Origin of the sequence: Paraburkholderia sp. XV (assembly GCF_020177535.1) — a bacterium.
Classification (GTDB): domain Bacteria; phylum Pseudomonadota; class Gammaproteobacteria; order Burkholderiales; family Burkholderiaceae; genus Paraburkholderia; species Paraburkholderia caribensis.
On record NZ_JAGUUD010000001.1, the window covers coordinates 1 to 55,544 of the forward strand.

Sequence of the window (55,544 nt, forward strand, 5' to 3'; positions counted from 1 at the left end):
ACCATGCCTCACTTACGCGCGTAACGTCGAGAACGGCCTACGCGAGCCGCTTACGTCGCAACGGGTGATTGGCCGGAACGAAGTCATCGAGCCTGGACATCGTGAACATCGATTCTGTGTAGCCGTCCGCTCCGCGCATCGCTTCAGTCTCAGTGTTGTTCGATTCTTCATCTCAACGTTTACCCCTCCCGCGCGGATGACGTGCGCGGGAGGTATTTCAACAGCCTGCTAGGGAGAGAGCCGCATACCGCCATGACCGCGAAGAGCAATGCCCGTACCGCGGCGGCCCGAGCCCCGCAATGTATCGGTCCGGATGACGTCGCGCGGCTTGTGCGCCGCGGGCCGCACGCCGCGCGGCACGGGGCTTGCGCGACGCTAGTGCCGAACAGGAACGTCAACTTTTCAGGAGATTCCGATCATGCGACAACCAGCGAAAACGGTCCTCATGGCCGCCTTGCTCGCAGCGCTGGCGGGTAGTGTCTATGCACAGACGGGCAGTGCAGGCGGTGCAACGGGTTCCGGCGGCGCCGGCGGCACCGGCGCGGAAACGGGCACTGCTGGCGCGCAAGGAAGCGCGAATGGCCCTGCGGGGATGAACAGCCCTGGCGACAGCGATTCCGGCTATGGATCACCCGGCAACGCCAGTACAGGCCGCGGCATGGGTTCCAGCCCGTCGAATTCGACCCGCATGGGCCATTCGAACAGCGACAACTATAACCGGCAGAAAAACGGGACGGGCACCGCAGGCCAGGGTGGCCAGTAGCCGTGCAGGTGTGGAGGCTTGCGGATCGTCGACACGAGGGTGTGTCCGCCGGGCAACCGGAGTCGGGCACAGGAACGTCACATGCATGCCCCGCTGTACCAATTTATCCGGGAGATTCGTCATGGCCACGTCCGGCGCAAAAAATCCGTCGATCCGCAAATTTATCGACGTGCAAAAGGCGCTCAAGGGCGCCTCCTATCCGGCTTCCAAAGAGGACCTGCTGAAGGTAGCGAAGCAGAACGGCGCCGACGGGGATGCGATGGAAGCGCTGGCGGCCATGGCCGACGATGAATACGCAAATCCCGCCCAGGTGTCGAAGGCGGTTGGCAACGAAGGCTGAAATCCAGCACTCGCCCGCCTGGTTCGTCCTAGCTCGCGGAACAGCACGCCGCCCGAAACGGCGGCCAGGGCGTTGCGTTGTGTCGGGACGCCCATATCATGACCGACGTCAAGCGACCCGCGCCGCCTTTTCCGCCCCAGCAGCAGGACGTTTCCGGCCACACTGCGCCGTTGCGGCCGCAGCCCGATCACGAAGAAAACAGCTATGCGGGTAGCGGCGGGCTTGCGGACAAAGCCGCCATCATCACAGGGGGCGACAGCGGCATCGGGCGGGCCGTCGCCATTGCCTTCGCGCGCGAGGGTGCCGACGTTCTCATCGCCTATCTCGACGAAGACGACGATGCCGAAGCGACGAAGCGCTGGATCGAAAAGGCGGGACGGCGGGCCGTTCTGCTGCGTGGCGACATCACGCAGTCGGGGCATTGCGACAGGATCGTCGAGACGGCACTGAAGGAGTTCGGAGAGCTGGACGTCCTCGTCAACAATGCCGCCTGCCAGATGACGCACGACGCGCTCGACGATATCAGCGACGAGGAATGGGACCGCACGTTCGACATCAACATCGGCGCGATGTTCAGGGTTACCCGCGCTGCCGTCCGGCATATGAAGTCCGGCGGTTCAATCATCAACACCACGTCCATCAATGCGGACAAGCCGAATCCGGGGCTGCTCGCTTACGCGACGACGAAACGCGCGATCCAGAACTTTACGGCCGGCCTTGCCCAGTTGCTCGCCGCAAAGGGCATCCGCGCAAACTGCGTCGCGCCAGGGCCGATCTGGACACCGCTGATCCCCTCGACGATGCCGCAGGACAAGGTCGAACATTTCGGTGAACAGGTTCCGATGAAACGACCGGGGCAGCCTGCGGAACTCGCGCCCGCCTATGTCATGCTGGCCTCTGACGAGGCGAGCTATATCTCAGGCGCGACGATCGCAGTCACGGGCGGGGCGCCGATTCTTTGAAGATGCCTGGCAAGCGGCAACCGCGACGCTCTTCTTCCCTTCAGATGCCGCGCAAAGTTCCGAATAAAGCTCGACATATTCGTCTACCATTCGCGAGACAGTGAAGCGTGATTCGAACGCGCGGCGGCAATCGCAACGATCGATCGCGCCGATCCGGTCAACAGCAGCGACTGCACCGTCCACATCATCGACGAGCCAGCCATTCACGCCGTCTTCGATGATTTCGGTCATTGCGCCCCGCCGGAATGCGATGACGGGCGTGCCGCACGCCATTGCTTCGATCGCGACCAGGCCAAAGGGCTCCTCCCATTCAATAGGAAGTAGCAAGGCCCGCGCCCGGGAGAGCAGACGGCTGCGCGCCTGTCCGCCCGTCTCACCGAGAAACTCGGCAAACGTCGCGTTTTGCTCCAGCAACGGCGTGAGACTGTTCCGGAAGTATTCCCGCTCTCCCGGGTGGACCACGCCGGCGATCTTGAGTTGCATGCGTGCCCGACGTGCAATTTCAACGGCGAGATCGGGTCGCTTGCCTGGCATGAGCCTGCCGAGAAACAGCAGATAGTCGTGCGGAGAAACCTCAAAAGGCAGTGCATCGGCTGGAATGCCGTGATAAATGGTCCTGACCCAGTTGGCCCACGGTATTGGCTTGCGCTGACTCTCGGAAATGGAAACGAGCGGCGCCCCGGCGAACTCACGTAACAGGGGACCATGGTCGTGAGGCAGCATCAGCGCATGCATTGTCGTGACGTGGGCGCACCGAAGGCGCTGCATGACCGGCAAGTGTATCGGCTCGCCGTGAAAGTGCAGCACATCGAAGTCGTGTGCATGCCGCGCGACCTGTTCGAGTTGACGAATGTGATGGCATGACGTATCCCATGCGCACGGATCCCGCCAAAGGGCCCCGTCGCACGCGGCAATCAAGGCAGCGGACGTGCGCGAATCGCCGCTCGCAAACAGCGTGACATCGTGCCCGCGTTGCACGAGTGCTTCCGTCAGGTAATGGACGATGCGCTCGGTGGCGCCGTAAGCAACAGGCGGAACGCATTCGTATAGTGGCGCGATCTGGGCTATGCGCATCTCGCCTCTTCAACTGTCATGGTGGCGGTTGTCGTAGCGCATTCCGCATTCCGCCTGCGAGCGCACTCATTCGCCCGGTGATGAAACCCTGAAGCGCGGGGTGGTGGAACAACAGATGCTGGCCCACCTGACGGGTAACTTCGAGGGAGGGCAGTCATGCGCATCGCGCAGGTATCCACGCTGTATGAGCGCGTGCCGCCCGTGGCCTATGGCGGCACTGAACGGGTTGTCTCGTGGCTGACGGAAGAACTGGTTGCACGCGGTCACGAGCTCACGCTGTTTGCCAGCGGCGACTCGCTGACGCGGGCGGAACTCGTCCCGGTATGCCCGCGTTCTTTGCGCGACATCGAAGACACGGCCGATCCGCAAGCGTTCCACGTCGCGATGCTTGAGCAGGTCGTGCAACGCTCGGGCGAATTCGACATCGTGCATTTTCATACCGACTATGCGAGCTTTCCGTTCGGCAGGCGCGTGCGGTGCCCCCACCTGACGACGCTGCACTGGCGCCTGGACATCCCGGGACTTGACACGCTGTACCGCGAATTCGCCGACATGCCACTGGTTTCCATTTCGGACGCCCAGCGTGCGCCGTTGCCGGATCTTGCGTGGCAGTGCACGATTTACCATGGCCTGCCGCCCGGACTCCTCTCGTTCCATCCGGCGCCGTCGGACTACCTTGCGTTCGTCGGGCGCATTGCACCCGCCAAGCGCCCGGATACTGCCATCGAGATCGCACGGCGCGCGCGTGCGCGCATCGAGATCGCCGCAAAAATCGACAACGGCGACCGGGCCTACTACGAACGCGATATCGCCCCGCTGATGAAGCAGCCGCACGTCTGCTATCGCGGCGAACTCGACGACTGGCACAAGAACGATTTTGTCGGGCGAGCACGCGCGCTGCTGTTTCCGGTTGACTGGCCTGAGCCGTTCGGCCTCGTGCTGGCTGAAGCGCTGGCGTGCGGTACGCCCGTGATTGCGTTCGGGCGCGGCTCGGTGCCCGAGATCATTGACGACGGCGTAACGGGCTTCATCGTAAACACGATCGATGAAGCCGTCGAGGCAGTCGGGAAGATCGACACGATCGACCGGTCCCGCTGTCGCGCCGCGTTCGAAAAGCGGTTCACGGTGGCCCGTATGGCCGACTAGTATCTGACGGCCTACGCAAAACTGATCCGCGAGGCGCACGCCTCCTGCGTGCGTTGAAAGGAGGCGCCATGCGTTATCTCGCGCTCGCAACGGACTATGACAACACTCTCGCGCGCGAGGGTCGCGTCGCGGATTCCACGTGGGCGGCACTCGACAGGCTGCGCCAGTCGGGCCGCTACCTGGTTCTGGTCACGGGGCGCGAACTCGACGACCTGATGACGGTCTGTCCGCGCCTCGACATGTTCGCGCGTGTGGTCGCGGAAAACGGCGGCATACTGTTCGATCCCTCAGCAGGGGAAAGGCGCCTGCTCGCGGATGCGCCACCGAAGCAGTTTGTTGACGCATTGCGTGCGCGGGGACTGAAGCACTTCAGCGTCAGCGAGACGCTCGTTGCGATGATGAAGCCAAACGAACAGATTGCGTTCGAGGTAATCCGGGTTCTCGGCCTTGAGCTGCATGTCGTGTTCAACGGCGACGCCGTCATGGTCCTCCAGCCTGGCATCACGAAAGCGTCGGGACTGAGGGCCGCACTCGACGCACTGAAGCTGTCGCCGCTGAATGTAGTCGGCTTGGGCGACGCGGAAAACGACCATGCGCTCATTCGCGCATGCGGTTTGGCCGTCGCCGTGGAAAACGCGCTGCCCGCACTGAAACAGCAGGCGGATCTGGTCACGTCGCATCCGGACGGCGAGGGCGTCGCCACGCTGATCGATGCACTGATTGCCGACGATCTGCGCGCTCACGCGTCGTCGCTCGCCAGATGCAGGTTGACCGTCGGCAAGCGTGGCGACGTGCCAGCGTCGCCAGCCGTCACGGTCGATACCGCCGGTAGCACCATGCTTCTGGTGGGCGCGTCGGGATCGGGCAAGTCGACGGCGGCGGAAGCGTTGCTTGAAAGCCTGACCGATGGCGGCTATCAGCTTTGCATCTTCGATCCGGAGGGGGATTACGTCAACGACGACCGTCTGACGGTAGTGGGCAACGCGCAGACCATGCCTGTCGGGGAGGAGGTGCTGGAACTGCTCGAACGCACGACGCGTCAGGTCGCCATTAACATGATGCGCGTGCCGCCCGGCGAACGCCCGCAGTATTGTGCCGAACTGCTACTGAGACTTCAGGCGCTGCGCGCGCGAACAGCACGGCCTCACTGGCTGGTCTTCGACGAGGCGCATCACCTCTTTCCGGCAGCCTGGGCATCCGCGGGCGCGGCCGTGCCGCAGGCGCTTGAGTCGACGCTCGTCGTCACTGTGCATCCTGAACAGCTTTCGCCGGCGCTGTTGAAGCAGATCAACATTGTTGTCGCGATGGGTGACGATGCTGCTGACCGGCTGGGATCTTTTGCGTCGTCTGCCGGGATTGCGCCACCGGTTGCGCGCGTAGCCGGTGCCCGGCGCGGCGAAGCACTGTTCTGGGAGCCGGCTAAAGAGGACCCTTACGTCGTGACGATCGGTGGCGGACGCAGCGCGCATCGTCGCCATGTCCGGAAATATGCCGAAGGTCTGCTGATCCCTGAGCGCAGCTTCTATTTCCGCGGACCTCGCGGGCAGTTGAATCTGCGCGCGCACAATCTTGTGCTGTTTGTCGAACTGGCCGAGGGCGTCGATGAAGCGACATGGCGTTATCATCTTCAGCGCGGCGACTACTCGCAATGGTTTGAAAGCGTGATCGGCGACGTCGCACTCGCAAACAGCACGAGGGCAATCGAACAGGACACGGCGCTGTCGCCCGCTGAGAGCCGCAAGCGCGTGTTGGGCGAGGTCAACCGGCGCTACACCCAGCCGGAAAACCCGACCCTGCCGAGACCGGACTACTAGCACCATCACGGAGCTGCGCGACTGGCGCAGAGTGTCGCGCACGCGGTGCGAAGGGCACCACCAGTTTCGCCTTGTGCTAGCCGGCCCTGGCCGCGGCAGTCTGCGTCGCATCCAGCAGGAACCGCCCATCTTTCACCCGGGTGCATCAGTCGTCCATCAATCTGGCAGCTCCTGCCTGCGAGCGATCGGGGTCGTCTGCAGTCCCATCGCCGGATAGTGGCAGTCGCCCGTTTGCGGCTGCGACCAAAAGCCTTGCCGTGTCCGGCGCGGAGGTCCTCGGGCTGGAGCGGGCACATGCCGGAAACCCGTGCAGCAGATCACCGAGGTCCGAACGGGATCTGTCGGCGTCGAAGGCTTTCAGCGATGCCATCAGCCCGGCCCACGAACCATCCCACCTCGTCTCCCGGTAACAGCGTCCCGCTGCATCGTTAAGGCGTAGCAGACCGGATTCGGAATAAAAGCTGACCAGGACGATAACGCCGTCGAGTACGCACATTGCCGTGCACGGCCTCACTGAAGCCATTGATTGGCTCCGCAAAAGGTCTGAGGTGTGGCTTATCTTCCTCGCAGCACCGGTCGGGCACCAGCCGGTGTCCGTCTCACCGCGCTGATGTCGCAGACTGTATGCCAGATGAAAAGCGGTCTGGTCGACGGGGCGCCCGCAACGTCTCTGTTGGGCTCCGCCACCCAGATGGGTCGCCAGACGATACGTCCGCGACGGCCGCGGCTCGCCGCACTGCTGCCGCGCCACATCCATGGAGCCGGTAGTGGCCCGGCTTCGCAATTTTCACGCCGTCGCGGCGACCCTTTTTGCGGCAACGCGGGTAACCTTCAGTGGCTTGCGACCGCGATCGTTTTTACAAAAGCCGGTAAATAGCGCCCATTGGAAAGCGGGCCGCCCGAACCGTGTCCCGCGGCGCCGTATCGGCATGGGTTCAGGGGGATCGGTGTTCCAGTGCGCCTGCCACTACGGCCTGCCGTATGCGCGTGCAACGGGCAGGCACACCGACCCGTGTGAGCCGGAACGTTGCCCCGGCGCGGACCGACCGCGACCGGCGTTGGAAGGGCACACACGCTGATGAAGGCCGGGTCTGGAACGGTCATTTCAGTCGGACTGTATGACACCGTCGCGTCAGGCGCAGAGGATCGCGCCGTCCCCTGGGCACGGGATGAAAGCGGGATCGATGCGCGGGCACCAGGGAAACGCATCCATGCAACTGAATTACGTCGCGGTTGTCGTCATGGCATCCGTCATAACCGTGCTGTACGTTCACGCAACCATCTGGCGCCTGGCCACCAGCGGCGCGCGCAGGGCGGTCGCGCACGGGGTGCTGCTCTTCACCGGCCTCCTGTTCGGTGCGGTGAGTGCGAACGTGTTCGGGGCAGCCCTTCCACCGTGGCTTGCACTGGCCGGTGGAACCGACGTGGTGCATCTGCCTGCGGCGTGCGTGCTGTTCATCAGACACCTGAGCGAGTCCGGGGAAAGCTGATCAAGGGTGTTCTGCCGACTCGTCGCCCTGCGGGCGCCGCGGATCGCTTCGCGAGGAACTATTGAATCTCTGTCAACGCCGATTGAATTCTGACCCGCCGGGGGTGCGGCCAATAACTTGGACTGGTTTATGCCACGATTCCGAGGCTCTTCCGGTATTCGATCGGGCTGAGCGAGCCGAGTGAGACCTTGATCCGCTTTGCGTTGTACCAGCGGATGTAAGAGTCAACGACCTCGACGAACTGATCAACGGTCGTAGTACGCCAGTCACGAGGATAAAACAGTTCCGTCTTGAGCCGCCCGAAGAAGCCTTCGCAGGCCGCGTTATCGGGTGAGCATCCTTTGCGTGACATCGAGCGAATCAGCTCGGCATCGCGCATCGGTGAGAGCCACCCGGGCCAGCGATAGTGCGTAAGCGGTAGTTCCGACTCATCTGGACCCGGCGTATGAGAAGGAACAAGATTGCGTCCGCAGCCACCACATTGCGGACGCAGCTTATGCCTGGCCTACAAGCTGACTTTGACTTCCTGCCGTTGCGGGTGATCGGTAAATCGGCCGACGGCAAGAACCGGTACGACCGTGATGGCAAGCGCAAACTGATCGAAGCGTGCCAGAAGCCGGGGGCCTCCGTTGCCGGGCTGGCACTGAAGGCTGGCGTGAACGCCAACCAGCTTCGCAAGTGGATTGGCCTCGAGCGTAAAAAGACACGCTCCCGAACTGAACGGTAGCCGACACCAGCCAGTGCGCCGGCATTTGTTCCTGTTCTGGAAGTGGTTGATGCCGAACCTGTGCACTTGCCTCACATGCCGTCCCAGCCCGACGCCCAGCCGGCTGCTGCACGGCGTGAACCGATGCGCCCCTCGCAACGCTCGCCGTTGCCGTCACGCCTGGTGGCGCAGTTGCCTAACGGGGTGAGTCTCGAACTTGAATGTACGCAACAGGACACGGCGCTGCTCGCAGCGATGATCGGCGCATTGAGGAGCCGGTGATGCTGCGCTTCGCTGACGACCTGCGGGTCTATCTTCATCGCGAGCCGGTCGACTTCCGGTGCGGTATCAATACCCTTGCCGCCGTGGTTGAGAATTCGATGCGACTGGATCCACTCGCGCGCGGTGTACGCGTTTCGCAACCGTAAATGCAACCGGATCAAGCTCCTGCTGTACGAACGCACCGGCTTCGGGCTGTTATTGCGCCGCCTCGAGCAAGACCGTTTCATGTGGCCGCGACGCGATCAGGAAGTGATCGAGCTGACGACGCAGCAGCTTCACTGGCTGCTCGATGGCATCGACATCGACGCGCTACCACGCAACCGGACGGCGCGTATGTCAACCGCAGATCCGGATTGAACGGCTGCTTTGACGGGATCTGGCGGTTCGACTGGCAGACATGGCGACCCCACTCTTATGGTTCGACTAGCGCCGACTTGCCAAACGGTGGTGGGTCGGCAGTCTTCATTCTTTTGAAGGTCTATTGGCGGGGCGGCTCCGCCCGGCTTTGTCCTTGGGCGGCGGGCCTCCGGGAGCGCCCGGTTCAGGCCCCGGTTCATCGCTATCGGGGCGCTCAAGGTCCGCTGGTTTCTCTTCCTCCGGCCTGGATGGCGCCGGCTTGGAACGAGGCGAGTCGGGCATCATCATGTGTGCGCTTTGGGACGCTGCCTCGGGCGTTAACTTGCTGGGCATTCAACGCTCCGGTGCCGATGGCGTCGAAACGGCACCCAGTGTCGAGGACATTCCGCCATCAAGACTGGTGGCAAGATCGCCGAGCGAAAGTATGCCAACAAGGCGCTTTTCCTTGTCCACCACGGGTACGCGACGGATTTGCGAGCCTTCCATCTTTCGTTTCACGTCTTCGACGTCGTCGGTTTCATAGCACCAGGCCGGCGGCCCGCTGACAACGCCTTCAAGCCGTTCGTCCGGTGGGACGCCTGCTGACACCGCACGTACCACGATGTCGCGGTCCGTCAGCATACCGATCAGACTCGTTCCGTCACACACGGGCAACGCTCCAACGTTCAGGTCATCCATCATCTTCGCCGCTTCCCGCAGGCTTTGTGTTGGGCCGATGGTTGCTGGGTCGCGTGTCATTACTTCTGCAACTGTGGTCATCATGCGCTCCCTTTGGTATGCAAGGCCTGGCGCTGTCAATCGAGCATGGCGTGTACCCGAGACGTGAGGCAGATCCGCACGCAGCACTCTCTCTATGTCCGCGTCCTCCAGCTGGTCAACGGTTGCGCCGCCGATGCCTGCACCGGCGCAGTCTACAAGTACGTCCACCGCACCGCGTTGCGAGCATGCAGTGCCGCGTTGTGCTAAGGCGCTGGGTTTCAGAGGCAGAGACTTTACTCGGTGCCAAGGTTGGGAATAGCTGGCGCGCTCCTTGTCAACTCCCTGTGCGGAAGACTGGTCGGTGAGTTGGCTTCATTGTCTGTGAAGACTCAAGGCAATCACTCGCCGTTTGCAAAACTGAGTGTTTTCTCGCAGGTAGGAATGGCGCTGGACCAGCGGTGCCATCCGTCGCCGCCGCTAGCAAGGCCTTTCCAGCGCGGCCGTGCACGGGTCTATCCGACGTTGTGCATGCCCGAAACGGCAAGCAGTACTGCGCCCAGCGTCGTCGCGGAGATTCCCATCATCTGAGTCCACGAAAGGTTTTCGCCACGGAACGCACGTCCATCGCGGTGGTCACCGCATCTGACATGGGCACTCAACACGGTTCCTACCGACGCTCACGCCCGCGGCCAGGCATGCCAGCGCCAGCACACTCGCTGTCGCCTGGACGCAGAAGCGCGGCAACACACACCGACAAACTTTTTGCGTGTGGCAAGCGCGGCGTCGTGTGCGCCAAAAGCCTGCCAAAGGGACCGCCGTTGATGGACGCCGATGGCTGCGCCGGTTAAGCCCGCAAGAGTCAGCAGCGAAAGGAAACGAGCAGGCGTGCCGTTTGTCCGATACCGCCTGTAGGTGAACCTGTCACCGGAGGAAGGTGTTGCGGCCTCCTTCGGCGCACTCGACCTCGTTAGCCTCCGCCAATGCCTTGCTGGGTTTTTCCTGTGCCGGCGCAAATGTCGCACGGTTTGCCATCCACTTTGCAGGTACCGTGGCACTTCCGGCAAAGGTCTTTGCCGACACCGATTGTTTCTGGGCTTTGCAAGGATGGATATGCGGCTCATGCTCGGAATTGAGGCGCGATAGCTGCAGAAAGTCGACGGCGAGCGAGCGTTGTTCGAGGGTTTCCTGCGCAAGCTTGCCACGCCGGAAACTCTTCAACATACCGCCAGGGCGTGAAGTCGTTGCGAGAGGAGGCGTTGACGATCAGCACGCGCGACGGAGCCCATCGACCCTTCTGCCGGCTCTGTGCTGCCTTGATGCGCTCGCTTCGCGCCATCCGACAAAGAGATCATAGTCGGGATCGGCGAAACCTCCGCCGGCCTTTGCCGTAACCGGTGACTTGCGGGAGCCGCAATAAGTCTCCCATGCGATCGACTCCAGTCGCTGGATCGACGCGTCTTTCGTACGGAAAGCGGGGTCGTAAAAGCGGGCAATGAAACGTTCGCGAAAAGCATCGCACGGCATTTTTTCGGTGACCCGGCCCCTGCGGACTTCGACAAGCCGATATTGGCGTGACCGGTGCCTGATTTCATCGCATTTCACCGCGTCGGTCGGTTGACGTGAGGCGAGCAACGCACATACCCGACATGCGCACGCACGCACGCCACGCAGGCAATCCACTTTGCGTGCCTTCGACTACACCCGTCGCGCGCCGACGCGGGAGCGGTGCGGAAATTGCGGACAGGTCGGCTATTCCCGGCGGTCTGGGTCAACAGCATTGAGTCCGCGATCTGCTGCGTTGTCGTCCGGCGTTTCGGGTTCGGCCGGAATGTTCGGCGTATCTGTGCCGTCATCCTCCGTCGTGGTGCTCGTCGCGGAGAAGGGGATTGCGTTCATGGCTGCTCCTTATCTCGATACCGGGGTGGTCTGATAAACAGCAGCAAGCGGAGCGCCTGCCACTTTTCCTTGGGGTACTCATGGATTCAACGATTATCAGCATCGGCAGCATCAATGCGGATTTCCAGATGAGGACAAGCGATAACGAACACAGCGAAACCAGCCGCGCCGAACGGTTTTGCCGGCTATCGGCTGGCAAGGCTGCAAATCGTGCGTATCTGGCCCGCAGGCTCAAGCATGATGCGCGGCTGATTGGTATGGTCGGCGACGACGATCTCGCCGAGCAGGCGCTTGGATCGTTGCGCGAGCATGGCGTCGACCTGTCCGCCGTCATGCGTGCGCCCGGATGCCCGACCGCAGTGTCGATCATCATGGTGCCGTCGGGCGGCAAAAAGCGCATCGTGCTCGCGCCAAACGCGAACGAGTGCTGGCGGCCAGAGCAGATCGGCGCAGCGATTCGCGCGTTGGAGGCAGCACCGCCGGATAGTCTGCTGACGATGGACTGCGAGATTGCGGCGCACGTCAGCGCGGCGTTGCTCGACGCAGCGGTAAAGCGGCGTTTGCGGATTGTGCTTGACACGGCGCCTCCGGAGTACTCGGGCAAGGACGAGATTCGCCGGCTCTGGCCGCATATCGTTGCCTGCTCGCCGAATGAGGAAGAGGCGGCCGCGCTGACAGGCATGCGCGTCGGCGGCAGGCACGACGCAATGCGCGCGGCGCGCAAACTGCACGAAAGCGGCTTCGAACTCGCCTGTGTGAAGCTCGGCGACGGTGGTTGCGCCGCGTTCTCCAACGAAGGGCCTCGCATCGTCAAGGTTCCCGCGATCAAGCCGGAAGATACCACCGGCGCCGGCGACGCCTTCACCGGCGCGCTCGCGGTCGCGCTCGGTGAAAATCTTCGTTTCGACGATGCGCTGCGTTTCGCCACGGCGTCCGCGAATGTCGCGGTCACGCGGTGGGGCTCGCAGGAGTCGTATGGAACGCGCGAGGAAATCGACAGCCTCGCCGCATCGCTCACGGTCGAGGTCCCTGATGCGTGGGATCGACGGAAGCGCGGACGATCATGGTGACGTTCTGAGCTTCGACAGCTTTCGCCCCGACGACGAGTTGCGACGCGAATCGATTCTCGGCCTCGGCAACGGCGCGCTGTTCGTCCGGGCAAGCGCACCTGAGGCGCGGTTGGCGGCGCCATGCTCGGTCAGCGCCAACGGAATTGCGTCGCAACACTATCCCGGCATTTACCGCGCGGGGCTTTATGACCTGTCCACTGCGAAAGCGAACGGCGCGATTGTGCGCACGGCAAGCGTGCCGCGTCTGCCGAATGCGACCGTGCTGGCAATCAGGCGGCCGGGCGGCGCGTGGCTCGGTTCGAATAGCGCGGAGCTTGTCGAATACCGGCACGCGCTCGACCTGTGCCGGGGTCTCGCGTTGCGCACGCTCGTGCTGCGCGACGCGTCTGGCACCACCACGCAGATCGATGAAACCCGCTTCGTCAGCTACGCCAATCCGTTCCTGATCGTGTTGCGCTGGACGGTCACCGCGTGCGATTGGGAAGGGCTGATCGACATCGGCACGGGTACGGATGCGAACGTGTGCAACGGCATAGTCGACAGTCAACGTCCTCTCGAATCGGCACATATCGTCGACGCTTCGCATGCCGATACGGTCGATGGCCTGTCGTGTGCGGTCTTTCGTCTCGCGGCGATACCGGTCACGGTGGCCGTGGCTGCGCGCGTCGACGTGGACGGACAGCGGACTGACGTTGCGCAATGGCAAGCGTGGGACGAAGAGCATGCCCGTTTCAGGCTCGTCCGCATGCCGATCGCGCGGCGCACTCCGTTACGGATCGACCGGATCGTCGCAGTTAAAACTTCGCGCGATGTAGCGAGCGCGCATCCTGTGGATGCGGCTTGCAACGAAGTGCGCGGCGCCCCTCACGCGTCGCGTCTACAGGACGCCCACAGGAGGGCATGGACGCCCGGCTGGGAGCAATCGCGCATCGACAGCGAAGACGCGGCGCTGAGGTTGGCGCTCAATGTCCGCGCATTCCACGTCAGGCAAACCGTTTCACCCATTTCTGCGCATGAAGACCTCGGCATACCGGCGCGCGGCTGGCAGGAAGGTTATAACGGTCACGTGTTCTGGGACGATCTCTTCGTGCTGCCCGAAGGCGCGCGTACGCAGCCGGCGCTCGCGAAAGGGCCGTTGATGTACCGCTACGAGCGGCTCGACGCTGCACGTCGCGCGGCGTCGTCGAATGGTTTGCGCGGTGCGCTATATCCGTGGCGCAGCGCGACAACGGGTGACGAAGAGACACCGGATTTCCGCTATAACCCGCTCGACGGTCACTGGATGCGCGACAACACGCATCTGGAGCGTCATGTCGGCGCGTCGATTGCCTGGAACATCGTGCACTACGTGCGCATGTCCGGGGACGACGTGTATCTGCGCACCTACGGTGCGGAGATGATGGTCGAAATCGCCCGCATGTGGGCAAGCCTGTCAAAACTCAACGCGACGAGCGGGCGTTATGACATCGGTGGCGTCATCGGACCCGATGAATATCATGATGGATATCCGGGCGCAGCCGCACCCGGTCTGCTGAACAACGCTTATACGAACGTGATGGCGATGTGGACGTTGCGCAGCGCGCGCGACATCCTCGACGAACTGCCGGCGGAGGACCGGGCAGCGTTGGTCCGCAAAGTGGATTTAGCCCACGATGAGCCCGAGTGCTGGCGCACGATCGCAAGCCGTCTGAGTGTTCCTTTTTTCGACGACGGCTCGATCTCGCAGTTCGAAGGTTTCGACACACTGCGCGAAGTAAGCGACCCGCGCTCCTTTTCGCCCGGTCACAGCCGCACCGACTGGTTCGTCGAAACGAAGGGCGGAACGACCAATGCCTGGCAACTCGTCAAACAGCCGGATGTGCTGATGCTTTTCTACCTGCTGCGCGAGCGCGGCGTGCGCTCGCTGCTGGAGCAGGCCGGCTATCGGTTCGGCCGCGAGGCGGCGCAGCGATCCCTTGAACAGTGTCTGGGGCGCATGACGCACGAATCGAGTCTGTCGCGGATCGTCTGTGCGGGTGCGCTCGCCGGAACAGACCCGAAAAAGTCACTGGCATTCTTTCGTCGTGCGCTCGAAACGGATCATGTGCCAGCTTCCGGCAGCGCGCAAGAAGGGCTTCATCTTGGCTCGCATGCGTCGCTTCTGAATGTCGTGTTGCATCACTACGCGGGCGTGCGTTATGAAACGGATGCGATCGCATTCGAGCCGGGGTGGCCGCCTGGCCTTCCGCGCGTACGCATGGGTTTTAACTGGCGTGGGCAGCGCTTCGTGCTGTGTGCCGATGCAGCGAAAGCGGAGCTTCACGCGGCGCACGACAACGATCGAACGGTCGACGTGCGCCTCGCTGAGCGGACTGTCTGTGTCGCGCCGGGCGATAGCGTGAACGTGTGAGAGGATCGTGCCCCACGCGCAGTAGGCGCCACTCCATAGGACTGTGCCGAATAACGCCGTTAGGGGCCAGACGACGTTCATAATCCACATCTTCTGAGGGTGTCGAACTTCGTCAACGACGACCGCACCTGCAGATATCACGCCCAAAATGATCCACGTGACCGATAGCGTATTTAGCCAAGGTGGAAAGGTTCCGTAGCTCATCTCTATTGACGCTGGCGGTACAAATGCCAAGCCATCAGCAAGACGTGTTCCGTTCCGATGACGGGTGTTCGCCATTGTCCCGTCAGTCGATTCGGCTGGCCGAGCTAGCGTGGCTGGCACCCGGCCGGTTCGCCGAGTTGCTTCCCGGCCCTGAGCGACGCATCGCTTGACGCATTGCGCCGGCGCTTCGATGCGGAGTTTCCCGGCAGCGGCGAAGTCGACGATTACGCATACGGCCTGGTTGCTGGTGGTCAAGCCGGCGCTCTCGGGCAAACTCGCCGAGGCCCGCATGCAGCGCGACTAGCATGATCGGGTCGAAGAACTTGATACATTGCTTGAACGCCAGTTCGTCGCCATGGAGCAGCTTGCCGGCGGGGCGGTACGGCCTCGCGGGACGCAGGAAGGGCGATTGGCTCCTTCGGAACCTCGCGCGCACTGACCGGCCAGAGACGGAAAAACGGGCATCGACGCGTTATGTCCTCACCCACCCCGCGCACGTCATCCTGATGGGCGCGTTTAGTGCGATCGGACGTCGGGACTCCCGTTGCCACGCGCCCCCGCTTGCGGCGGTGGCGACGCAGTAGTAACATGGCCGTGTTATTTCAGATGGCCATGTTAACTCACTTGGCCAAGTGAATTATGAGCGATCCACACATTTCTACCCGTGCGGCCGACCGCCTTGCGCGAAGCTCCGTGAAGCTGTTGTTTGAAGGCAAGGGCTGGCAGATCCAGGAGGAGGACGTCGAGGGCGGCGGCGATTTTGTCCTTTTCGCCCCCAACGGACAGACGTACTGCGCTGTCCTGAAGGCGTCGACGGAAGGGCGCTCGGATCGCGTCGTGCCGCTTTTCGCCCAGGCGCTACTGGAAGTGCGGGCCCGGTCACGGCGTGAGCGGCGGCGGCCGGCGGCCGTGCTGATCTGGGTGGGGGACGCGTCGACGGCGCTCGTTAAAAAGCTCGTGCAATTCCACCGCGAGCATGGTGAAGGAGAGGCCCTGGCCATCCTGTCGGACGTGCCGCTGTACGTTGACTTTCCGGGGCTGGAGCATGTCGCCGATGAGCGTCCTCGTACTGCGCGGCGAAGCAGCCATTCCGCGCCACCACCGCTCGTCTTTTCCGATCTCGCGCAGTGGATGCTCAAACTCCTGCTTGCTGCGGACATCGGCCGGGATGACCTAATCAACGCGCGTGAGAAGTCTTACGCCACCGCGACTGATCTCGCACGAGAAGCGGGTGTATCCGTCATGTCTGCCACGCGGCTCATCAATGCCCTGAAAGAGGAAAATTTCATCGCAGCGGGGCCGTCTTTGCGACTTGTGCAGCGGCATAAACTGGCGCAACGGTGGAAGGCGGCGTACGTGAAGCCAGCCGTGAGCGTACCCATGAAATTCCTGGCTCCAGGTGTGCCTGAAGAGCAGCAGCTACGCAAGCTGCTCAAACGCGAAGACGCGACGCTGGGCCAGTTCACGGCGGCGCGTACGCTTGGCGTGGGGCACGTACATGGCGCGATCACCACCCTGTGGGTCCAGGATCTCGCCGCAGCAGAAGGCTGGCGCGGCCTGCGGGTCGCGCAGAGCGGCGAGCGGCCAGATCTGGTTCTGCGACAACACCCGTACCCGCAATCTCTGCTTCGCGGGCGCGTCTTGCATGACGGTTTGTGGGTGTCCGACATCATCCAGACATGGCTTGACGTGTCCTCTGACCCGTCGCGTGGCGCCGAGCAGGCGGCAGAACTCGAGCACGGCATTCTTGCAAACGTAATTGGAGATCGCGCATGAGCGAGATGGCGGAATTCAGCAGGCTAGCGATGACCCTCGAACCCTGGCGCAAGAGGATCGTTTTTGTCGGCGGCTGGGCGTTCCGGCTCTACCACTATGAGCCTCGCGCTTATACGGTCGACCACACGCCGATTTTTACCAACGACGCGGACGTTGCCTACGCGGAGCGTGAGCCACTCGAAGGGGATATCAAACAAGCGCTGGAAGGAGCGGGGTTCAAGGAGGAGCCAAACTTTGGGGGCGACGTCGATCCGCCAGCGATGCGCTACACCCTGGACGGCGCGAATGGATTCTACGCAGAGTTTCTCACTCCTCTGACCGGCAGTGGAAAGAAGCGGGACGGGAAAGGGGGGTTCAAAAACGACGCGACCGAACTGAAGGCGGGTGTCGTTGCGCAAAAGCTGCGTCACCTCGAAGTGTTGCTGTTCCAGCCGTGGCTTGTGACTATCCCGACGGACGAGACGGGATTGGGCGAGCCTGTGACCGACCTTCGGGTGCCGAACCCGGTGAGCTTCATCATCCAGAAGCTGCTCATCCGCGACGATCGGCGCCAGCTGAAAAGACTTGCGAACGACGTGGTCTATATTCACGACGCCCTGCAGATCTTTTACGGAGCAATGGATGATCTCGTCCCGATCTGGAAGCAGCTCGCGGGCGCGCTGCATCCAAATCAGCAAAAGTCGGTGCGCGATGGCGTCAAGGAACTGTTCTCGGAGATGAACGACGTCATACGTGAAGCCGTGACCATCCCGACGGACCGGAAGGTGGATCCCGACGCCATGCTCAGGTTGTGCAGAGAAGGCTTCGAGGAACTCTTCGGCGAGGCCTGACACTATGCTTCACGTGCGTCGCCCGTAATGCAGGATCCTGCGGCAGGCGGCGCGCTCAGTTTTGCAATTCGATTTGCGCAGACACCTCGCACGCCGCCGCCGCGGTTCCCGCCAGCGCTGTCCCGTCTTTCCGGTCAGCGAGGGGCGGTTCGCTTTGTTGTTGTCGCAAACATCCCCCAAACGTGCGCATTGCCTAGCATGCATGCCAGTGTAAATGAAGCCCACGCGCTTGTGGGTTCCTGCACCCGGCGTTACGCCGCGTGCGTCGGCTGCCACGTGCGCTCCGGATGCGGCCAGTCAATCCCCTCGAGCAGCATCGACAGTTGGGCAGCAGATAGATGGACCGTTCCTGAATCTGCCTGCGGCCACACGAAGCGTCCGCTCTCAAGTCGTTTCGCGTACCGGTTCATGCCGTCGCCGCTCCACCATAAAATCTTGATAAGGTCACCGCGACGCCCACGAAACAGGAAGATGTGCCCCGAGAAGGGATCACGTCCGAGTGCTGACTGCACCGGTGCGGCAAGTCCATCCATGCCACGGCGCATATCGGTAACGCCCGCTGCCAGCCAGACACGGGTACCGGTCGGTGGGGCAATCATGCCGGCATCAGGCAGCGCAGCACGAGGCGCAACTGCACTGGGTCGACCATGCCCGTGACGCGCACACGGGCACCGTTCAGTTCAATCTCGATACCCGACGCTGCAGGTGCGCTCTCTCGATGTGGCTCGCCATAACTTAAGCTATCAGGTCAATTCCCATATTATTTGGGGCGCGATGACTGCGCTTTCGCGATGACATTCCCAGATCTCCGAGGCGATCAAACAAGGCGACACGCTTCAGAAGCCCATCCGGTTGCAGAAGCGCTGGTTACGGCGATGAAGGCTTACTACGAAAAAAAGCGCCGCCACCGCTAACCCCTCCGCTCATTGCGTCTACCGTCGGTCGATCCATCGCCAATCAACACATCCGACCCGCCATGCACGGCCCTGTCCGCGCAGTGTGGAAAGGTTTCGATCGCGAACGCCTGCCCCTATCTCCGATCGCCCACGCACGACGTCCATGGATATGCACATGCGATTCAATGCGCTGGAAAGCTGTCGGCGCTGCATCTTGGCAAAATTTGCCAAAAAGTGATAGAGTGGCCCATATGAGCACGATGAACATTTCCCTTCCGGATTCGCTGAAAGACTACGTCGACGAACAGGTCGGCGAGGGCGGTTACGGTACGAGCAGTGAGTACGTCCGCGAACTGATCCGAAAAGACCAGGATCGCAAGCGACTGCGCGCGATGATCTTGCGAGGCGCAACGTCTGGGCTCGCAGGACCTGTCGGCGCCGACTACTTTGAATCATTGCGCGCACGCGTACGTACTTCGCGCAAATGACGGTGAAGCCGGTCATACCTACACGGCTGGCCAGGCAGGACGTAGAGGACGAGGTCACCCACTACCTCGTGGACGAAGGCTCGGAGCAGGCGGCGCTCGGGTTCATCGCTGAGATCGAGCAGGCATACGCGCGTCTCTCCAGGCACCCGAACATAGGGTCTTCCCGTTACGCGCACGAGCTAGACATACCGGGCTTGCGGTCGTGGCCGCTTGATCACTATCCGCACCTGATCTTTTACATAGAGCGCGAGGCTCATGTCGAAATCTGGCGGGTGCTCAACGGCAAACGTGATATTCCGGCGTGGCTGCAGAGCAATGACGGTGAGATTCAGTGATACCCTCTGCATGGCGCCAAACCCGTGATCCGGCCAATACAATGCTGATCACCGCAGCTGCGATCTCGGAGATTGCCATCAAGCATGCCAAAGGCAACCTGCGCGTGCATCCACGCGACGCCCGCTCGGCGTTCCGCATCTCCCGTTTCATCGAATTGCCGACTACGGCTGAACATACGGAAGCAGTATCGATGCTTCCCGTCCACGCGGATCACTCGGATCCGTTCGACCGCCTCATGATCGCCCATGCGCTGCACGAGGGGATGCCCCTGCTGAGCGCCGCCCCGAAGATGTGGCGCTATCACCGCACCCTGATGCTGCAGGCCTGACGTGACCGTTTGCCTAACATCGGCTTGCCCACCTTGGCTGGTGTCGCCGCGCATGGGGCCACACTGAATTACCCTGAAAATGGTTTCGACTAGGAACAGTCGCCTTGGTGAACTGAATGTCCGAGCGTTGGCCCCCAGTTAATCGTCCCGGCGTTTGACCCGAAACCGTCACTTTGCGAACGGAGCAGATTTGGACATCTTCTACTACTGGAAAGACTTCGTGTCGGATGTAAACGAAGGACGTATCGGCACACTTGGGACCGATACTGACAAGCTCGCTGAACTACAGGAGCGGTTGCCACGCAAGGTGTGGACGTTCATAACGCCGAAGGGCATGAAGGGGAATATCAAGCTCATCGGTTCCATGTAGATTACCGACCAATTTTCACGGCGAAAAAGGCCTTCATGCCATGGAAGCCGACGTCGTCCGCGGTTTCGAAAAACTCGTGCGAGATTATGAGACCGTTCAATTTATGGATGGAATCAACGAGGGAATGTTGGGACAAAACCGATGATGCCGCAACGACGCGCTGCTGTCGCAGCTTCCGCTGTTATGGCCTATCGGTGATATGGCGTCCGTCGCGGATCGGTAAGCCGCTTATCCCAGGGATATGAGTGGCGGGCTAAAAAAGTAGCACTTCAAGCATCACCTCACGGCGCCCCTCATGGACCGTTATGACCCTGTGGGCGACCATATCTATGGCAGGCTTGATCAGGCCGTTCTTGTCCGTCCATACCTTTGGGGTCAACGCCCCGCTCAGCGCGACGCTATCCGCGTCGGCCAGTGGACTTATGACGATCAGAGACCGCGAAAAAACACCGCAGGATGAGACTCACAGAGGTGTCGTCAACGCCGCCAACTTGCCTGGTCCCGCGGAAGTTGGCCATCTGGGTCGTTGACCTCGATCGAATTGCCATCTACGAGGCGGTCAGTAAACACCACGACGTTTGTACCGTGCTCGTGGGTCTGGCTGGGAAACACAATGCCGGTAAAGCCTTGCTCCCGAACCATGTCGCTGAGAACCTAGGTTGGAGGCTCGATGTGCAGCTCGAATTTCAGGTGCCGCCAGTCCTCGCGCCAGTCGTGCCAAAGGTCGTCCCAAAGAGGGCCGCGGTCGAGTTGCCGCAGGTCGACAAGATTGCGCAGCGCGACGGTGTAGGAGCAGACTGTGCAGGGTGGGAGGAAGGGCGAGGTCTGCTGGTACTCGCGCAGCGCCGTCAGTTCTTCCAGCGATAAATACAGTGCCTCCACACCTTCACGATTGAACCGCCCGCCCTTGGCTGCGGCGCCCGCTCCACTGGCCGCCCGGCTGGCCCAGCGGGGTGTATGTGCGCGGTAAAGCACAGTGCCCGCCGGCAAGTGCGTAAGGATCATCCAACAAATCCTGCGCTGATCGACTCCAGGTAATCGATCGCGTCCTCAGTCCGCCCGTCCTGGAGCAGTTGCAGGATAGTCTTATGGCGAAATGCGGGGATGGGCTGGTTCTTGACCAGAAACAGCGCCCGCTCGAAGTCCGGCTGTACTGCCGCAGCTGCCGACAGCACGCGCACGAGGTCGCGCAAGGTGGACTGGAGCTTCGGCGATTCAGGATGGGTACGCAGCGTGTTGCGATGAACACCCGCCAAGGTTGCTAGGTCTTGCTGTTGCAAGCCCAAGACGTTGGCGAGGTTGGCGGCGGATAGACGAGACGTTCCCGCTTCCCGCGCGGACTCAAGGACGTCGGCAAAGGCGATGGCGCTCATAGTTTGCTCCAAGTACCGAACTGCACAAGCACATTATACGCACAGTTTGTGCATAGCTCAACGCTCCGCAGTTTGCTTACTGTTTCGGATCGGCGTGATCGAGCCAAGGATGATTGGCGTAACGCGAGGCCGCCTCGCCCGTGGCGGAGCGCAGCCGATTTTTGTCTGGAGATTGGGCGGGTGCGGGTGTCTTCATATGCCGCACGCGCGACTGCAGGCCGCGTGATTAGCTCGACTTCCGACTATGGCGTCGTCCGAACAGAAAAGAGACGCACTCGTTCGCGTTCATCAAACGCCTGATATGTACTCTGCCGCCTTATTTGACATAATATAATTTATCGAACGATCGTCCTATTATGAGCCCGGCACCCGTGGTGACAAACGCGTGAGTGCTCGCGGCCAGGTCTTGCGATCTTCACGATCTGTTGGACGTCGCGGAGACCCAATGGTCGCCGTCCAATGTCAGCGGCATTTGCATCTTGTTCTTGTTCTGACCGTCAATCGCGGCCCGCATGTTCGGTAGCGCCGCCTGAACGTCCGGTCGCTTTGCCCACTCCGGCAGCTCGTCGATCGTATATGTGAAGTACGCCATGGTCTGTGGCACCCCGAGCACCGTTTCAACGGGGTCCCAGTTGAGCAGCTTCAGCAGACGAGGCTTCCCATAGCAGAGCGCCCCGCGATTAGCGTATTTTTTCCCCTCGGCTGTGAGGTCGTACTTGTGCCCGGCTACCGGCGCACCGACGGCGTTGGGGACACTCACCGGTGTGGCGGAAAGAAGGCCCGCATCAACGAGCGGGCGACGCGATTGTGCTCGATCACTGGAATCAGGTGCCGAGTCCGGCCAATCCAGTGCAACGGACACGCACAGTCGCGGCCCCGACTTGAGACCATCCGATACAGCTGCTTCGAAATTCCTACTGTTTGGCTCTTTGCTGTTTGAGCAGGCTGCTAAGAGCAAAACGGAGGCTGCGGCGGCAAAGACAGGGAGGGTTGTGCGAGCTTTCATTTAGTAGATTAGAAATTTTCACGCCCAGCATCTTACGTCAGTCGATTGCCGTGGGCACGATTAGACGGACCGAGACAACTCAGTTTAAGATAACATATCATAACGTAACGCGATTCGTAACGTAACACGAGGACGGCGAGATGGCGCGAGAACCGGCAATCACCCAAGATCAAGTAAGTAAGGCGGCGGAGGCTATCAGCGAGACCGGCGCCCGGCCGACGGCGCGTGCGGTCCGCGAGCGCCTTGGCGAGGGGTCGATGGCCACGGTGCTCAAGTACTTGCAGGCGTGGAAGGATGCGCAGATCAGGCCGGCCGAGCCACCCGTGACGTTGCCCCAGCCGTTGCAACGTGGACTTATAGAGTTCGTGGCAGCGGAGGTTGAACGCAGTAAGGCGGAGCTTCGAGCGGAACTTGAGGCGGCGAACCAGTCAAACGCCGATTTGATCCTGGAGTCCGAGCGACAAGGGTTGATGATCGAGAACCTCAACGCATCGCTGGAGAGGGCTTACGCGGAGAAGGCTGAGCTTTCGGGGCGGCTCGATCAAGTGGTGAATGAGAGAGACGCGGCGAGCCATGAAGCGGCAACCGAGCGTCAAGCCGCGGAGGCAGCGAGAACCGAACTCGCGAAGGCAGAGCTTCGCCTGGAAGCGATGCCGCGGCTTGAGAAAGAGCTGGGAGATTTGCGCGACGAGATCGATATCCAACGAGCAAGGCGCACGGAGGCAGAGCAAGCGGCAGCGGTCGCCGACGCTCGTTTTCAAGGTGCTGTTGAGGCGCGTAAGACAGCCGAGGCCGCGCTTGATGAAGCCAAGAAAGGCATAAACAGTAAGGATGAAGAGCTTGCGAGTCTTCGGGCAGAACTTAAGGAGGCTAGAGCCTCAAATAGTGACCTGCGCGAAAAACTGGCGACCCTCAGCGCGAACACGCCACGACCTGCCCGCCGAGCACGTCGCGCGATCGCTCCCTTGCCAAAGAAACCTCGCGAGTAGACAGGTTCTCGACTGTCGCAGTCCACTTCGGCTTTGAGGCGCGCCCCTTCCCGGCGCGCCTTTTTCGTTCTGAGCACGCCCGGCTCCGCGTCGCGCGAATGCTGCGACAGTTCGTCGGACACCTCCACCAGGTGTTGGAGGAAAGTCGTCGCTCTTCGAGCACCAACCACGGGACTTTTAGGACGATTTCGTTGCCAGATTCCGGCAAGTAATTTGGATTGCGAATTAAATTTGAAAGCAAAGAGTCAACATATAACCGCTGCGGGTTACTTCGCTAGGACGTTGCACCGGTGCAATAGAACGGTCGTTCAATAAATTAGGGCTTGATCTGGCCGGACTTGGCCAGGCTATACTGTGTTTTTATACAGTACCGAGCGGAGGCAATATGGGCGCCGCCTTAATGCCTGAAGCGATCCATCCCGATTTATGGAAGGGCAATCAGCTTGCACGCGCTGCATCGCGAGTCGTGCCCTGCGGCGACGAAGGTCTCGCTGCCGAGTTGCCAGGCTGCGGGTGGCCACGCGGAGCGTTGACCGATCTGCTCGTCCAGCAGACGGGTTGCGGGGAACTACGTCTGCTGCGGCCTGCGTTCGAGCGCCTGGGATCGAAACCAGTCGTGCTGCTGCAGCCGCCGCATAACGTCCAGCCGACGGCGTTCGCATGGTGGGGCCTGGACCCGTCCAATCTGATGATGGTGAAAGCGCCGAAGACGGCAGACGCGCTGTGGGGCTGCCGAGCAGATTCTGCGCGCCGGCACCTGTGGCGCGTTCGTGTTCTGGCAGCAGCATGTGCGGCCCGAGGCGGTGCGGCGGCTGCATCTGGCCGCACAAACGTCCGAGTCGCTGTTTTTCATGGTGCGACCGCTGGCGACGACACGTGACGCGTCTCCTGCTCCGTTGCGCCTTGCAATCCGTGCGGCAAAAGGCGGCGTCGATGTCCAGTTTCTGAAGCGCCGCGGCCCCGCCCGGGACGAACCGCTGTTCGTCGCCCTGACGCCCTCCCCGATCCTTAACGTAAAACGCAATGCAACTGTGGATAGGCGTCCATCTCCCGTTGTTGTGCCTCGAAGTGTTCCGGCCGAAGTGGTCGCATGAGCCCGATGACGGCGCAGGCCTTGCCGTGCTCGAAAAAGAGCGCGTCATTGCCGCCGACCACTGCGCGCGCGTAGCCGGGGTCTGCATCGGCATGCGGCGCGGCGGCGTCCTCACGCTCGCGCCAGCCACTGTCATGCAAGAGCGGGACAGCACGGCAGAGGTCAACGCGGTGCGCGAGATCGCCACTGGGCTGCTAAACCTGTCACCGCAGGTTGTGATCGCCGAGGAAAGCACTTTGCTCGTCGACGTATCAGCGAGTCTGCGGCTCTTTGGCGGCATCCGGTCGATGCGTCGCATGGCGCGCCGCGTCGCCGATGCAATGGGCGTAACGGCTACGATCAGCGTCGCGCCAACGGGACAGGCGGCATGGCTGCTTGCGCGGTACCGCGGTGGCGTTGCGCTGTCGCATGCTTCCCTCTCGCGCGCGCTCGCCGTGCTGCCGGTCAGCGTGCCGACACCCGCCCGACGTCATCTCGACTGGCTGACTGGCATCGGCTGCGAGACGGTCGGCCAGCTGATGCGTCTGCCCCGCGCGGGACTGAAAAAACGATGCGGCACGGCACTGCTCGATGTGATGGACCGCGCCAACGGAGTGGCACCCGAAGTGTACGAATGGTATGAAACGCCGCCGACCTTTCAGGCGCGCGTCGAACTGCCGGACCGCATTGAGCACGCAGAAGCGTGTCTCTTTTCGGCCCGCCGGCTCGTTGTCCAGCTAACGGGCTGGCTGTCGCAGAAGCAACTTGCCGTCACGCGCATCGCGCTGCTGCTCGAACATGAGCGCGGCCGCGATGCGATCGCACCGACAACGATCGAGGTGGCACTCGCCGAGCCAACGTGGCGCGAGGATCACCTGATGCGCCTGCTGAAAGAACGGCTGGGCCGCGTCGAACTCGCCGCGGCCGTCATTGCGTTGCAGCTCGTCGTGCAGGAAGTGAAGGAGGCAGAGCCGGCGTCGGACTCGCTGTTTCCGGAGCCGGGCGGCACCGCTGCCGATCACGCGCGACTGCTTGAACTGTTGGTCGCCCGCCTGGGCGCAGAGAACGTGCTGAAGCCCGCGCCCGTTGCCGACCACCGCCCGGAAGTCGCCGCGCGCTGGGTGCCCGTGACGGACAAGACAAAGTACGTCGCGCCGGCGACGGACACGCCCCGCCCCGCCTGGCTGCTTGAGTCGCCGATCAAGCTGCTGATGCGCGGGGAGCGACCGTTTTACGGCTCACCACTGCGCACGGTGTCGTCCGGCGAGCGTGTCGAGGCGGGCTGGTTCCAGGGGGAGCCGGTGACGCGCGACTACTTCGTTGCGGAGGCCGACGACCACATCTGCTACTGGATCTACCGCGAGCGGATTGGCGCCGTCGACGAAGATGAGCCGCGCTGGTACCTGCATGGTTTGTTCGGATAAGTCATGCTGCCCGCTTCGTTCGGCCCGCCCGGCTATGCCGAGTTGCAGTGCGCATCTAACTTCACCTTCCTGCAGGGTGCTTCGCACGCCGAGGAACTGGCCACGCGCGCGGCGCAGCTTGGGTACGAGGCGATTGCCATCACCGACGAATGCTCGCTTGCGGGCATCGTGCGCGCGCACGTCGCGGCGAAGGAAGCGGGGGTCAAACTGCTGGTTGGCGCGCACTTTCGCGTCACGAACGCCGACGGCTCACCTGCCCTCGCCTTCACTGCGATCGCGCAGAACCGCGATGGCTACGGCAACCTGTCCGAACTGATCACGCTCGCGCGCACACGCTCTGCCAAGGGCACGTATGTGGTGTACCCGCACGATCTCGATCATCCCGATCCGCCGTACACGCATCTGCGCGCGTTGCCCGACTGTCTGATCATCCTGACGCCCGATTTTCCTGCGAAGGACGCGCGCCTCGACGCGCAGGCGCTATGGGCGGCGCAGACGTTCGGCACCGATCGCTGCTGGATGGGGCTGACCCTGCACGCCCGGGCGCTCGATGACCTGCATCGCAACGCGGTCTACGACGTCGCCGAAAGGCATGGACTGAACGTGGTGGCGACTGGCCAGGTGCTGATGCATGTGCGCTCACGGAAGCCACTGCAGGACACATTGACGGCTATCCGCCTGAACCGGCCCGTGACCGAATGCGGATTCGAACTGGCACCGAACGTCGAGCGGCATCTCCGCTCGCGGTTACGGCTGGCAAACGTGTATCCACCGGACGCGCTCGCGCAAACGCTGAGCATCGCATCGCGCTGCACGTTCAGGCTCGACGAGCTTCGATACGAGTATCCCGACGAACTGGTGCCACGCGGCATCACGCCAACCGCTTACCTGCGGCGCGAAACCTATCTTGGCGCACATCGGCGGTATCAGCGTGGCATCCCGCACAATGTCCAGACGCAGATCGAGCACGAACTATCGCTGATCGCGGACCTGAAGTACGAGCCGTATTTCCTGACGGTATACGACATTGTCCGTTTCGCGCGCAACGAAGGCATCCTCTGTCAGGGTCGCGGCTCGGCTGCCAATTCCGCCGTCTGCTATTGCCTGGGCATCACTGAAGTCGATCCCGCACGCAGCAGCATGCTGTTCGAGCGGTTCCTCTCGAAAGAAAGGAACGAGCCGCCCGATATCGACGTGGACTTCATGCACCAGCGCAGAGAACAAGTTATCCAGTATATCTACAGTAAGTACACGCGCACGCGCGCAGCCCTTGCGGCAGCCGTCACCACCTACCGTCCGCGCTCGGCCATCCGCGATTCAGGTAAGGCGCTCGGAATCGACCCCGTCATCGTTGACCGGGTTGCTAAAGAGCATCACTGGTTCGATTCGAGCGCCGACCTTATCAGTCGGTTCGTTGCTAGCGGCCTCGATCCGGAAACGCCGATGATCCAGCAGTGGGCGACGCTCGCCGCGACACTGCTCAACTTCCCGCGCCATCTGTCTCAACATACGGGAGGTTTCGTGATCGCGCGTGGCAAGCTCTCACGTCTCGTGCCCATCGAGAATGCGTCGATGCCGGATCGCTCCGTGATTCAGTGGGACAAGGACGATCTCGAAGCGCTCGGCCTGCTGAAAATCGACATACTCGCGCTCGGCATGCTATCAGCCATCAGCCGCACGCTCGAACTGGTCTCGCAGCAGCGAGGCGAGCCGTTCGAAATGCAGGACATCCCGCCCGAAGACGAGGCGACGTACGACATGATCTGCGCGGCCGATACCGTCGGCGTTTTCCAGATCGAGTCGCGCGCACAGATGAGCATGCTGCCGCGCCTGAAGCCGCGCGAGTTCTACGACCTTGTGATCGAAGTCGCGATTGTTCGACCTGGACCTGTGCAGGGAGGTATGGTTCATCCGTACCTTCGCCGTCGGCAGGGACTGGAACCCGTCAGTTATCCGAGTCCAGAAGTAGAGCAGGCGCTCAAGCGCACGCTTGGCGTGCCGATCTTTCAGGAGCAGGTGATGCAGGTCGCGATGCTGGCGGCGGGGTTCAGTGCGGGCGAAGCGGACCAGCTGCGCCGCGCGATGGCCGCCTGGAAGCGCAAGGGGGGCCTGCAGCACTATCACGATCGCATCGTAGAAGGGATGCTCCAGCGGGGCTACGACCGCGAGTTTGCCGAATCGATCTTCGCGCAGATCCAGGGCTTCGGCGAATACGGCTTCCCCGAGAGCCACGCGGCCAGCTTCGCGCTACTCGTCTACGTAAGCTGCTGGCTCAAGCGTCACGAGCCGGCAGCGTTCCTGTGCGCGATGCTCAACAGCCAGCCAATGGGCTTCTACTCACCGTCGCAACTGGTTCAGGATGCGAAGCGTCACGGCGTCGGCGTGCTGCCAGTCGACGTGACTGTCAGTGACTGGGATTCAACGATGGAAGGCGAAGGCAGCATGGCGCCTGTGCGTCTGGGCATGTCCATGATCCGCGGCATGCGTGAGGAAACCGCGCGGCGCATCGAAGCGGCGCGCGCGGTGAAGCCGTTTCGCGATGTCGCGGACCTCGCGAACCGCGCCCAACTGGATCGCCATGACCTGCAGGTGCTCGCGGCCGCCAACGCAATGAAGCCGCTCGCGGGCGACCGGCGGCAGGCGCTATGGGAAGCCGTCGCAGCCGTTCCGGACAAGGATCTGTTGCGCGCCACGTCGCGCGGTGAGGAAGCGCCGGCGCTGACGGCACCCACGGAAGGTCAGGACCTCATCGCCGACTACCGTTCAACCGGCCTGACGCTCGGCCGCCATCCACTCGCCCTGCTGCGCAAGAAGCTGCTATCGATGCGCCTGATGCCCGCCGAAGCGCTCGCGCGATATCGCGACGGCCAGCTCGCGCGGGCCTGCGGCATCGTCACCGTACGCCAGCGCCCCGGCACGGCGAACGGCGTGATGTTTATGACGCTCGAGGACGAGACAGGGTCCGTCAACATCATCGTCTGGCAGTCGGTGCTCGAACGGCAGCGGCGCGAAGCGCTCGGCTCGTCACTGCTTGCGGTCTACGGCGTGTGGCAGCGTCAGGGCGATGTAAAGCATCTTGTTGCACAACGGCTTGTCGACGTATCGCACTTGCTCGGTGAACTGCCGACGGCGAGCCGGAATTTTCACTGAACTCAACGAAAAGGAATGATCGATGGGAAACTACAACGTTCTGTTTGACGCGCAGGCCGCAGTCGAGGCGGTCCTCCCGAATGTCGTCGCACGGCACCGCAGCAAAGGCGTCCTCACGTGGAAACTGATCCACCAGATCGAGGAAGAGGTGTTGTCTGAGGTCCGCGCGGAGGGACGGTTCGGCGACCGGCTCCTGCAGATGATCTGCGCGCCTGCCGCCCTTTCCTATCCCAACGACGACCGGCCCGTTTCGTTTGGAGGCCATGACTTCGTGCCGATCGTCTTTTCGGCGATCGACCGCGCCTGGCGACGCGTACATTAGTGGAACGCCGAATGCTGCCCGCACTTCATCATGAAGGAGGCACCCCATGTGTTACAAGGATCCAGAGAAAGGCATTGCGCTGTTGCTTGAAGTAATGGGTGATCTGAAAAGCGCGCACGGCCACACAGCGCTGGAGGATTTCGACCACTTCTGCGCCTACTCGGGTCTGTCCGAGGCTGAAGTGGGCCGCCTTGCGTTCCTCTGGACGAAGTACGGGTATCTGTCGGCATGGAAACCCGCGGACGAGACGGGACAAAGTACTGCTGCCGTCTCCACAGGCGCGTCCCATCGGCGAGGGGACGACGAGGTCGCGGTCTCTGCGTTCAAATTGCAAGTCGGGATGCTACTGCGTGATCTTCCACTGGGAACAGTCGCAGAGCTCGACGACCTATGTATCGCGTGGTGGAACGGCAACGATCTCGTTTTCGCCCACCTTTGCGACGACAACCCGGGCCGGATAGAAGAGGAATTCGACCTCAACGATTGTGAATGGCACGAGCGGCGCGAGGCTTTTGAGGCGTGGCTTAAGGAACCGAAGTACAGTTCGCGCGCCGAGGTGCGTGACTGGGTGTTGCGACAGCGGCAGCCATGAAATGTTGCCGGGGTTCCACGGGCTGTTGCACTGTCACTGTCGGCACCTTGTCGCATGCCTCCAGATTGCCCCGCGTGCCAATGATTTGACTAGTGTCATGGGCATTTTCCTACCAGTGTCGTGTCAGGCTGCGCCGTGCCATTCACAAGTCGTGAACTGAGCCGATCCGGCCACACCGTTGCCCGCACCATCCGTGATGCTGACGGCCAACGGACGCGTCGGGAGGTTCGTCAGAAGCGTACTCAAATCCTGCGTTGCAGCCACAACACGCGGGCGATAGCGACGCGCGTGCGCCGTAGACGCCGCCAACGCGTCATCGGCAGGCAATGTCTTCGTCTGCATAGACAGGGCTACACGAAGCCGCGAGCGCACGGCAGAGTGCCGATTGCTGGCCTGCGCGGCACGCTTCGCGTGCTTGAGAATCGTTGCCATAATTTTCCGATGTCACTGCGCTGTATCGAGCGCACGTTGCAAGTGCTCAGGCGATCCGGCTTTGGGCGCATCCTCAACCAACACTTGGTCGAGAGTGCGGAAGCAGAATTCGCAGTGCCCCTTACCCCACTCACCGCCGCTCCAGCGATGGCGCTCGCCAACGCGCTTTCCCGTCTTCGGGCTGCGGCCACCGAGAGCGCCGCACGACAACATGTGCTTGCCTTTCATCGTCTGATTTTCCGATCCAATGTCATCAACTCAGCAGCAGCGCTTTAGCCAGATTGAGCACGCCAAGAACAATCAGCACGTAGCTTACTGCCGTCCATATCCCTCGCTTGACGTTAGAGGCGCATAGCCATGCCATGCGCACCCAAGCGAAATAGACGACGATGTAGAGCACCATCGCGGGTAGGTATGCTGGCGAATGCGGCGTCTTATGCAGGAAGTTCACCCAGAGAAGCGCAAGCACGGCGCTTTGCGGGATTCCTATCAGCCACCACACTTTCCATAACTGCTCTTCACCGCGCCAGGCACGCTTGAACATGTTCGTGCCCGATTCCTGACTGGTCATTTTCTTGCGTCCTGGGGTTCTCTTCAATTTTCCTATCTATGCTCGAAGCGTGCATGGCGTTTCTCGGCACTCAAACAATCCCACCGCCAAGCACGTGCCCTCTCGAAGGGCTCTTGCCGCACGAACCGCCTGCTGCACCGGAAGAGCCGCAATAAATGCATTTCTTCGGGCCGTTGTCGACTACGTGTCCCTTTGTAGGACTCTTGGAACAACTTTGACCGGGTGCTCCAGAACTGCCGCAATAAATGCACTTTCCTGCTACAAGCACTACGTGTCCGCGCGTCGGACTCTTGCCGCATGAAAGTCCGGCGCTACCAGAAGAGCCACAATATTTGCCATTTCGTCATGGTTACCCGTTTTCCGTTGCCGGCCGCGCCGGCGCATTTTCCGTTACGTTTGCCGGAGCAAGTAAGTTACCCGTGCCTCAAGTGAGGTCTGGAGAAATCTTCTAACGTTTGTATGGCGGTGAGTATTTGCTTCGTCAATTCGTTATCGGATGAGGTCCGGGTTCCGAAGACCTCAGATCTGACCTTGCTCGAAAATTGACGGTCAACACGAAAATTTTCGCCTTCACTTACACAGTTGTCGATATAGCTTTCGATCGCCGCATACAGAATCGATACGCATCGCGACAGCAGTTGTGTCGATTCGCGCGCCTCGGAACCCCAAATTGCTTCCGCTTCAAGACTACGAGTATCGAACTCTTTCAAAGCAGTCGCGACATGCGACCAACGATTTTTGAAAACATGGTTCCAAGCGTTCACTTCGTCTTTCGTGGATGGATTGACGCCGGCTTGCTTGTACCCTGCGGGGAATTCAGCTGCGACCACCAGCGGAGCCCTGCAGTTGAAAAGCGCCTCACGAAGCGAATACGATGCGCGCATTAGCGCTAGTGCAGCCTCGAACTTTGTCCTTCCACCAAGCTCGCGGAGCCAGTTATTGAGTCCTTTCCGTGCAACTAGTGCCGTGACGATGCCTGCTACCCCGAGCAAAACATCTTTTCCCATGCCCACGACGAGACCGATCTCAGCTAGTCCCATGGCAACTCAAACGCAGTCTCATACTGTGTTTTCCGTGATATTCCGGAGTCAAACGACGTCAACAGGATACCGATTGCCGGTGATCTGTTCCACATCGGGTTTGGTCAGAAATTCCTCGCCCGTCATTCGCAGCTCTACGATCGCGGCGGCTATCGCCGCTGCGTCAGACTGCGCAACATGGTGTGCTTCGGCACCGGCCTGGATTAGCGTGGTGTGCTGGCTCAGACGGATATCGGCCCAGCGGTTGCTGGAGCATTCAAGATCCACGCGCGTGATTGGAGCGCCAGGCTGCCGCGGGTGGGGATTCAGCACCGCCGTCATCTCACTTCCATTGTCATAGATGAACTGGATTTTCTGGATCGCTGGAAGTGTCTGCGTGTCGGTGGGGTATGTCGAGTTGACCATTAGTGATCATTCCAATAGTTGAGGGTGGTTTGTCCTGGTTCGAGTTAATTCGGACGTTGCCGGTTTTCCGAGCTAATGAGAGCTAGTCCACGAGATTGTTGTCCCGCGGAAAGGAACCTCAAGGTCCGTTCCAACGATTTGTTCGGGGCGAGTACTGTTGATCGGAGCGTTCCCGATCACCCGTCCTGACACCTGCCCGTTAAGGGTCAACGTACCGTGATTGATCACGTTGCGCGAAACCTGACCGTTTACAACCGCGCTTCCGCCGGGCTCGATGATCAATCCTCCGCTCAACTGCCCATTCACGACGAGACGCCCCCCCGAGCGAACATAAGTCGTCCCGGTCACTTGGGCCCGTGTTTCGTGCTCGTCGTCAACTATCAAATCCCCGATGTGCTGCACCTTAATCTCCTATTTTCCGATGGTTACGCTGCTGCTTCCGCACGAGCCGCCACCGCTTTGGCTTTTTCGCGGGCTTCGTCCACTTGTTCGCCGTCCAGCATTTCTTCCAGCAGTTCGTTCACCGTGATTTCATCTTCGAGCGACATGGCAGTGATGCGGCCACCGTGGAAATTTCCCGACAGAGGGAGCGCGGCTGTTACCGTCTTGCGTTGCTGCGGATCATCAGGCAATTGAATCACGACGGTTAAATATTCTTTTGGCATTTCGTCACTACTCCCCGATAGGCGCTCGCGCCTGTTAATTTTCCGTTGCGTTAGTTTGATTCTGGTTTGAACACCGTGACGCGACCGCTACCGCTGCAACGGGCACACGGTAGGCCGCGCGCTCCTTGGCAGGAACTGCACTCGGCCTCGACGTACTCGCCGTGTCCCGCCCCATTGCAAACGCGACATGCGATGGTGATAGGCGGTTGAGTATTTACCGACAACTTCCCGCTACCGAGACATGATCTACAGGCCGTGTTCGCCAGTGTGTTCATGAATCAATTTTCCTATGCTTGAACGCGTGCGGACTACATGTCGCCCCGCTCAATATCCGTCTTTCCGTTAGCATCGATGGAGAGCCTGAAAAATTTCGTTTCGCCCGGCCGGAGCACAGTCTCGCGCTGCGTCCATTCGCTCTTTCCGAACGCACAGAGACCTTTGCCCTGCGGATCTCGCCCGACGCGAAGCAGCACCTCTCCGGGAGAAATCGAAAAACGGGATGTTTCTCCAACGTCGAGGCGTGCCGCCAGCGTCCCATTGATTGCGACTGCGTAGAAGCAACCGCTACCACCGAATCCAATATCACGAGTGACGACCAGTGTCCCGTTATATGGTGCGCTTTTTTCCTGGAACGCAAGAAGTCGACTGGTAGGAGCCGCCTTCGCGGTCGTAGCCGGTATCGGCTCCGACGCGCATCCCGCGAGAAGGATAAAGGCGACAACACTCGCGCTGGCTCTAATCATTTGTTTTCCGATTTTCCTAGCTCGCTGACATATCGTCCGCAGCCGTTCCGTCGACACCATTTCTCTCGTCGTCGATCAGGCGGCCAACAGCGTTAAAAATCGGCCACGCCATGCACACCGAAATGATGCGCCGCGAACGCAGCCATCCGCTCTGGATGCCGATTACCTTCCATTCCGCCGCTCCCGAAGCGTCAAGACGCAAGCCGATGATTGGACCACCGCTCATCCCGGGTATCTCGATTGAGTCGATCTCAGGAACCCCAACGGGAATCAACTGCCCGTAAAGCATGTCCTTCTGCCCGACAGTTGGCCAGTCGTGCGGCCGCTCGCGCAGCGGTTCGACGGGCAGGCCCAGAAAGTGTTTATGTACGACCTGCCTGCGGTAGTCCGCCTTGGCTGTTGCCGCTGGGAGTCCAAGTACATACCAACGAACGAACCCGCTGGGCATTTCAACCTGGGCTTCTGTGATCGGGAGCACCCCGTTGCTAGCAAGTGAAGCCTGCTGAAGCGAATTGAGGGGAATCAGCGCAAAGTCAGCCCCCCGGCTTTCATCGTGTAGCGTGGCAATATATTCAGGCTCCCATTCGAGGGGAACCGGAACACCTTCGGGGGGCATCCCGACAGGCGAATCGTCTATGTGCCAGTCCCTCAGATCATGGCCTTTCCGGACAAGCTCCTCCGTATCGCGAATCGCGTGACCTGCAGTCATCAGACTCCACGAGGCCCCATTGATGCTCACGACGAAGGCGGAGAAGGTATGGAGATGGGGATGTCCGCTGTTATGTTCGAGCACTGCGGGCGTGTGATCCCAGCAGCTGACCGATACAAGGTGCTGGGAAAAAACGCGCGGAATGTCCACGGATAGATTCTCGTTGCTGTTTTCGTCGTTCATCGAGTTCGGGTGTTTTCCGATTTTCCGTTGTGTTCAACGCGTCGGGAGATTCAATGCGGCCGCGGCGACATGCGACCATGCAATCCTACCGAGCTGGATCTCATCCAGCGCCCACATAAGCGCGGCGAGGCCCACTCCCCAACCCAGCCCATTTGCGTTGCAGGGTGACAGACTGGTAACACCGTGCCTGGAAAACGGCGATTCGACATGGCCAGATACGGTTGGGAAGCACACGGCGTCGGTACCCGCAATGACGAGGTCGGGCGCGTACATCTGTTGGATCCCCCCCACATCCGAAGAAACCTGCTGCAAGCGCTGAAAAAATGAATCAACAGTTGTCGGGGCATCCCCGTCTGTCAGCCGTACCTGCCTGCTGACGATCAGAGCAAGCATCGGGTTCTTTACGTCAGGGTATCCAGGATTTCTCGTGGCATTTCCAGGAAACAAGATACCCGGCACAATCTCATTCAGTGGGACGGCGGCTCTGGGAAGCGCTTTGACCGCGGCAATTTGCTTTGCCGCCTTCGCCACGCTTTGCCCGCCATTGCCGCCCAAACACAGGGTATGCTTTGCCTCTATATATGCGTAGACGGCCTCGACCGGTATCTCTTCTTTCCTGTCCCATTGGTCCCGAGTCAGAAAACGAAGCGTCGGAATGCGTTGCGAGTCGAAGATGATGATATCGTCCCCAGCACACGTGCCGTCCTGTGTGACAACGAAGCCTCGGCAGATGCCGTATTTCTCTGGGAGGATCATGCGAAGAACTTCACAGACGGCTAACTCGAACTCGTCGCCAAGGTCGAAGTTGTAACGGGCCGAGATGTTCGCGAAGAGGCTGTCCACCTGCTTGCTGACATTCTCGACAAAATTCTTGTAGGCCATTTTTCCGTTTTCCGATTTTCCTATGCGACGTATCGGACGCCGCCGAGCAATCGTGCGATGGCGTTGTACGCGAGACTTGCGAGCAGCGCCCAGATTGAACCAGCGAGTGCGAGTCCGATCGGCAGCAAGACCCACATGACCCACCATGGACTGGGGGATGTCAAATCGGCTCGCTGCGGGTCAAAGTGTTGAAGGAACCGCATCAGCGCAACACCCGGGTACGCGAGTAACAATGATACGAGAGCGGCATGGATAGCTGCACTTGATGGGGAGATCGACGTTAGGCGCTTTTCGCTCATAGCCTTCCAGTTGTCCACTGCTGGCCTTGCCAGCGAATTTTCCTATCTTGTCTACCGGAACCCGAGTGACAAGAGTTCCCGCTCCAAAGTGGTCGGAGAAGTGACCTTCTTCAGCCAGCCCTGCGACTGCATGCGTCTACGCGCTTCAAGTTCAGCCTTTTCGCGCGCGAATCGGACAAGCGAACCGAGACGGGTTGCACGTTGCTCCAGTGCAGATCTCCAGTCGTTGTCATATTGAGCGAACGCCTGAAGCATCGACGCAAGGCTGGCGACAGCCTCCGGACACGATTCCCGTTGGACATCGGCTCTCCCCCGATCATCGAGGAACCCCACCCACTGATGAATCCAGCCGCATCCCATAGCACCAGATCGATACGAGACGGATTCCCCTCAAGCAAGTAACCGTTAAGTGCCTCGAAGTCGTTGAATAGCCTTCCCAGCGCATCGTCACTTTTGCCACCAGAACCGGCGTCCGCCTGCGGTGCCACTATTCGCAGGCAGATGCGTTGGGTTGCCGCCTCCGCCGCCATCATCGCAGAGCCTACTTCGCAGCGAATAGGGTGGCTCTCCCTGTATGGGGCGAACATCGCGGACAGTTCTTCGTCAAGCTCGCGAGCCGAGAGTTCGAACAGAGGCTTCTTTTCGGTCGTCATGGTCACTTCCTCGCGGGCCCACATTCGGCCTAGCTGTTTTCCTGTTTCGCGCTCGCGAAAATCGCCGCGCAATTTTCCGATCAGTTCTGCGCAGACTTGCGAAACACCACAATGTTTGCGCCTGCCGTCACGTTGTCGAGACTTGCCGCATCCTCGCCGTAAATCTTTCTGAGCGCGGCCCGAAGCGCTTGCTCAGACGCGTCGGGCTGCTCGTTCGCCAAATGAGGACGCCGACCGACCACGCGCGCTGCACCAAGCTCGTTGACTTCAACAATGTCACCGGGCCGCGCTCCAATCGAGGCAAGCGTGTTTACGATGGCATCGCTGAAAGCCGATTTCCCCATACGTGTCGTCGGCTCCGCTACACCATAGCCGAGCTTGAATACGCCGCTCGGTTCCGAACCGCCGACAATACCCTTTGCCCACTTCAATACCGAACGCAGCTTCATTTCTGCCTTCCCAATTTACCTAGATCACTGGAGTACGTCTGTGGGACGCACTCCAGTGAAGAACGTACCATCGGGATTCACCGCGATAAACCCGAAGCCGGGACCGTCGTATTTCGGGTCACGCGCTATGTATAGCTTCTCGACCTCGTCATACTGCCACTTCCCCTTGCCGAACAACTTGTCCATGAACCCCGGCATGTCCTTCGCAATCTCTGCGCTCAGTGCTGCGAGCGTTGCATCGCTAATTTGTGTCGTCTTTTTCATGCTTTTCCTGCTCTCGTTCGTATCCGGGCTGGTGAAATGGGATCGGTCGGATGACCACCACAAACTCGACACCAGAACACGCCTTCGGACGATTGATCGGTTGGAGTGAGCTTATGACCAATCATCTCTCTATCCTCGTTGTAGTAAAGCGGATCGAGGCAGGGCATTGCGCTCCAATCGATAACTCCCTTCCGAACTCGGCCCACGGGCGTTTTCCTGATTTTCCTATGCTTGAACGCGTGCGGACTACATGTCGCCCCGCTCAATATCCGTCTTTCCGTTAGCATCGATGGAGAGCCTGAAAAATTTCGTTTCGCCCGGCCGGAGCACAGTCTCGCGCTGCGTCCATTCGCTCTTTCCGAACGCACAGAGACCTTTGCCCTGCGGATCTCGCCCGACGCGAAGCAGCACCTCTCCGGGAGAAATCGAAAAACGGGATGTTTCTCCAACGTCGAGGCGTGCCGCCAGCGTCCCATTGATTGCGACTGCGTAGAAGCAACCGCTACCACCGAATCCAATATCACGAGTGACGACCAGTGTCCCGTTATATGGTGCGCTTTTTTCCTGGAACGCAAGAAGTCGACTGGTAGGAGCCGCCTTCGCGGTCGTAGCCGGTATCGGCTCCGACGCGCATCCCGCGAGAAGGATAAAGGCGACAACACTCGCGCTGGCTCTAATCATTTGTTTTCCGTTGTGTTGCTTACCAAGCTGGCGAGAACGAGCCCGGTTTCAAAATCAGGTTCATGAAGTGGTGCGTCGTCAACGCGACTGATCGCTTTTTGGGTCGCTTAACGACTTCGAACGCGCCCAATTCACGCTCGACTATCAATCCGCATTCGACCGGCACTTCCGACGCCTCGGCAGTACCGGCAGGAACGACGTAATAGACGACTTCGGCAATTCTCGCGTACCCGGCGCGCTTTTCAGCGCGGGCCACATCAGCGAGAAAATCCGCGCGACTAACTTTCACTTCATCCACGCACGGGTTGATGCGCTTCGCGTCGTAGGTCGTAGCCATTGAGAACACGTCGGGCCGAATGGCCTGCCTACCACCCGTCTCAAGGTCTACCAGTAGCTCGACGTTCTCCCACGTGACGCGACCGTTATCACGACGCCACGCGGCGACGCGGCCAGCAAGATCATGATGCGGCTTGCGGCGCTCGACTTCACGCGCCTTTTCTGCCGCAAGCTCTTGCTCGCCTGCTTGCATGATGCGGAAGCAAACACCGGAGCCTAAGCGTTCGAAGCGCTCCACCAAGCCGAGCGCAGCGAGGTCCAAGTCAATGCCGTCCGTCATCCCGGCACCGCCGTTTGCTCGACCCTGCCAATAGAAGCGCAACCGCTTGTAGTGTTGGCGAGAAAGCGTCGTCATCGCGTTTTCCGCGCCGCTACGAGAAAGATACAAATTCACCAATACGGCCCGAGCGGCTTTTTGTCGAAAAGACGAAACCAAATGCGTCGGAACCTTGGACCTCGACGCAATCGAACAAAATGATGTGCTTGTTCTTTCCGTCCGTAAGCTCGACCGCTGTGGGTTGTGACTTGCCCGTGTCTACCCCATCGGTAGGGAGAAGGACATACAGCGCTCCCATTTCGGGTGGGGTTCCGTCCATAAGTCTCGCCTTGTAGGCAACTATCTGGTCAGCACCAATTTTGATCGTCAAGGTTTTCATCTGCTGTGTTTCCCAGTGCCGCGTGTGGCGGCTGATTCTCCGATCGCTTAAGCGACAGTCTGCTTTTGGATTGAACGTGTCGTATCGAGGCCGCGCAGGTTCGTATGCTCGGTGACGGTGTACCTAGCGATCACCTTGCCCACGGGAGTGACCTCTTCATACTCGTCGATCTCGGTCTGCCCCATCGTTCCTTTCGTGCGCGAGCCCACGTGGCGCAACTCATTCGCGGGCGCGACGCCCAGTTCTTCCTTCAGATTCATAGTTCGCTTATCCGTTGTTCAGTGCCGGTCGCGCCGGCGAATTTTCCCTATTCTGCAAAGACTTCCTGCAAGGTTCGCAGGGTGTCCAACAACGTCTTATCGGCCACTGCGCCCTCTTTCTTAACGAGGCGCACCTTGTCTACTGCGCGAATCTGATCCAGAAGGATCAAGCCCTGTTTGCGCTTGAACGTCACGGGAATCCGAAACGGCGCAGGACGCCCCTTGGAAGTCATCGGCGCGACGACGACTGTGCGCAAGTGATCGTGCATTTCGGGAGGCGAAACGACGACACAGGGGCGCGTCTTTTGAATCTCGCTACCAAGCGTCGGATCGAGCGCAACCAACCAGACTTCCCCGCGCATCACCATGTAAGCTCCGCGTCATCGGCATTCGAAAACTCGCCCATGACCAGCGCATCGTCGCCACTCTCTGCCAGAGCCTTGCTCGCATCCGCCCAACCCTCACGGGCCTTGTGCTTCGGACGGCGCAAAACAATCGCGTCGTTCTCGACTTCCATATCCACTTCGCTCTCCAACCCGAGTTGCGCAAGGACGGGCTTCGGAATCAGCACGCCCTGCGAGTTCCCCATTCTGCGAATCGTCGTTCTCATGACACCTCCAAAGTAACAACAATGTTAAACCATATGGCAGCGAAAGTAAAGACAATGTTATTACGTCCGGTGTTTCATGTCCGGCCGCCTAACCAAGGACTGATGGCTCTCATAAAACGTCGCAAAACATCTGCCGGAGCCTTTTATCGGACACGGCAAGATAGGGCAAAACGTGGTCAAGTTCGGCATGGCCCAGAAGCTGCTGCACCGTCTCGATATCGTGCCCTTGCTCAACGAGGTTACTGGCAAACGAGCGTCGGCCCGAATGGGACGATCCACCGCGTATCCCCGCATCCCTGTAGAGCTTTGTGACGTGCGATTGCAGGCTGTCACAGGCAGAGTAATCGACATGCTCCCCGGCCTCGTTGATGCGGCGCCTGGTGTTCATCGCAAACTTGCGACCCTTGCCAGCAAGGACCAGGCAACTTGACGGCACGAGTCCGCGATAGCGCTCTGCGGTTAGCTCGGTTCCCATGTCGCGCGCAATGCGGTGATTCAGGTAGCACTCCAGAGCCGAAACCGTTTTCGGATGCGTGAGATAGACGCATCGCTGCCTACAGCCCTTCGTAATTGCGGCCCGAAGACTGACCTCTGAACGGATCGCGCCCGAAGGGAACAACACGTCTTGAACCTCAATCTGAGCTATTTCGCTGACGCGCATTCCGCACGTAATTCCTAGCAGGAGAACGAGACAATCGCGCTCAGGATGGCGCGATGTTGCCGCCGTGACGGCGAGTAGATGCCGGATTTGAGCCGGTCGAAGTGTTGCAGCTTGAGCCATGCGCCCCTCTGAATGGGATTGGTTGATGACGTATTCAGAGAGAGATTTGATGAGCGTCTTTTTCAAGCGTATCACGGCTTGTTTGTTCGATTCCTCGGAAAAACCGCCGACGAGAAAACAATGGGCCGGCGAAATGATCCTGCCCATTACGAGGGCCGAGGCAAAACCCGAGAGAGCCACAGGATGTGCGGCGGCTAGAGTCGATGCCTCGTATCGAGGCGACGGACGGCGCGATGATTGACGGTCAACCGGCCGCACGAATCAATCGCCGCATTTTGTCGGTGAAAACCTGGTGACCGGTGCCGGCGGTCTTTTCGCCTGACCTCAGCCTGGCTTCTGCCATGCCAGTCACGACGTTCCAATCGGCGGCACCACTGAGTTCCGGCAACTCGTCCCACCGGACCGGCATCGATACCGGAAGCCCGAGCCTGGCGCGCGGCGACAAGGCGACCGCTGTTGTAGCACCCCTCCCGTTCCGCAGGTAATCCACGAAGACCTTTCCAATTCGGTTTCGCGGGCCTGACACAGCCGAGAACCGTTGCGGGATGATCTTCGCGAGATGCCGAGCAATCGCATGACTGAATCCCTTCACCTCCTGCCACGTATGGACCGGCGCAAGGGGCACGATGATGTGCACGCCCTTCCCTCCGCTGGTCTTGCAGTGCGAGTGCAGTCCGAGTTCCTCCAGCACCACCCGCGTGAGCGTTGCGGCTTCAACCATAACGCTCCAGTCGAGTTGCGGATCGGGGTCGAGATCGAGAATGAAGCGGTCGGGATGATCGAGGTCGGGCGCAGACGCGTTTCACGCGTGAATCTCGATCGTGTTGAGTTGCGCAAGCTCCAGCAACGCTTCTCGCGTGTTCGCAACCAGTAGCGGCGCATGACCGGGGTGCATCGACTCCGCCAACTGCGTAACGGCTTTCAGGCGCTGCCCTTCTGCGTGCTTTTGATAGAACATCTCACCCTCGATACCATCAGGCGCGCGCACGAGCATGAGGGGCCGATCCTTGATGTGGGGCAAGAGGTAGTCGGCGACGGCGTCAAAATATCGGGCGACGTCCGCTTTCGTCAGGCCTGTCGATGGATCAACGATGCGCGAAGCGTTGGTAATTGTTGGTACACGCACGCTCGAACCCGCGTCAGCAAGGCTACTTGTCGCTCGCGCGGCGACGGGCTTCTCTTCGTGAACATCGCCCGCTTCCTTGTCCTCGCGCAGCGCCTTCAGGACGCCATGCCGGATCTCCCCAGACGAGGTCCATTCGAGGAACGATACTTCGACAACTGCTTGTGGGCGCATCCAGACGAGGGTGCAGCCGCGCTCGGGCTTCGGAGGGTTAAAGAACGGCGGCTCGTGAACTGGCTCCAGACGCGCGTGCAACTCGCGCATCTGTGTGGGCCGCAACGTAGCCTTGACCGAACCGGCGAAGCGGAACCCGCCATCACGCTCGTAGACGCCCAGCAACAACGAGCGCATGCCTGTGGCTGCTCCCGCGCTTCGGCTGATACCGCCAACGACGAACTCTTGCCGTTGGAGGCACTTGACCTTGATCCAGTCGGGCGAACGGCCTTCCGTATACGGGCGGTCGACGCGTTTGCCGATAAGCCCCTCAAGTCCCATCCGGCAGGCGGAATCGAGCAAGGATTCGACGCCCTCGGTGAACGTGTTGCTGAGCCGTATGTGTGGGTCGTCGACGCTCGAGAGCAGTTGCTTCAGTGCGGCCTGCCGGTCACTGAGTCGCAACTGCCGAAGGTCGCGGCCGTCCAGAAACATCAGGTCAAAAGCGAAAAACGTCAGCCCAGCCGTGCGGCGACGGGCAAACGCATTCTGCAGCGCGGAGAAGTCGGGAATGTCGGCCTTGTTGAGCGCTACCACCTCGCCATCGATCCACGCCTGGCGGACCGGCAGCGCCGCGAGTGCACCAGCGAGTGCAGGCATGCGCTCAGTCCAGTCATGTCCGTTGCGTGTGAAGAGCGTTACCGAACCGTTGTCGATACGGCAGAGCATCCTGTAGCCGTCGAATTTGATCTCGTACGACCAGTTCGGACCGACTGGCGGGCGATCGACCAGCGTAGCGAGTTGCGGTCGGATGATGTCCGGCAGCTTGTCCATCTGGCTCTCGCCCGTCTGTTCGGCTACTCTCGTTCTACGCGCCACCCCGCACACCTCCCGAAATCTATCGGCGTCGCACTGACTGTTCCAGCCGGGCGCGCTGGCCGGGAAATTGCTGAACCGTGAGCGCCTGCAAACGGGAGAATGCCATGGCCGCTCGGCGTTCGATTGCTTCGATGACGATCAGCTTCGGGCTTGTCTCGATTCCATGCCGCATGTTCTCGGCGACCGAATCAAAGTCTGCCGTCTCTTTCAACATGCTGCACAAGGATTGCGGCGCCCGGGTGCGCCAGCAGCTCTACTGCCCCGCCCACCAAGCCGTCATCGAGCGTTCAGATACCGTCAAAGGATACGAGTTCGAGAAGGACAAGTACGTCGTTTTCGAGCCGTCCGAGCTCGAGGCCTTCGAGGCGACCGCCAGCCACAGCATCGACATTGTCGCCTTCCTTCCGGCCGACGCGATTGATCCGATCTATTTCGACAAGGCTTACTATCTCGGCCCCGACAAGCGCGGCGCGAAGCCTTACCAGCTACTCGCGCAGGCGATGACCGAAACCGGCACCTGCGCGCTCGCCAAGTTTGTCATGAAGGGAAAACAGAACGTCGCGCAGGTGCGTGCCGGACCGGACGGGCTCATCCTCCAGCAGCTTCTATACGCCGACGAGGTACGGGCGCAGTCGGCGATCGGAATTGACAAGCCGGAGGTGCAGCCAGCGGAACTGAAGCTCGCCGAACAGCTTATCGAGCAGTACCGCGTCGATTCGTATGACCCGACGCAGTTCAAGGACGAGGAAAAGGAGCGCCTGCTCGCCGCGATAGACCAGAAAATCGCGGGCAAGAAGATCACCCTGCAGCCAGCGGCGCAGCCCGAGGGCGCGGAGATCATCGACCTCGTCGAGGCTCTGCGGGCCAGCCTGAAGGGACAAGGTACGGCGGCCATGAAGCAAAAGCCGGAGGCGGCGGCGCCTGTCGCCGAGCCGGCGGCACCGAAGCAGCGCAAGTCGGCCCGCCGCAGTTCGACTGCGGACGTACCCGCCGCGCCCGCACCGGCAAGAAAGACAGGAACCCGCAAATAGCATGACCCGCGAAGAACGTTTTCGCATGCGTGACGTGCAGCGGATGCTGGGCGTCTCGCGAACCGTGATTACCCAGCTCGTCGCAGGCGGCTTCGTCCAGCCGGCGCGCGGCCATGGCCGGGAGACACTGTTTTCGTTCCGCGACGTCGTCATGCTGCGCACGGCCCATTCGTTGAGAAAGGCGGGCATCCCGCCGCGAAAGATCGTCCGGGCACTGGAAAACCTGCGCGCGACCTGGTCACCCGACAAGGACCTCACGGCCATCCGGATCACTGCCGTCGGCGCCGACGTCGCCGTGCAGGACCGTGCCGGGCCGTGGGACGCCCACACTGGCCAGTTACTGTTGGATTTTGAGCCGACGCCGGTATGTGGCGGTACCGGCAACGTCACGGAGATTCAAAAGCGCCGCGCGCCCGACGAATTCGCGGACGCTGCCGCGAGGGAAGCTGAGGGCGATATGGACGGCGCCGAAGCCGGCTACCGGCGCGCCATTGAATCGGACCGGACCTATCTCGACGCGTATCTCAACCTTGGATGCCTGCTGTCGGAGTGCGGCCGCTACGACGACGCTATAGAGGTATGGCGTAACGCCTTGCTCGAAAACCCGGACCATCACCTGCTTCACTTCAATCTCGGCGTGGCGCTGGAAGACTCGGGCCGCCTCGAACAAGCCCTCATCGCATACCGGCGCAGCATCGAACTGAAACACGATTTCGCAGACGCGCATTTCAACGCGGCGCGCATCCATGAGGAACTGGGCCAGCAGACACAGGCGATCCGCCACTACAACGCCTACCGGACATTGAACCGCGACGGTTGACGGGCCCCGCGCCCGCCGGGCATCGGGCTTGCTGTCCCCTTTTTGTATTGTCCGATTGACAGGGAGGTAAGTTATGGCAGAGCAGCACAAACCCGGCGAGATCGTAAAAACGTCCGGCATCTACAAGGTCGTGCACGAAGGCGACAGCCGGGCATCGTTCGAAGTGACATGCGTCGAGGGGGAACATTTCCCGCCGACACGTACTGGGAAAGGCGCGGTCTATGAGCTTGTGCACGGTGCGACGCATTCGCACAAGCACAGCGAACTTGGTAGCGGCGACAAGACGTGAAAGGAGAAAAAGGGGCCAGCGGCAAGCCGCTGGCCCGAAGGCATTCTGGCCGTCCGGTAAGCCGCGCCAGAACGTGAGAGGCTTGCAGGGTAACCGGAACGCGGACCGTCTAATTCGTGAAGATGAGATCGCACAAGACGCGTAATCCGCGGTTGGTGCCCGCGCCCCACGTGTTAAAGACGCGTCGGCTGGAATCGTCCCGGTGCTGCACTTGACTTGCGCAGGGTGCGCCGTAGGCTGGGGTCTTCTTCAAGCAGAGTCGCCCGTCGAAATTGAACAAATTCATCGTTGGAAAATGGCCCTCGCCGTGGGCGTGCGACCCACACCTTCCGGTCCGTGTCGCAATCGCCGCCCAAGAGCGCGCAATCGTAATCCTTCACCAACGCGTCGACGAATCGTGGATTCATTTCGAACAGAAAGACGACGCATACGTCAGGGACCTGATCATGGACGAAATTGACATGGTCATTGAAGACCCCAAAGCGTACGGGATGCGGAGTCGCGGCGACATTCCTGCTGCCTGGGTGTATGACGAGGCACATCCTGGTGAAGTGAATATCGGCTGTCCCGTCACAGCGCAATGACCGTCATGCTGCGGCCAGGAGGCGTCGTTCAATTGAACCGTCGCCCAGACTCTCAAACGACGGCTCAAGCACGGAAATCGGCCGTTCAATTAGCGATGTAGGAACAGTGCCACCGCCGTCCACGAGTCAAATTCAGCACATCGACCTTAATCGGAATAGGCGGAATCTACTTTCACGGAAAATGAAGATACCTCCCACCCAGCATCGACGGAAAGAGTTTGTGAAAGATGGACTTGAGCTCCCTCCGTACTAATCCAGTATGAAGGGATCATGAGCTGTTTGGTGTTCGACTGCTTAGATTTGAGATTTGCAGTCACCGTATAAGATCCACAGCTCCGAGGGGTCGGGAGTGTTACCGAAAATAGAAGCATCCATTTGCCCGTGCCGAGATTTTTGGCCGGCTCCTGTTGGAGCGACGCGCTTACTTTGTTCTGCGGGATGCTCGGGAGCGGTGGTAAAAGAGAACGGTCAGGGACCGAAATACGGAAGGCCGAAAAATGAAGCAGACTGTAACCGCATCTATTTCCGCCGACGGCACTCGGATGACGTGTCAAATACGCAAATACACCGTCATTTTGGGCGTCTGGGCTGGCTTTGCCAGCCAATTGCGCAGCAAAACCTTCCGCGTTTCCTCCATCTTGAGGACAAGGAATATGGTGGCCGACAGCGAAATTTCCTAACCTACCACCGGCACCGTCATGTTCCCCTTGATATCCCCAAGCAGCAGAGAAAGATACCTCTGGCCACGGCTTTATATCAAACTTAACTTCCTCTCCGAAGAGTCGCCGCGCGAGCAGCCCCTTGTCGGGCTCCGTGAGGTCAACGTCTCCGCCCGCATTTTCACGAGTTGCTGAGGAAGCAACTCCTAGGAAGTTGCGTACGCGGTATTGAAAGAAGCTCTCCCCCGATACCGTTATTGGAGAGATAGTGCTCGACATCGCTTCCGCAAGGGCAACACGCGATTCCGATATTTGATATAGCAAGTAAGGCCGCATTGCAGATGCTGCCTCGCGAAGGCTGGGCGCTAGCACCGCCGTCGAAGATAAGATTGACTCAACGGCGACAAGCTTCTCGTGCAGCATGTCGATAGAGAATGCGGTTGATTCGATGTCCGGAGGATACGGATAATCAAGGTTCGTATTGTTATCGGCTGGCCAGTTTATTGCCTCCCGCAGACTTGCCATGTCGGCCGTGATTGGGACCGTGCTACCGTCTAACCCGGTCGTACCCTTCACTTCGTTGGGAAATCCTCTTATTCTTTCGATCAGGGATTCTGTCGTTATCGTGAAAACGCCGTCCTGATTGTTGCCCGTGCTCCCGCCTGACTGCGCATAGGTAATCTTGACACTCCGCCCGGATGTGACTTTCATGACCGAAGTTTCCATGTTGGCCTCGCCACGTGCGGCGCCTACAGCGCCCTTTATTTCACTGTGGAACTTTTCTAGATCGGTCTGAGAATTCGACGTGAACTCAAGTATGGCTGCCAACTCGCCACCATATCTAACAGTTCTTGCGAAGCAGGTCCCGTATTTTTCAACAAGTGAAGAGTACTGCTTCTTACTTATTAGACGCAGGATGTCATCTACTAATATGGCGTTTTCTATAGTTTCTTCTTTGGCGATCATTCGCATTTTGAACACCACATATGCACTCGATCGCTCAATTGTCGTGCTTTTGAAGAGACTCAGACTTGCGCTTCCGCCAGATATACCTTGTGCTCCATACGCGGCGGACAAGGAAAGGCTGAGCGTATTGGCCATTCGCGAGTAATCCTCGACATACTCGAAGACGTACTCTGGCCGAATTGAGGGCACAATCTTCTGGACAGTCGGATCTTTTTTAATCGCCCTATTGCGTGCCGTGTTGGTACGGGGTTCATATCCGATCCCCACATAGACAGATCCACCAACAGGGATGGTCGTGGCGACGGCGGAAGCTACCGTCGGACCGCTTTCGTCGAACCGACGAATAGACTGTAGTGATTCGCCCTGCCTGTCCATTTTTTTGCTCCTTACACTTTGACAGCCAAAGTGCACAATGGACCTAACAAGAACCAGACGTATGTGCCCTTCCGCACATAGCGTGCAAGTGAAGACGGACTTTTCGTGCTGCCTGACCGCCATCCCTGGCCCCTTCTGCTTGGAAGCGGACGCTGCGGCCGCACCCGTTTGAGTGGCCGCTCAGGGTCGATTATGCGTTTTGCATAAGTCGAGCGCCCAATGCGATCGTCGCGCTCGGCTGTCGGGCGCTAGCCGGCCAATTCCAGACATTGGGTCGGCGGCACTGAATTGGTGACAATCTGGCAAACTACGCGAAGCAGCGATACGTGGAGGGCGGTGGTGTCCATCGATGTAAAAGGCACGGAAGGCTACGCGGAGAATGCACAATCGCTCATCCGGCAATGGCAAGACGTCTCGTTTGCGGAACACCATGAGCCCATCATGCATCTGGTTCCGACGCACCCGGCCTGCATTCTCGACGTTGGAGCTGGTATCGGAACCGACGCCGCTGCTTTTGCGGCGATGGGGCATACAGTCGTAGCGGTCGAGCCGGTGGACGCGTTGCGCGCTGCCGGAATGAGGCTGCAGCCGTCTCCCCGGATCGAATGGCTGGACGATAGCCTGCCGGATCTCGCGACTCTGCGTTCGAGACGAAAGGAATTTGACTTCGTGATGCTGTCCGCCGTTTGGATGCACCTTAACGAAGACGAGCGTCGTTGGGCGATACCGAACGTGAGCGCTCTTCTGTGCGACGGCGCCGTGCTGGTCATGTCCTTGCGTCATGGCCCGGTTCCGGAAGGACGACGGATGTTCGACGTTTCGGCGGAAGAGACCATTCGACTCGCAAGTGCTTATGGTTTGCGAACCGTGCTGAACGTCCGGACCGAATCCATCCAACATGGAAATCGGCGCATTGGCGTGACGTGGACCCGACTGGCCTTCGTCAAAGACGGCCCACTGGGCTAACCTCGGCTGTCAACATCAGGCAATAGACGGCCAATAGTTGCCATTCGCGCAACACACAAGGCCGTCATTGCAATGGCCGGTTCACTTCGGAACCGGTCGGATGCCCCGATGGAAGCAACCTCGGCTAGTGAATCTTCTATTACTTCTTCAATGCCAACCCGGCAAAGACTACAGCATCGGCAGACGGGCGCGAGTTCCGGCGCGACGATGGCGTGAACGAGGCGACCTTTTTGAGACTGCGTTCGCGTTGAACATCTGTAGCTAGCTTCGTTATAGGTGGGCCTCTATGGGACATGCAGACAATCCAAGGCACATTTCGCGACGGATTTCGATGCCGCGGTTTGATAGGCGCGCGTAACGCAAACTGATTTCCAGACAGGCTCCAGCGCCTTCCTTTCTTTTCGTGGAATGAACTTGAGAGTTGTCCGGTCGGATCTTGCATTTGCGGGCAAAAGCGGCGGTGTGGTTAAGGTAATCCTCAGCGCCTCGGACTATAACGGTTAGCGATCTGCATCATCTGGCGGACCTTTTCAAGGACGGCGTTTAACGCTAAGGCGTCAGCGTCTCAGCGCTTCAATCGCGACTTGCGTTGTCGCATTACTGTTAGAATGGTCTGGTACTGTCTCTGTTCGGCACATAGGCACGAAATGTTTCGTGCCTCAGCCGGCCGGCGAGGAGTGCTCGCCGTCCTTGAAAAGCGGCAAGATACTCATCAGCGCACCCAGCACGCAGTCCCGGTAGAGGTAGAGCCCTCCGGAGAGCGACGGTAGCGTCTCGTCGACGGCAAGCACCGCCGGCATCACCGTGCGCCACGTCTCGGGCGCGAGCGCGTGGGACCCGTCCAGATGCGCGGCGAAGCGGTCGAACAGACTGGACACGCGCTGCAGCGCAGCCGCATCGAGCACACTGTCGAGCACAGGCGGCGGATCGCCGTCCAGCATGAAGTCCTCCCATTCCATCAGGTCGAACAGGAACTGGCCTCCTTTATATAGCGGCGAGGTGGACAATGCGTCGAGCAGCGTCCGCGCCGTCTCCGGGTGCGCCTCGCGGTACGCTATTCCGCGCCGCCCGAGCGTGCACAGCACGACTCGCAGCCATGCGTGGCCGTTGCCGAGGCTTTCCAGCAACCGACCTTCAGCTGAGTTGAGAGGTTCGGGATGGTCGATCATAGAGCGCGCGTGGTCACGTAGTGTGCAATCTGGCGCAGCACCGCTTTCGCCTCGTTGTCGGGAATGAAGGAAAGGTCGGACTCGAAGCGCGTCACACCTTCCAGTGCAAGTTTGTCGGCCACTTCGATCGCGTAGTCGATCGAGCCGAAGCGCTTCATGGCGGCAAGCATTTCTTCGGCGTGCTCGCGGCCCTTCTTCACGCGCGGCAATTTGTTGATCCGGCTCATCGCTTCGCGCGTGCGCGGATCCGCAGTGCGAAAGAGGTGAATCATCATGACCGTGCGCTTACCCTCGAGCAGATCGCCAAGACTTTCCTTTCCGTAAAGTGCTTCCTCGCCAATCAGATTGAGTACATCGTCCTGAATCTGAAACGCGACGCCAATCGCGCGAAATGCAGCGTTAAATCGATCGAGGAGTTCGGGCGCGCCGACCCCCGCGCATACCGCACCCATCCGGCACGGCGTGATGCACGTATACCAGCCCGTCTTTTGCGTGCTCATCGAGAAGTAATCCGCGTCGTGCCGTGGCACCGCATTGCGATGGATCCAGCCTAGTTCGACTGCCTGGCCTTCCACAGTTTCGCGGCACATATGCATGATCTCGTGGATTAGCGCGAGCGTACGCGCAAGTCCAAGGGTGGGCAGGTTGGATAGTACCGCGTCGACCGCGAACAGATTGAGCCCATCGCCGGCGTTCACGGCAAGCGCCACGCCATGTTCGGCATGCAAGGTCGGCTTTCCGCGGCGGCTTTCCGATTCGTCGGCGATATCATCGTGAATCAGAAAACCGTTGTGAAACAGTTCGATCGCGGCCGCGGCGCGTACGGCTTCCTCGGCGCGCCCACCTAGTGCAACGCAGGTGGCGATGGTGAGCGTAGGACGCAGACCCTTGCCTTCGCGCACCGGGTAGGCACGCATCAGGTCGTAGAGTTCGGCCGCTGGCTCCCGCTTCGGGATGATGTCAAGAATTTCCTCCACGACCCGCATCTTGAACGCCTTCATGGTTTCCAGCAGGTCATTGTCCTGCACTGTCGGCCACGCCCACCAGGCACTCGAATTCCGCCCATCCCACAGCGCGTAGGCGGGCTGTGTCATCGGCAGGCCGTTATAATCGACGGCGAGGTCGGCAGGACTGCGGCGATCCAGGTATTCGAGCGCGGACCAACGGGAGTGACGCGGCGGCGGCCACGTGCCGGCTTCGCTCACTACATCGCGCGGCGTGCTGGGACGGCCCCAGCGTTGCGGCTGCCGTGCGCGCCAGTCCTGCCACAACGCCTGCACCGCCCGCAAGCCCGCACCGCGCTGCGCCAACAGACTGAAACAGCGCCAGCTCGCCAGAACCGCCTCGCGCTCGCCGCGCACGTCGAGACTGCCGGCCCATATCTCGTCTACTGGCTTGCGTGCGAGGTCGAACAACAGATTCATGCCCCGGTCGTCGAAGTACACTTCCACCGCGCTCTCGCCGGGCAGGCCTTCGGTCGCCCACAGGCGACTGTGACGTGCGGATAGTGCAGCCTTGCTGCCATCGCCGAAGTGTAGGCCGAGCGTGAACGGGCCGAGTTCAACTGCCGCAGCCGCTACGATCGCTGGCGCCCTGGAACTGAGCGCCTCCACGGTAGCAATCAGCAGCGCGGCCGCACGCTCAGTCTCCACCGGCTCCCCCGGCGAATTCGGCGATGCCGCGCGTCTCGAACGCGAAATCGGCTCCATTCAGGCGCCCATGCACCCGTACAGGGCCGATCACCTCGTGCACGCTGAATGGTTGCAAGCTCGTTTCCGAAGGAATCACGACGCGCGCGGCGGAGTCGACATCGAGATCGATGAGCAGACGGTCGTCGCCCTGAGCACCGGTTATCACGAGGCGTGAGGGAATCGGCGCCATCGGCGCCACGCCGAACAGGTTGGCGAGCTCGGGCACCTGGCGCACTTTGTCGCGCGATAGCTGGCCACGCACGGCCATGCTGACGTTGCGGCGCGCGAAGTGCCGGACCATGCGTCCGTCGCGCCAAAGCATCAACGATGCGGTCGTCGCGCCGACGGGCGCGGGGGGATTGATAAAAGTAAACACTAGGGCCCAGGCTGGCGGTGCGGTTGGCCCGTCGGCGAGCGCTTTGGTTGGCGCATTGGCAAATCCAAACACCCAGCCGCCCAGCTCCGGCCAGCCCCAAAAACCGCGGACCCGTTCGTGGTAGCCGACCGCTCGCGCGAGGCGTCGCGTACCGTCCTTGAACGACCACTCGCCTTGTGCCGTCACGCCCGTTTCGGACTGCCAGCGCAAGTGCTGGTCATCCGCGAAGGGCGCGCATTGACTCACGCACGGATGGCTCGTTCGCGACAACAGGAGATCGACCGCGGGAGCGCCAGCCACCGCGGCGAGACGCAAAGGCGTGGCCTGACCGTGATCGTGGGGCTGGTGGAAAGCGGACCACAAGGGCGCGGCAGTTCTCGCGTTGAACTGGCTCGCTTCCCAGCCCGAATCGCGCCGATGAAGCAGGAGGATGGTGGTGCACTGTGGTGCTCGCGCATCCTCAGCGCATGCCGGGCCGAGCCAAGCAACGTTGGCGACGAGGCCCAGTTCGCCGTCCGTGGAAAGCAACGCATAGTGGAGCCACCGACGCTCGAGCGTGCGCGTCATCGGCGTGTCGGGAAATGGCCCACGAGGCCCCAACGCATGGTGGACGGCGCGGCTCTTTTCGTTGGCGCGGCGGCGAATGTTGGCAGGCATTGCCTTGGATTCCCCTTGCTCGTTGTCGCCTTCTTCTGGAACCGCCAGCTCGAATGGTTGTACTCTCGCAGCGGCTCAATACGTTTTAGCACGTGCCGCACGCCACAAGGAAAAACGCTGCGTCGATAAGTCAAGGTTGACGAGGTTGATCACACTCACTCGCGGCGCGAGTTCTTATGCTAGCTCACTTGCCAATACATGGCTATTTGGGAATGGACTTCTATAATGCGTCGAGAAGACGGAGTGAAAGTGGACCGATGTACTCAGGCAGTGCGGGAGGGACGGCATGACGGAGACTTCCGAAAAGAACGCTGGCCACGGCCCAGGCAAAGATCCGCGCAAGGCTCCAGTCAAACGCTCGGCCAAGCCCAGCAGCGCAACAGCGACCGCGCTCAGCACGCCGCGCTTTGCGCGCCTCGAAATCGACAGTCATCGCTCGCTGGCCAATGCGCAGGCCGAAATTGCAAAGCGCATAAATGCCAATTCTGGCTGGGGTGCGATGCTGATGATCAACCCTGTGCTCGCCTTCAAGGATTTGGGGGTGAATGTCTCCGCCAGAATGGCTGATCACATCTTACGAAGCATTCAGTATCGTGCGCCTCTACGTGCGCGGCGCGCGGCGCTGGAGAATTCGCTAGCGCAAACGCTCGGCGAGACGCCTCGGCCCAACGATCGGAAGTGGCTCGCCAACGTCCTCTTCAAACGTCTCGAACTGCCGCCGCTCGCCTGCGGGGAACACGAGCCCGTCTACCTCCCGACCCTCGCTGATGCCGCCATCCGGACTGCCGCATCGCTGCGCCCCGCCACTCCACCGCGCCCGCGCTATCCCGAGGCGCGTCGTTTCGCTGCACGTAACCGTGTGGCCGTGACTCCCTGGCACGCAACAGTGAGATATCTGGATCTGGATGCACCCTTGCCGGCGTTGCATGAAGCATCGAGTGCGCCGCACGAAGTGGCTGTCGAGCAGTTGTATTTCTACAAGGACAGCCATCCGACAGTGCGCGACCTGCTTGAACTAGTCATGCTCCAGCACCAGGGCTTCGCTTTTCAGAAGCCCGATGCGTATCGCAAGATCCGCGATGGCGTGAAGCACAACGCCTTCCGTGCCTGGATCACGGGCGTGCAGTTCAAGACCTCGGGCGAGGACGCATGAGCCTCACGGCAAATTTCGACTACTGTGTTGAACTGGGCATCGGGCCCGTACGTTCCATCTTCCATCTGGCCTTCAAGAACGAGCAGCGCTTTCCACACAATGTCGGCCCGTTCGTGCGCAACTTTTCCGGACGCACGGTAAATGTTTCCGTGTTTGTTCTGGATGACGACACCGATCCCGCCGATCTGACCTTTGCGGACCCCAAGCACATCAGCTTCTCGTTCCCGTTCGACATCACCGTGGAAGTGCCGGACGCACCCGATCCGTCGTTGAGCCGCATAACCTTGAAGTCGCGCGTGAACGTTCCAGCGCTGCTTTCCAGTTGGACCGAGGATGGCGCGGACGTGCTCGGACTCGACTTCGCCGGCGTCACACCGTCCGACGTCGATATCGTCAGTCTGGATGGTCTCCCCTCGCTGGATGCCTCAAGCTTCGAGGCTGCCGTGCACAGCCGATATGCGGCCATGAGCACTCACAGTTTCAGCTTTGCGGGCAACACGCTGCTGCTGTACGACGGCAGCCGGGACCCTGGGCTCGACCCGCCCAATGCGGCCACGCCGTTCGAGATCACAACGGCGCTGGAAGACCACGGTGGCATCCAGTTTGTGAAACTCACCGCGCCGATTCATGTCTCTGTGCCGTTAGCGGCGGGATACCAGTCTTACGGGCGAATCCAATTCTGGCGCGAAGTGGTGTCCGGCGAGACCACAGTGACCGTGAACATGGCCCAGGAACCCGCGGATGCATCGCTCAAAACCGTGGTGGAGCTCGATCAAGCTTCATTCGCGCGCGACGCGATCATCGCGGCCCTCACGCCGATGGCCGTGAATGCGCTGGCTGGCTTCGGAACGATCACGGAGCCAGCATTCAGCGACGCGGGCGCGCGCACCCTGCTGCAGAACGAGATTGCCAACTATCTGCAACCGTTGCGCTTTCCAGTCTACACGCCGCGCTCGGGCGATCCGAACGTGCCGCTGTCGACGCCCGTCGGCTTCCTGCTCCCGGCCGACGGCGTGCTGGCAATTCTGATGAACCGTCGCGACGACACGGTAGCGGACAGTGCGCCGGACAATTTTCTTGGCGGCCGGCAAGTGGCGCTGGCGGTGGGACGCGCACGGTTCATGGAGTTCATCGCAGCAGCCATCCAAGCGCAATTTCCGGGGCTGAACAATGGCGGCGCGGAAGTCCATACCTCCCAGGGCGACGCCACGCTCAAATCGCTTTCAGTGGATCCCTCCGATCCGGGCGAGCACGATCAGGGCCGCGGTCATCTGTGGACGAGCGGCGAAGCGGAAGTGCACATCGACTGCTGGCCCGATCCGGACGTCAGCTTCGCCGGGCCGATTTTCCTGAATGCCACTGCGACCGAGACCGACCAGGCATGCAGTCTGGATATCGATGCCCAGGCGGGCGATTTTGACTTTGATGAGAGCTGCTGCGACGTTTTCCTCGACCTTATCATCCCGATCGTCGGCTGGATGATGCTCGCAGTTGTGGAAAGTACCATCGGCGACGTGGGCGGTGAACTGGCGGGGCAAATCGCCGGCGAGCAGGGCCGCACGATCAACGCGATTCCGCCTGTGGTCAACGGTGTAGCAGAGGTGCAGGCCTGTCTCGAAGATTTGCTAGTACAGCGTCAAGGCGTCGTGCTGCCGGGCAAGCTGCGCGTGCGGCGGCTAGGCACGAGCTTCGAGGATCTTGCGGCGAATGGCGATTTGCCGCGTCCATAGTGCGGCGGGCACTCGATTGACCTGAACACAATACGTTGCGCCCCGTTTTGACAGGACGCGCGGTCAGGATAGGAGCGGTGAACATGGCAAATCAAATCAGGACGGTCCGTGGATTCGTTGTGCGGATGGAAGTTGGTCGCGCCGGATTGGTGGTGGCTCG

56 protein-coding genes and 6 pseudogenes (1 of these 62 running past the window's edge) are annotated in these 55,544 nt (G+C 60.6%); 30 read left to right on the forward strand and 32 right to left on the reverse strand.

The features are described 5' to 3' along the window. Nucleotides 1-418 precede the first annotated feature (418 nt). The 3 genes from KFO72_RS00005 to KFO72_RS00015 all read left to right on the forward strand — a co-directional run bounded on the left by KFO72_RS00005 (nt 419) and on the right by KFO72_RS00015 (nt 2,065). Complete coding sequence (locus KFO72_RS00005; protein ID WP_225030999.1) at nt 419-763, forward strand: hypothetical protein; 345 nt, start codon at nt 419-421, stop codon at nt 761-763. Between the two features lie 121 nt (nt 764-884). Beyond that, nucleotides 885-1,103, forward strand: a complete 219-nt coding sequence (locus KFO72_RS00010) for a DUF2795 domain-containing protein (protein WP_225031000.1) — start codon at nt 885-887, stop codon at nt 1,101-1,103. 98 nt (nt 1,104-1,201) lie between these two features. Then, the gene (locus tag KFO72_RS00015) at nt 1,202-2,065 is read left to right on the forward strand and encodes a glucose 1-dehydrogenase (protein WP_225031001.1); all 864 of its coding nucleotides are present in this window, start codon (nt 1,202-1,204) and stop codon (nt 2,063-2,065) included. Here KFO72_RS00015 and KFO72_RS00020 read toward each other — a convergent pair. Beyond that, nucleotides 2,021-3,139 carry a glycosyltransferase family 4 protein gene (locus KFO72_RS00020; RefSeq protein ID WP_225031002.1) on the reverse strand — a complete coding sequence of 373 codons (1,119 nt, stop codon included), beginning with the start codon at nt 3,137-3,139 and terminating at the stop codon, nt 2,021-2,023. The genes KFO72_RS00015 and KFO72_RS00020 overlap by 45 nt on opposite strands. 156 nt (nt 3,140-3,295) lie before the next feature. Here KFO72_RS00020 and KFO72_RS00025 point away from each other — a divergent pair, with 156 nt between their 5' ends. The 3 genes from KFO72_RS00025 (at nt 3,296) to KFO72_RS00035 (ending at nt 7,589) form a co-directional block, all read left to right on the forward strand. Continuing rightward, nucleotides 3,296-4,285, forward strand: coding sequence for a glycosyltransferase family 4 protein (locus tag KFO72_RS00025; RefSeq protein WP_225031003.1), 990 nt, complete (start codon nt 3,296-3,298; stop codon nt 4,283-4,285). Nucleotides 4,286-4,353: 68 nt separating this feature from the next. Beyond that, on the forward strand, nt 4,354-6,099 hold the full coding sequence (locus KFO72_RS00030) for an HAD hydrolase family protein (protein ID WP_225031004.1): 1,746 nt from the start codon (nt 4,354-4,356) through the stop codon (nt 6,097-6,099). Nucleotides 6,100-7,310: 1,211 nt separating this feature from the next. Then, a complete protein-coding gene (locus tag KFO72_RS00035; RefSeq protein ID WP_225031005.1) occupies nt 7,311-7,589 on the forward strand; it encodes a hypothetical protein in 279 nt (92 codons plus the stop codon). Between the two features lie 127 nt (nt 7,590-7,716). On the opposite strand, the pseudogene KFO72_RS00040 reads toward KFO72_RS00035, so the two are convergent. Next, nucleotides 7,717-7,998 (reverse strand): annotated as a pseudogene (locus KFO72_RS00040) (IS3 family transposase); the annotation flags it as partial. A gap of 36 nt (nt 7,999-8,034) precedes the next feature. Here KFO72_RS00040 and KFO72_RS42180 point away from each other — a divergent pair. Further along, a complete protein-coding gene (locus tag KFO72_RS42180; RefSeq protein ID WP_318248375.1) occupies nt 8,035-8,316 on the forward strand; it encodes a transposase in 282 nt (93 codons plus the stop codon). A gap of 260 nt (nt 8,317-8,576) precedes the next feature. Continuing rightward, nucleotides 8,577-8,934: pseudogene (gene tnpB / locus KFO72_RS00050) on the forward strand (IS66 family insertion sequence element accessory protein TnpB). A 333-nt stretch (nt 8,935-9,267) separates the two neighbouring features. Here tnpB (KFO72_RS00050) and KFO72_RS00055 read toward each other — a convergent pair. The 3 genes from KFO72_RS00055 to KFO72_RS00065 all read right to left on the reverse strand — a co-directional run bounded on the left by KFO72_RS00055 (nt 9,268) and on the right by KFO72_RS00065 (nt 11,529). After that, nucleotides 9,268-9,693, reverse strand: coding sequence for a CBS domain-containing protein (locus tag KFO72_RS00055; protein ID WP_225031217.1), 426 nt, complete (start codon nt 9,691-9,693; stop codon nt 9,268-9,270). An 861-nt stretch (nt 9,694-10,554) separates the two neighbouring features. Next, on the reverse strand, nt 10,555-10,854 hold the full coding sequence (locus tag KFO72_RS00060; RefSeq protein WP_225031226.1) for a hypothetical protein: 300 nt from the start codon (nt 10,852-10,854) through the stop codon (nt 10,555-10,557). A 528-nt stretch (nt 10,855-11,382) separates the two neighbouring features. Then, entirely contained in the window at nt 11,383-11,529 is a 147-nt protein-coding gene (locus tag KFO72_RS00065; RefSeq protein ID WP_225031006.1) for a hypothetical protein, read from the reverse strand. Nucleotides 11,530-11,609: 80 nt separating this feature from the next. Here KFO72_RS00065 and KFO72_RS00070 point away from each other — a divergent pair, with 80 nt between their 5' ends. From KFO72_RS00070 to KFO72_RS00085, 4 genes are all read left to right on the forward strand, one after another. Further along, nucleotides 11,610-12,599: a ribokinase gene (locus KFO72_RS00070; protein ID WP_225031007.1), complete on the forward strand. Its 990-nt coding sequence runs from the start codon at nt 11,610-11,612 to the stop codon at nt 12,597-12,599. Further along, nucleotides 12,562-14,988 (forward strand): glycosyl hydrolase family 65 protein, encoded by a 2,427-nt coding sequence (locus tag KFO72_RS00075; protein WP_225031008.1) that lies wholly within the window; start codon nt 12,562-12,564, stop codon nt 14,986-14,988. The genes KFO72_RS00070 and KFO72_RS00075 overlap by 38 nt, the downstream gene beginning before the upstream one ends. 897 nt (nt 14,989-15,885) lie before the next feature. Beyond that, nucleotides 15,886-16,968, forward strand: coding sequence for a helix-turn-helix domain-containing protein (locus KFO72_RS00080; protein ID WP_225031009.1), 1,083 nt, complete (start codon nt 15,886-15,888; stop codon nt 16,966-16,968). Next, nucleotides 16,965-17,798: a GSU2403 family nucleotidyltransferase fold protein gene (locus tag KFO72_RS00085; RefSeq protein ID WP_225031010.1), complete on the forward strand. Its 834-nt coding sequence runs from the start codon at nt 16,965-16,967 to the stop codon at nt 17,796-17,798. Before KFO72_RS00080 ends, KFO72_RS00085 begins: the two co-directional genes overlap by 4 nt. A 251-nt stretch (nt 17,799-18,049) precedes the next feature. On the opposite strand, the gene tnpB (KFO72_RS00090) is transcribed toward KFO72_RS00085, so the two are convergent. After that, nucleotides 18,050-18,397 carry an IS66 family insertion sequence element accessory protein TnpB gene (tnpB, locus tag KFO72_RS00090; RefSeq protein ID WP_225031011.1) on the reverse strand — a complete coding sequence of 116 codons (348 nt, stop codon included), beginning with the start codon at nt 18,395-18,397 and terminating at the stop codon, nt 18,050-18,052. Nucleotides 18,398-18,945: 548 nt separating this feature from the next. On the opposite strand from tnpB (KFO72_RS00090), the gene KFO72_RS00095 reads away from it, so the two are divergent. The 4 genes and pseudogenes from KFO72_RS00095 to KFO72_RS00110 all read left to right on the forward strand — a co-directional run bounded on the left by KFO72_RS00095 (nt 18,946) and on the right by KFO72_RS00110 (nt 20,216). Further along, the gene (locus KFO72_RS00095; protein WP_225031218.1) at nt 18,946-19,182 is read left to right on the forward strand and encodes a type II toxin-antitoxin system ParD family antitoxin; all 237 of its coding nucleotides are present in this window, start codon (nt 18,946-18,948) and stop codon (nt 19,180-19,182) included. Continuing rightward, the gene (locus KFO72_RS00100; protein ID WP_225031012.1) at nt 19,179-19,517 is read left to right on the forward strand and encodes a type II toxin-antitoxin system RelE/ParE family toxin; all 339 of its coding nucleotides are present in this window, start codon (nt 19,179-19,181) and stop codon (nt 19,515-19,517) included. Before KFO72_RS00095 ends, KFO72_RS00100 begins: the two co-directional genes overlap by 4 nt. 29 nt (nt 19,518-19,546) lie before the next feature. Then, nucleotides 19,547-19,846, forward strand: a pseudogene (locus KFO72_RS00105) (type II toxin-antitoxin system VapC family toxin); the annotation flags it as partial. A 190-nt stretch (nt 19,847-20,036) separates the two neighbouring features. Beyond that, on the forward strand, nt 20,037-20,216 hold the full coding sequence (locus tag KFO72_RS00110) for a hypothetical protein (RefSeq protein ID WP_225031014.1): 180 nt from the start codon (nt 20,037-20,039) through the stop codon (nt 20,214-20,216). 477 nt (nt 20,217-20,693) lie between these two features. Here the strand turns inward: KFO72_RS00110 and KFO72_RS00115 are convergent. The 3 genes and pseudogenes from KFO72_RS00115 to KFO72_RS00125 form a co-directional block, all read right to left on the reverse strand. After that, nucleotides 20,694-21,221 (reverse strand): annotated as a pseudogene (locus KFO72_RS00115) (RES family NAD+ phosphorylase). Beyond that, the gene (locus KFO72_RS00120; RefSeq protein WP_225031015.1) at nt 21,218-21,589 is read right to left on the reverse strand and encodes a DNA-binding protein; all 372 of its coding nucleotides are present in this window, start codon (nt 21,587-21,589) and stop codon (nt 21,218-21,220) included. The pseudogene KFO72_RS00115 and the gene KFO72_RS00120 overlap by 4 nt, the downstream one beginning before the upstream one ends. A 415-nt stretch (nt 21,590-22,004) precedes the next feature. Next, complete coding sequence (locus KFO72_RS00125) at nt 22,005-22,451, reverse strand: hypothetical protein (RefSeq protein WP_225031016.1); 447 nt, start codon at nt 22,449-22,451, stop codon at nt 22,005-22,007. 284 nt (nt 22,452-22,735) lie between these two features. On the opposite strand from KFO72_RS00125, the gene KFO72_RS00130 reads away from it, so the two are divergent. The 6 genes and pseudogenes from KFO72_RS00130 (at nt 22,736) to KFO72_RS00155 (ending at nt 30,144) form a co-directional block, all read left to right on the forward strand. Beyond that, nucleotides 22,736-23,584 carry a DNA-binding protein gene (locus KFO72_RS00130; protein ID WP_225031017.1) on the forward strand — a complete coding sequence of 283 codons (849 nt, stop codon included), beginning with the start codon at nt 22,736-22,738 and terminating at the stop codon, nt 23,582-23,584. 385 nt (nt 23,585-23,969) lie between these two features. Next, nucleotides 23,970-24,678: pseudogene (gene imuA, locus KFO72_RS00135) on the forward strand (translesion DNA synthesis-associated protein ImuA). Then, nucleotides 24,608-26,080 (forward strand): Y-family DNA polymerase, encoded by a 1,473-nt coding sequence (locus KFO72_RS00140; protein ID WP_225031018.1) that lies wholly within the window; start codon nt 24,608-24,610, stop codon nt 26,078-26,080. Before imuA ends, KFO72_RS00140 begins: the two are co-directional and overlap by 71 nt. 3 nt (nt 26,081-26,083) lie before the next feature. Further along, nucleotides 26,084-29,230 (forward strand): error-prone DNA polymerase, encoded by a 3,147-nt coding sequence (locus tag KFO72_RS00145; RefSeq protein WP_225031019.1) that lies wholly within the window; start codon nt 26,084-26,086, stop codon nt 29,228-29,230. Between the two features lie 22 nt (nt 29,231-29,252). Continuing rightward, nucleotides 29,253-29,552, forward strand: a complete 300-nt coding sequence (locus tag KFO72_RS00150) for a DUF2471 family protein (RefSeq protein WP_225031020.1) — start codon at nt 29,253-29,255, stop codon at nt 29,550-29,552. A 46-nt stretch (nt 29,553-29,598) separates the two neighbouring features. Continuing rightward, nucleotides 29,599-30,144 (forward strand): hypothetical protein, encoded by a 546-nt coding sequence (locus tag KFO72_RS00155; RefSeq protein WP_225031021.1) that lies wholly within the window; start codon nt 29,599-29,601, stop codon nt 30,142-30,144. 123 nt (nt 30,145-30,267) lie between these two features. Here the strand turns inward: KFO72_RS00155 and KFO72_RS00160 are convergent, their stop codons facing one another. The 19 genes and pseudogenes from KFO72_RS00160 to ligD form a co-directional block, all read right to left on the reverse strand. Beyond that, nucleotides 30,268-30,576, reverse strand: a complete 309-nt coding sequence (locus KFO72_RS00160; protein WP_225031022.1) for a hypothetical protein — start codon at nt 30,574-30,576, stop codon at nt 30,268-30,270. 253 nt (nt 30,577-30,829) lie between these two features. Continuing rightward, the gene (locus tag KFO72_RS00165; protein ID WP_225031023.1) at nt 30,830-31,147 is read right to left on the reverse strand and encodes a hypothetical protein; all 318 of its coding nucleotides are present in this window, start codon (nt 31,145-31,147) and stop codon (nt 30,830-30,832) included. A gap of 413 nt (nt 31,148-31,560) precedes the next feature. Continuing rightward, entirely contained in the window at nt 31,561-32,187 is a 627-nt protein-coding gene (locus KFO72_RS00170; RefSeq protein ID WP_225031024.1) for a hypothetical protein, read from the reverse strand. A 48-nt stretch (nt 32,188-32,235) separates the two neighbouring features. Then, nucleotides 32,236-32,592, reverse strand: coding sequence for a hypothetical protein (locus KFO72_RS00175; RefSeq protein WP_225031025.1), 357 nt, complete (start codon nt 32,590-32,592; stop codon nt 32,236-32,238). Nucleotides 32,593-33,017: 425 nt separating this feature from the next. After that, complete coding sequence (locus KFO72_RS00180; protein ID WP_225031026.1) at nt 33,018-33,257, reverse strand: hypothetical protein; 240 nt, start codon at nt 33,255-33,257, stop codon at nt 33,018-33,020. A gap of 308 nt (nt 33,258-33,565) precedes the next feature. Then, nucleotides 33,566-34,000 (reverse strand): hypothetical protein, encoded by a 435-nt coding sequence (locus KFO72_RS00185; protein ID WP_225031027.1) that lies wholly within the window; start codon nt 33,998-34,000, stop codon nt 33,566-33,568. 16 nt (nt 34,001-34,016) lie between these two features. Beyond that, complete coding sequence (locus KFO72_RS00190; protein ID WP_225031028.1) at nt 34,017-34,892, reverse strand: hypothetical protein; 876 nt, start codon at nt 34,890-34,892, stop codon at nt 34,017-34,019. Between the two features lie 33 nt (nt 34,893-34,925). Next, nucleotides 34,926-35,774 carry a DUF6602 domain-containing protein gene (locus tag KFO72_RS00195; protein ID WP_225031029.1) on the reverse strand — a complete coding sequence of 283 codons (849 nt, stop codon included), beginning with the start codon at nt 35,772-35,774 and terminating at the stop codon, nt 34,926-34,928. Between the two features lie 409 nt (nt 35,775-36,183). Beyond that, entirely contained in the window at nt 36,184-36,726 is a 543-nt protein-coding gene (locus KFO72_RS00200) for a hypothetical protein (protein ID WP_225031030.1), read from the reverse strand. Between the two features lie 80 nt (nt 36,727-36,806). Then, the gene (locus KFO72_RS00205; RefSeq protein WP_225031031.1) at nt 36,807-37,175 is read right to left on the reverse strand and encodes a hypothetical protein; all 369 of its coding nucleotides are present in this window, start codon (nt 37,173-37,175) and stop codon (nt 36,807-36,809) included. Nucleotides 37,176-37,199: 24 nt separating this feature from the next. Continuing rightward, entirely contained in the window at nt 37,200-37,439 is a 240-nt protein-coding gene (locus KFO72_RS00210) for a hypothetical protein (RefSeq protein ID WP_225031032.1), read from the reverse strand. 246 nt (nt 37,440-37,685) lie between these two features. Beyond that, nucleotides 37,686-38,120 carry a hypothetical protein gene (locus tag KFO72_RS00215; RefSeq protein ID WP_225031027.1) on the reverse strand — a complete coding sequence of 145 codons (435 nt, stop codon included), beginning with the start codon at nt 38,118-38,120 and terminating at the stop codon, nt 37,686-37,688. Nucleotides 38,121-38,139: 19 nt separating this feature from the next. Then, on the reverse strand, nt 38,140-38,811 hold the full coding sequence (locus KFO72_RS00220) for a hypothetical protein (RefSeq protein ID WP_225031033.1): 672 nt from the start codon (nt 38,809-38,811) through the stop codon (nt 38,140-38,142). Nucleotides 38,812-38,827: 16 nt separating this feature from the next. Continuing rightward, nucleotides 38,828-39,112 (reverse strand): hypothetical protein, encoded by a 285-nt coding sequence (locus KFO72_RS00225; protein WP_225031034.1) that lies wholly within the window; start codon nt 39,110-39,112, stop codon nt 38,828-38,830. Nucleotides 39,113-39,159: 47 nt separating this feature from the next. Then, nucleotides 39,160-39,372 carry a hypothetical protein gene (locus tag KFO72_RS00230; RefSeq protein ID WP_225031035.1) on the reverse strand — a complete coding sequence of 71 codons (213 nt, stop codon included), beginning with the start codon at nt 39,370-39,372 and terminating at the stop codon, nt 39,160-39,162. 47 nt (nt 39,373-39,419) lie between these two features. Next, complete coding sequence (locus KFO72_RS00235) at nt 39,420-39,740, reverse strand: type II toxin-antitoxin system PemK/MazF family toxin (protein ID WP_028371700.1); 321 nt, start codon at nt 39,738-39,740, stop codon at nt 39,420-39,422. Further along, nucleotides 39,734-39,982: an AbrB/MazE/SpoVT family DNA-binding domain-containing protein gene (locus KFO72_RS00240; protein ID WP_225031036.1), complete on the reverse strand. Its 249-nt coding sequence runs from the start codon at nt 39,980-39,982 to the stop codon at nt 39,734-39,736. The genes KFO72_RS00235 and KFO72_RS00240 overlap by 7 nt, the downstream gene beginning before the upstream one ends. 109 nt (nt 39,983-40,091) lie before the next feature. Further along, a complete protein-coding gene (locus KFO72_RS00245) occupies nt 40,092-40,763 on the reverse strand; it encodes a tyrosine-type recombinase/integrase (protein WP_412101750.1) in 672 nt (223 codons plus the stop codon). Nucleotides 40,764-41,007: 244 nt separating this feature from the next. After that, nucleotides 41,008-42,873 (reverse strand): annotated as a pseudogene (gene ligD, locus KFO72_RS00255) (DNA ligase D). Nucleotides 42,874-43,022: 149 nt separating this feature from the next. Between ligD and KFO72_RS00260 the strand changes: the two are divergent. The 4 genes from KFO72_RS00260 to KFO72_RS00275 all read left to right on the forward strand — a co-directional run bounded on the left by KFO72_RS00260 (nt 43,023) and on the right by KFO72_RS00275 (nt 45,642). Beyond that, nucleotides 43,023-43,949, forward strand: coding sequence for a Ku protein (locus KFO72_RS00260; protein ID WP_225031040.1), 927 nt, complete (start codon nt 43,023-43,025; stop codon nt 43,947-43,949). Nucleotide 43,950: 1 nt separating this feature from the next. Further along, the gene (locus KFO72_RS00265) at nt 43,951-44,769 is read left to right on the forward strand and encodes a tetratricopeptide repeat protein (protein ID WP_225031041.1); all 819 of its coding nucleotides are present in this window, start codon (nt 43,951-43,953) and stop codon (nt 44,767-44,769) included. 73 nt (nt 44,770-44,842) lie between these two features. Next, nucleotides 44,843-45,058, forward strand: coding sequence for a hypothetical protein (locus tag KFO72_RS00270; protein WP_225031042.1), 216 nt, complete (start codon nt 44,843-44,845; stop codon nt 45,056-45,058). A 446-nt stretch (nt 45,059-45,504) separates the two neighbouring features. After that, nucleotides 45,505-45,642 (forward strand): hypothetical protein, encoded by a 138-nt coding sequence (locus KFO72_RS00275; protein ID WP_225031043.1) that lies wholly within the window; start codon nt 45,505-45,507, stop codon nt 45,640-45,642. Nucleotides 45,643-45,788: 146 nt separating this feature from the next. On the opposite strand, the gene KFO72_RS00280 is transcribed toward KFO72_RS00275, so the two are convergent. Beyond that, nucleotides 45,789-47,642, reverse strand: a complete 1,854-nt coding sequence (locus KFO72_RS00280; RefSeq protein WP_225031044.1) for an MAC/perforin domain-containing protein — start codon at nt 47,640-47,642, stop codon at nt 45,789-45,791. A gap of 339 nt (nt 47,643-47,981) precedes the next feature. On the opposite strand from KFO72_RS00280, the gene KFO72_RS00285 reads away from it, so the two are divergent. Then, complete coding sequence (locus KFO72_RS00285; protein WP_225031045.1) at nt 47,982-48,608, forward strand: class I SAM-dependent methyltransferase; 627 nt, start codon at nt 47,982-47,984, stop codon at nt 48,606-48,608. Between the two features lie 659 nt (nt 48,609-49,267). On the opposite strand, the gene KFO72_RS00290 is transcribed toward KFO72_RS00285, so the two are convergent. Genes KFO72_RS00290 through KFO72_RS00300 form a run of 3 tightly spaced genes read right to left on the reverse strand, consistent with a single transcriptional unit; the run spans nt 49,268 to nt 52,501 of the window. Beyond that, nucleotides 49,268-49,777: a hypothetical protein gene (locus tag KFO72_RS00290; RefSeq protein ID WP_225031046.1), complete on the reverse strand. Its 510-nt coding sequence runs from the start codon at nt 49,775-49,777 to the stop codon at nt 49,268-49,270. Beyond that, nucleotides 49,774-51,429, reverse strand: coding sequence for a polyprenyl synthetase family protein (locus KFO72_RS42185; protein ID WP_225031047.1), 1,656 nt, complete (start codon nt 51,427-51,429; stop codon nt 49,774-49,776). The genes KFO72_RS00290 and KFO72_RS42185 overlap by 4 nt, the downstream gene beginning before the upstream one ends. After that, nucleotides 51,419-52,501, reverse strand: a complete 1,083-nt coding sequence (locus tag KFO72_RS00300) for a hypothetical protein (protein WP_225031048.1) — start codon at nt 52,499-52,501, stop codon at nt 51,419-51,421. Before KFO72_RS00300 ends, KFO72_RS42185 begins: the two co-directional genes overlap by 11 nt. A gap of 286 nt (nt 52,502-52,787) precedes the next feature. Here KFO72_RS00300 and KFO72_RS00305 point away from each other — a divergent pair, with 286 nt between their 5' ends. From KFO72_RS00305 to KFO72_RS00315, 3 genes are all read left to right on the forward strand, one after another. After that, a complete protein-coding gene (locus KFO72_RS00305; RefSeq protein WP_225031049.1) occupies nt 52,788-53,654 on the forward strand; it encodes a hypothetical protein in 867 nt (288 codons plus the stop codon). After that, a complete protein-coding gene (locus KFO72_RS00310; RefSeq protein WP_225031050.1) occupies nt 53,651-55,384 on the forward strand; it encodes a hypothetical protein in 1,734 nt (577 codons plus the stop codon). The genes KFO72_RS00305 and KFO72_RS00310 overlap by 4 nt, the downstream gene beginning before the upstream one ends. Nucleotides 55,385-55,467: 83 nt before the next feature. Further along, nucleotides 55,468-55,544 carry the beginning of a hypothetical protein gene (locus KFO72_RS00315; protein WP_225031051.1) on the forward strand. Its footprint extends 1,285 nt past the window's final position, so the window shows 77 of its 1,362 coding nt (coding positions 1-77); the start codon lies at nt 55,468-55,470; its stop codon lies off the right edge, out of view.

Bases quoted from the DNA above. Each gene is read 5' to 3' on its own strand.
- KFO72_RS00025 (WP_225031003.1), top strand. From the start codon at position 3,296: ATGCGCATCGCGCAGGTATCCACGCTGTATGAGCGCGTGCCGCCCGTG.
- KFO72_RS00235 (WP_028371700.1), bottom strand. From the start codon at position 39,740: ATGGTGATGCGCGGGGAAGTCTGGTTGGTTGCGCTCGATCCGACGCTT.
- KFO72_RS00225 (WP_225031034.1), bottom strand. From the start codon at position 39,112: ATGAAAACCTTGACGATCAAAATTGGTGCTGACCAGATAGTTGCCTAC.
- KFO72_RS00195 (WP_225031029.1), bottom strand. From the start codon at position 35,774: ATGGCCTACAAGAATTTTGTCGAGAATGTCAGCAAGCAGGTGGACAGC.
- KFO72_RS00155 (WP_225031021.1), top strand. From the start codon at position 29,599: ATGTGTTACAAGGATCCAGAGAAAGGCATTGCGCTGTTGCTTGAAGTA.
- KFO72_RS00075 (WP_225031008.1), top strand. From the start codon at position 12,562: ATGCGTGGGATCGACGGAAGCGCGGACGATCATGGTGACGTTCTGAGC.
- KFO72_RS00005 (WP_225030999.1), top strand. From the start codon at position 419: ATGCGACAACCAGCGAAAACGGTCCTCATGGCCGCCTTGCTCGCAGCG.
- KFO72_RS00275 (WP_225031043.1), top strand. From the start codon at position 45,505: ATGGACGAAATTGACATGGTCATTGAAGACCCCAAAGCGTACGGGATG.
- KFO72_RS00215 (WP_225031027.1), bottom strand. From the start codon at position 38,120: ATGATTAGAGCCAGCGCGAGTGTTGTCGCCTTTATCCTTCTCGCGGGA.
- KFO72_RS00100 (WP_225031012.1), top strand. From the start codon at position 19,179: ATGACGGTGAAGCCGGTCATACCTACACGGCTGGCCAGGCAGGACGTA.
- KFO72_RS00140 (WP_225031018.1), top strand. From the start codon at position 24,608: ATGCAACTGTGGATAGGCGTCCATCTCCCGTTGTTGTGCCTCGAAGTG.
- KFO72_RS00065 (WP_225031006.1), bottom strand. From the start codon at position 11,529: ATGAACGCAATCCCCTTCTCCGCGACGAGCACCACGACGGAGGATGAC.
- KFO72_RS00150 (WP_225031020.1), top strand. From the start codon at position 29,253: ATGGGAAACTACAACGTTCTGTTTGACGCGCAGGCCGCAGTCGAGGCG.
- KFO72_RS00030 (WP_225031004.1), top strand. From the start codon at position 4,354: ATGCGTTATCTCGCGCTCGCAACGGACTATGACAACACTCTCGCGCGC.
- KFO72_RS00220 (WP_225031033.1), bottom strand. From the start codon at position 38,811: ATGACGACGCTTTCTCGCCAACACTACAAGCGGTTGCGCTTCTATTGG.
- KFO72_RS00260 (WP_225031040.1), top strand. From the start codon at position 43,023: ATGGCCGCTCGGCGTTCGATTGCTTCGATGACGATCAGCTTCGGGCTT.
- KFO72_RS00310 (WP_225031050.1), top strand. From the start codon at position 53,651: ATGAGCCTCACGGCAAATTTCGACTACTGTGTTGAACTGGGCATCGGG.
- KFO72_RS42180 (WP_318248375.1), top strand. From the start codon at position 8,035: ATGAGAAGGAACAAGATTGCGTCCGCAGCCACCACATTGCGGACGCAG.
- KFO72_RS00185 (WP_225031027.1), bottom strand. From the start codon at position 34,000: ATGATTAGAGCCAGCGCGAGTGTTGTCGCCTTTATCCTTCTCGCGGGA.
- KFO72_RS00305 (WP_225031049.1), top strand. From the start codon at position 52,788: ATGACGGAGACTTCCGAAAAGAACGCTGGCCACGGCCCAGGCAAAGAT.
- KFO72_RS00060 (WP_225031226.1), bottom strand. From the start codon at position 10,854: ATGTTGAAGAGTTTCCGGCGTGGCAAGCTTGCGCAGGAAACCCTCGAA.
- KFO72_RS00265 (WP_225031041.1), top strand. From the start codon at position 43,951: ATGACCCGCGAAGAACGTTTTCGCATGCGTGACGTGCAGCGGATGCTG.
- KFO72_RS00270 (WP_225031042.1), top strand. From the start codon at position 44,843: ATGGCAGAGCAGCACAAACCCGGCGAGATCGTAAAAACGTCCGGCATC.
- KFO72_RS00145 (WP_225031019.1), top strand. From the start codon at position 26,084: ATGCTGCCCGCTTCGTTCGGCCCGCCCGGCTATGCCGAGTTGCAGTGC.
- KFO72_RS00200 (WP_225031030.1), bottom strand. From the start codon at position 36,726: ATGACGACCGAAAAGAAGCCTCTGTTCGAACTCTCGGCTCGCGAGCTT.
- KFO72_RS00205 (WP_225031031.1), bottom strand. From the start codon at position 37,175: ATGAAGCTGCGTTCGGTATTGAAGTGGGCAAAGGGTATTGTCGGCGGT.
- KFO72_RS00290 (WP_225031046.1), bottom strand. From the start codon at position 49,777: ATGATCGACCATCCCGAACCTCTCAACTCAGCTGAAGGTCGGTTGCTG.
- KFO72_RS00180 (WP_225031026.1), bottom strand. From the start codon at position 33,257: ATGCCAAAAGAATATTTAACCGTCGTGATTCAATTGCCTGATGATCCG.
- KFO72_RS00020 (WP_225031002.1), bottom strand. From the start codon at position 3,139: ATGCGCATAGCCCAGATCGCGCCACTATACGAATGCGTTCCGCCTGTT.
- KFO72_RS00230 (WP_225031035.1), bottom strand. From the start codon at position 39,372: ATGAATCTGAAGGAAGAACTGGGCGTCGCGCCCGCGAATGAGTTGCGC.
- KFO72_RS00035 (WP_225031005.1), top strand. From the start codon at position 7,311: ATGCAACTGAATTACGTCGCGGTTGTCGTCATGGCATCCGTCATAACC.
- KFO72_RS00160 (WP_225031022.1), bottom strand. From the start codon at position 30,576: ATGGCAACGATTCTCAAGCACGCGAAGCGTGCCGCGCAGGCCAGCAAT.
- KFO72_RS00240 (WP_225031036.1), bottom strand. From the start codon at position 39,982: ATGAGAACGACGATTCGCAGAATGGGGAACTCGCAGGGCGTGCTGATT.
- KFO72_RS00300 (WP_225031048.1), bottom strand. From the start codon at position 52,501: ATGCCTGCCAACATTCGCCGCCGCGCCAACGAAAAGAGCCGCGCCGTC.
- KFO72_RS00015 (WP_225031001.1), top strand. From the start codon at position 1,202: ATGACCGACGTCAAGCGACCCGCGCCGCCTTTTCCGCCCCAGCAGCAG.
- KFO72_RS00130 (WP_225031017.1), top strand. From the start codon at position 22,736: ATGGCGCGAGAACCGGCAATCACCCAAGATCAAGTAAGTAAGGCGGCG.
- KFO72_RS00280 (WP_225031044.1), bottom strand. From the start codon at position 47,642: ATGGACAGGCAGGGCGAATCACTACAGTCTATTCGTCGGTTCGACGAA.
- KFO72_RS00085 (WP_225031010.1), top strand. From the start codon at position 16,965: ATGAGCGAGATGGCGGAATTCAGCAGGCTAGCGATGACCCTCGAACCC.
- KFO72_RS00010 (WP_225031000.1), top strand. From the start codon at position 885: ATGGCCACGTCCGGCGCAAAAAATCCGTCGATCCGCAAATTTATCGAC.
- KFO72_RS00210 (WP_225031032.1), bottom strand. From the start codon at position 37,439: ATGAAAAAGACGACACAAATTAGCGATGCAACGCTCGCAGCACTGAGC.
- KFO72_RS00165 (WP_225031023.1), bottom strand. From the start codon at position 31,147: ATGACCAGTCAGGAATCGGGCACGAACATGTTCAAGCGTGCCTGGCGC.
- KFO72_RS00095 (WP_225031218.1), top strand. From the start codon at position 18,946: ATGAGCACGATGAACATTTCCCTTCCGGATTCGCTGAAAGACTACGTC.
- KFO72_RS00055 (WP_225031217.1), bottom strand. From the start codon at position 9,693: ATGACCACAGTTGCAGAAGTAATGACACGCGACCCAGCAACCATCGGC.
- KFO72_RS00175 (WP_225031025.1), bottom strand. From the start codon at position 32,592: ATGGTCAACTCGACATACCCCACCGACACGCAGACACTTCCAGCGATC.
- KFO72_RS00120 (WP_225031015.1), bottom strand. From the start codon at position 21,589: ATGAGCGCCATCGCCTTTGCCGACGTCCTTGAGTCCGCGCGGGAAGCG.
- KFO72_RS00190 (WP_225031028.1), bottom strand. From the start codon at position 34,892: ATGAACGACGAAAACAGCAACGAGAATCTATCCGTGGACATTCCGCGC.
- tnpB (WP_225031011.1), bottom strand. From the start codon at position 18,397: ATGATTGCCCCACCGACCGGTACCCGTGTCTGGCTGGCAGCGGGCGTT.
- KFO72_RS00245 (WP_412101750.1), bottom strand. From the start codon at position 40,763: ATGGCTCAAGCTGCAACACTTCGACCGGCTCAAATCCGGCATCTACTC.
- KFO72_RS00070 (WP_225031007.1), top strand. From the start codon at position 11,610: ATGGATTCAACGATTATCAGCATCGGCAGCATCAATGCGGATTTCCAG.
- KFO72_RS00170 (WP_225031024.1), bottom strand. From the start codon at position 32,187: ATGGGACTAGCTGAGATCGGTCTCGTCGTGGGCATGGGAAAAGATGTT.